The following is a 57,186-nucleotide window of genomic DNA, read 5'->3' as shown; positions in this document are numbered from 1 at the left end:
ATCAGTACCCCCATGCGCGAGGCCAGAAAACAACGGGAATCTGCCGCCAAACCGGGCAGCGGTGCCCACGAACGCGACTGGAAAGTGGGGGATGTCGTGGTTCACAAAGCCTATGGGGCAGGGCAAGTGACCCACATTTTTGGGGCGGGCAATAAAATTTGCCTTGCAATTCAGTTTCAAGGGCAAGGACGCAAGATTATCGATCCTAAACTCTCCCCCCTGCAACGGGCGGAGTAAAACCCATTGACTGTAGCAAGCGTTCGGAAGGGGCCGATTTCGTGATACAACGATGGGGCGGATCGGTTGGTACAGGGGCGTTGCATTCCCTAGCACTAAAGATCCCACGTTGACGCAGGAGAGGGTTGGCCATGACGACGGCAGCGAAACAGCTTGAGGGACAGGTCGCGTTGGTAACAGGGGCTTCACGGGGGATTGGCCGCGCCGTTGCCCTAGCTCTAGCTACGGAGGGCGCAAAGGTAGTGGTGAACTACGCTCGTTCCTCCACGGCGGCTGAGGAGATCGTGGCCCACATTACCGCTGAGGGGGGCCAAGCCCTCGCCCTGCAAGCGGATGTTGCCCAGGCAGAGCAGGTGGATGCCCTGATTAGCCGCACCCTAGAGACCTTTGGGCGGATTGATATTTTGGTCAACAATGCGGGCATTACCCGCGATACCCTGCTGCTGCGGATGAAATTGGAGGACTGGCAGGCGGTGATTGACCTGAACCTCACTGGTGTGTTCCTCTGCACCAAGGCCGTGGCTAAGGGGATGCTGAAGCAACGCTCCGGGCGAATTATCAACATTGCCTCGGTGGCGGGGCAAATGGGCAACCCAGGGCAGGCTAACTACAGCGCCGCCAAGGCCGGGGTGATCGGCTTCACCAAAACCGTGGCTAAGGAGATGGCGAGTCGAGGTGTCACCGTGAATGCCGTGGCTCCGGGCTTCATTGAAACCGACATGACGGGTGATTTGCCCAATACCGAGGAAATTCTCAAGTTCATTCCCCTGGGGCGATTTGGCAAACCCGACGATATTGCGGGGATGGTGCGTTTCCTCGCGGCTGATCCCGCTGCCGCTTACATCACGGGGCAGGTCTTCAATGTGGATGGCGGTATGGTGATGGCCTAGGCCGGAGATCAGCAGAGGCTAGGACGATAGATGCTAGGACGATAAATATCATGGTTGACGCCGCATCTTCGGATCCCAAGCCCGGTCATCTCTATGTGGTGGGCACCCCCCTAGGCAACCTGGAGGACATGACCTTTCGGGCTGTGCGCATTCTCCAATCGGTCGATTTGATTGCGGCGGAGGACACCCGCCACACGGGCAAGCTGCTGCATCATTTTCAGATCACCACGCCCCAGATTAGCTACCACGAGCATAACCGCCAAAGTCGCATCGGGGAGGTGTTGCACCACCTAAAAGAACGGCAGCACTCTGTGGCGCTAGTCTCGGATGCTGGGATGCCGGGAATTTCCGATCCGGGCTATGAGTTAGTGGTCGCCTGTGTCGCCGCCCATCTTCCCGTCGTACCCATCCCTGGCCCCACCGCCGCCATGACGGCCCTTTGTGTTTCTGGGCAACCCACGGATCGGTTTGTGTTTGAAGGCTTTTTGCCCCTCAAAGGCCCAGGCCGCACCGCCCGCCTAGAGGCCATCCAACGGGAAGAACGCACCATCATCCTCTACGAAGCGCCCCATAAGTTGGTCAAAACCTTGACGGATTTACGGGAACGCCTAGGGGAAGATCGCCCCCTGACCCTAGGCCGAGAACTGACTAAACGCTTTGAGGAATTTTGGCACGGCACTCTAGACGAGGCCCTGACCTATTACCACACTCAGGAGCCCAAGGGCGAATTTACCGTGATTCTTCAAGGGGCACCCCAGGACGAGATTGCCTTCTCCGATGACGCCCTGCGCACCGAACTAGAACGCCTAATTCACCAAGGGCTCTCCCGTGCTGATGCCAGTCGCCAACTGGCCCAGGCCACCGGACAGCCCAAAAAGCGCATCTACAGGATTTCTTTGGACATTGATCCGCTTATTCCCTAAAAACCGCTGAACCTCCTCTAGCCGGACTTGGCCTTCCTTCTCCCACAACGTCTAAACTTTGAAAAACAAACCTGGTCTAGGAGATCTTAAAATTCGATGCTGTCGGGGGTGCGGGGGAAGGGAATCACATCGCGGATGTTGCCCATTCCGGTCATGAACTGCACCAAACGCTCGAATCCAAGGCCAAATCCGGCGTGGGGAACGGTGCCAAAGCGACGCAGATCCAGGTACCACCAGTAATCTTCGATGGGCAAACCCGCTTCCTGAAGGCGGCGTTCGAGGATGTCGAGCCGTTCTTCGCGCTGGGAACCGCCGATGATTTCCCCCACCTTGGGAGCCAGTACGTCCATGGCGGCGACAGTCTCACCACCATCATTGAGGCGCATATAGAAGGCTTTGATGCCCGTGGGGTAGTCGGTGACGATGACGGGCTTTTTGAACAGGTCTTCGGCCAGGTAGCGTTCGTGTTCGGATTGCAGGTCAATGCCCCACTCCACGGGGAATTCAAAGGACTTGTCCGCCTTTTCCAACAGCTTGACCGCTTCGGTGTAGGTGATGCGCTCGAAGGTGTTGTTAATAATATTGTCGGCGGTGGCCAGGACGGAATTGTCGATGCGCTGGTTGAAGAATTCCATGTCCTCCGGGCAGGCATTTAGTACCGAGCTAAAGATGTACTTGAGGAAGTCCTCCGCCAAATCCATGTTGCCCACTAGGTCGCAGAAGGCCATTTCTGGCTCCACCATCCAAAATTCGGCCAGGTGGCGGGAGGTGTTGGAGTTCTCGGCCCGGAAGGTGGGGCCAAAGGTGTAGACATCCTTAAAGGCCATGGCCATAATTTCCGCCTCTAGCTGACCGCTCACCGTGAGATAGGCGGGTTTGCCGAAGAAATCCTGGCCGTAGTCCACCTTGCCCTCGGCGGTTTTGGGCACCTGGTTTAAATCCAGACCCGTAACCGCAAACATTTCCCCCGCCCCCTCGCAATCGCTGGCGGTGATGATGGGGGTGTGCATCCACAGAAAGCCCTGCTCTTGGAAAAACTGGTGGATGGCCTGGGCGCAGGCATTCCGCACCCGAAACACGGCCCCCAGGGTGTTGGTGCGGGCGCGCAGATGGCCGAGGCCGCGCAGAAACTCAAAGGAGTGGCGCTTTTTCTGGAGGGGATAGGTCTCGCCATCCGCCGTACCGAAGACGGTGATGGTTTGGCCCTGAAGTTCCACCCGCTGGCCCTTGCCGGGAGATTCCACTAAATCGCCGCCAATTTCCACCGAGGATCCCGTGGTCAGCGCCTTCACCACCGTGTCGTAGTCGGCCAGGTCGGCATTCAGCACCACCTGCAACCCCGCCATAGAGGATCCATCGTTTACCTCCAAAAAGGTGAGGCCCTTGCCCTCCCGCTTGGTGCGAACCCAGCCCTGCAGGGTGATGGCTTGGCCTGGGGTGCCGTTGTGCAAAATGTCTCGAATACGTGGCATGGTTCAGCGCAAATAGTTGATGGGCAGGGCAACGGACGGAAACACGGACGGAAACTCTACCCCCTATTCTCACCTATGTTGGCCAGAACGAAGTCAACGATCAAAACGCCAGCGACAGGTCTTTTCCACTCCAACTGCCCATGAACATTGGTCTTCAGCCTAGCTTGGCTTGATGGGTGTTTCTTTTTGGCAAGTAGTCTCATGAATAGACCAATTTATCTCTTAATCAGACTTATTTTGAGTTTATTGAGTCTACTAAAGAGACAAACCGAATTCTCTATCGTAGTTTGCGATGTTTGCGATCTGGGGCCAAATCCGCCTGTTTGCCCTCGGCATCAGCGGTCGGGGAGACCTCGCTCCTGCGATTTATCGATCTGGGAATCGGGTTTGCTTGATTCAGATTGGCGAAGTAGTTGAGGCGGTGATCCTCAATTTGCCGACGAAGTCAATGTTGCTCACCAAGATAGACCCTGTGATCTAGTCAGCCTTAAGACTGGACTCACAAATCCCTTTATTGGACTTGCTTTGAGACGATTGAGTCTTTGCTTGAGATGGCTAAATGTATTAACCGTACCCCAGGAATCGGCCTCTGGATCTGCGTCTGTGGTGGGGTTAAGCCGCCCAATCCTTGCACAGGGTTTCCGCCTGCTGCAACACGGTCTGAGTTGCCTTTTCCTGCTTATCGGGCGGATAGCCATACTTCTTCAGCAGCCGCTTCACCATCACCCGCAGCTTCGCTCGCACGGCTTCCCGCTCCGTCCAGTCAATCGTCACATGGCCGCGAATCGCCTTGACTAGCTCCTGGGCAATGGCCTTCAACGTCTCATCCCCTAGCACCTGCACGGCACTGTCGTTGACCTCTAGGGCGTCGTAGAAGGCTAGCTCAGCCTCGCTCAGGCCCAGGTCAATGCCCCGACGGCTGGCCTCGCGCATATCTGCCGCCAGGTTGATCAGCTCCTGGATCACCTCCGCTGAGGTGATCGCCCGGTTCTGGTAGCGGCGGATCGAGGCTTCCAGCATCTCCGAGAAGTTGCGGGATTGCACCACGTTCTTGCGGGAGCGGGCTTTGATCTCGTCGTTGAGCAGCTTGCGTAGCACCTCCAGAGCCAGGTTTTTCTGGGGCAGGTTGCGCACCTCGGCCAGGAACTGGTCGGAAAGAATGGAGAGTTCGGGCCTATCCAACCCAGCGGTCTCGAAGATGTCGATCACCTGCTCAGAGGCGACGGAACGGGAGACGATCTGGCGCACGGCGGCATCCAGCTCGGCTCGGCTCTTGCCTCCTTCCACCGTGTGTTTGCTCAGCCCCGCCTTCACCGCCTGGAAAAAGCCCACGTCTTCGCGGATGGCTAGGGCCGCATCCTCGGCGGCGCAGAGGGCAAAGGCTTGGGAGAGTTCGGTCACCGCTTGAATGTAGCGCTGGGGGCCTTTCACCTCTACTGCTTCAGGGCGCAGCAGCCAATCCATGGCGTTGCGGAGGATGGTCAGGCGCTGGGGCGGTGGAGCGCTGTGGAAGGCGCGGTAGTCGAACCCGTGGAACTGACCCGCGACGATTTCGTACTTCTCCTGCATCAGCGCCAGGGCTTGATCCATCGGGATGCCCGCCTGACCTCGGTCGCGTTCGGTGTAGGCTTGCAGGGCTTCTTTCAGGTCTTGGGCAATGCCGATGTAGTCCACCACCAGGCCCCCGGCTTTGCTGCCAAACACCCGGTTGACGCGGGCGATGGCCTGCATCAGGTTGTGGCCGCGCATGGGCTTGTCCACATACATGATGTGCAGGCAGGGGGCATCGAAGCCAGTGAGCCACATATCGCGGACGATTACCAGCTTAAGCGGGTCTTCGAGGTCGCGCAGGCGCTTGGCCAGGGCATCGCGGCCTTTTTTGCTGCGAATGTGGGGGCGATAGCTTTCCGGGTCGGAGGCGCTGCCGGTCATCACCACTTTGATCGCTCCGGTGGTGTCGTCGTCGCTGTGCCAGTCGGGGCGCAGCGCGATGAGCTGATCGTAGAGTTCGACGCAGATGCGGCGGCTCATCGCCACAACCAGCCCTTTGCCCTCCATGGCGGCGAGGCGGTTCTCGAAGTGCTGCACGAGGTCGGCGGCGACCAGGGAGAGACGCTTGGGGCTGCCCACCATGGCTTCGAGCTGTGCCCACTTGCTCTTCAGCCTTTCGCGGGTGGTCAGTTCTTCCCCTTCGGTGACGTCTTCAAAGTTGGGGTCGATGTGGGGCCGCTCGTTGGCGTCGAGGTCGATTTTGGCTAGGCGGGCTTCGTAGTAGATCTTGACGGTGGCCCCGTCTTCCACGGCCCGCTGGATGTCGTAGATGTCGATGTAGTCGCCGAAGATTTGCTGGGTGTTTTTGTCGGTGGCCTCGATGGGGGTGCCGGTAAAGCCGATGAAGGAGGCGTTGGGCAGGGCATCGCGCAGGTATTTGGCGAAGCCGTAGGCGGTGTAGGCTCCCTCAAGGCCAGTGCCTTTGTCTGTGGTGGTCACCACGCGGGCTTTGAGGCCGTACTGGGAACGGTGGGCCTCGTCGGCGATGAAGACGATGTTGCGGCGGTGGGAGAGGGCGTCGTAGTCGCCACCCCGCTCTTCGGGGGAAAATTTTTGAATGGTAGTGAAGACGATGCCCCCGGAGGCCACCTGGAGTTTGGCCTTGAGGTCGGCCCGATCTTCCGCCTGCTGGGGTGTTTGCCGCAGCAGGTCTTGGCATTTGGAGAAGGTGGTGTAGAGTTGCTCATCGAGGTCGTTGCGGTCGGTGAGCACCACCAGAGTGGGGTTGGCCATGGCCGGATGCTGGATGATCTTGCCCGCGTAGAAGGTCATGGAGAGGCTTTTGCCGGAACCCTGGGTATGCCAGATTACCCCGGCCCGCTGGTCGCCCTGGCTGGAGGTGGCGCGGAGGGTGGCTGCGACGGCTTTGTTGACGGCGTAGTACTGGTGGTAGCCCGCCATCTTTTTGACTAGGGTTTCGCCGTCGCTCTCGAAGACGGTGAAGTAGCGAATCAGATCGAGGTAGCGTTCGGGGTGGAAGATGCCTTTGAGCAGCACTTCCATGGGGTTGGTGGCGTCGGTGGGGTAGGTGCCCCCGGAATCGGCGGCGATGGGTGGGCGGCGTTTAGGGAAGGGGATGAGGTTGTTGGCCCCTGTGTTGGCCCCTGTGTTGGCCCCTGTGTTGGCCCCTGTGTTGGCCCCTGTGTTGGCCCCTGTGTTGGCTTCTGGGGGGGGATTGCGCCAGGGCATGAAGCGGCTGCGGTCGGCGGTGAGGGTGCCCACCTGGGCGTTGAGGCCGTCGGAGATGACCAGCCCCTGGTTGTAGGTGAAGAGGCTGGGGATGTCTTTTTTGTAGGTCTGGAGCTGGTTGTAGGCGTGGTCGATGTCGGCGTTTTCGGCGGCGGCGTTTTTGAGTTCGAGGACGGCGATGGGGAGGCCGTTGAGGAAGAGGACGATGTCGGGGCGGCGGTTAGCGTTTTCGTGGATGGTGAACTGGTTGACGGCGAGCCAGTCGTTGTTGTCGGGCTGCTGGAAGTCGATCAGCCAGACTTGGTCGTGGATGGTGCGGTCTCCGTCTTGGTAGGCGACGGGGACGCCATCGGTGAGGAATTTGTGGAAGCGGCGGTTGTTTTCGACCAGGTTTTGGCTTTCGCTGCGGATGATCTGGCGCAGGGCTTCGTTGATGGCATCGGGGGGGATGTGGGGGTTGATGCGGGTGAGGGCGCTGCGGAGGCGTTGGGTGAGGACGACTTCGCTGTAGCTGTCGCGCTCTGCAATGGGTTCGCCGGGGGCGATGGTGGAGCCGTTGAGGGTGGTGTAGCCGAGTTGGTTGAGGTAGTAGAGGGCGGCTGCTTCAACCTCAGATTCGGTCATGCCGTAGTGACTCATGGGGGGTAGTCCTTGAGTTTGGTGGAGCGGGTGGCAGATGGTTCTGGGTTAGTATGCCCACTACGCTAGCGAAAGGTAGCTTCAGTAAATCGCAAACATGCTTTTTTGCCATGATCCAGCCCTCACCCCCAGCCCCTCTCCCAGGAGGGAGAGGGGCGCAGGAAACCCTTTCAAAGTCCCTCTCCCTCCTGGGAGAGGGATTTAGGGTGAGGGCTACGGGGACTTTGTGATCGACTGAGTCTGAGTAGCCCATCGATAGAGAGATCTTCGTCTAGGGTGGGCCAGTGGATGCCGTAGCCAGAGGGCGAGACCTGATAAATTTTGCGCTCAGTTTCTGAGGCATTCGCTAACCGTTGGGAGGTTTCAGGGATGGGCAACCGAACTGTTTGGCCATCGACCGTTAAAATCATCCACTGTTTATCAAAATCAAGGCTTTGAATGTTGTGGCGCTTATTCATTTTGTGCGGCCTCAAATACCTGGATTTGCGCGTAGAGACTATCGACGGTTTCGTTGGCAAAGAGATTATCTTTTGTTTTTAGATAGTCACCTTCGCCAAGTTTGCAGGCAGCGACGAAACGAGCGACTTTCAAGGGTTCCATATGCTCTATCAGAACTTGTAAGGCTGCTTGAATGATGGCTTTCATCGGCGGTGAGAGAGGATGGTGTAACTCGGTAGGGGTTGATCGGTTACTACGGAGTAGAGGACATCGGGATCAAGATCGGCCCCGTTGGGCCAGCTAATTGTGCCTAGGTCAGGATTGACGGCGACTTGGGCAAAATAAGTCGGGTTGACAAGAGGTTCAAATATTCCCGTAAACTCAATTATATTTGCGATATCAACTATGCCTTCTACGTTATCTTCAAAGGTGAGATGGAGCTTGTGGCCATCCAGTGGGTAAACCGCAATGATGTCGAGCAGCATAAGACTTGTTAGTAAGATTTGCTCTCGGTAGCTTGTGTTTGCGCTAGTCTGACCAGCCCATCAATAGAGAGATCTTCGTCTAGGGTGGGCCAGTGGATGCCGTAGCCAGAGGGGGAGACCTGATAAATTTTACGCTCAGTTTCTGAGGCATTAGCTAACCGTTGGGAGGTTTCAGTAATGGGCAACCGGACTGTTTGACCATCGACGGTTAAAATTATCCGCTGAGCATCAAAATCAAGGCTTTGAATGTTGTGGGGCTTATTCATTTTGTGCGACCTCAAAATCGGGGTAGAGGTAGGGGGTACGAATACGAACGAATCCGTTTACATCGGCGCAGTCAAATAGCTGCCCGACGGTGTCTGCGATTTGTTGGCAGAGGGCAGTACTCATAGGAACAGGTCTAATTGCCGATCGGGCGGTGCTTGCATGGTGCCAGTATGAATGATTCCAGCTTCTTGGCAAAACTAAGGAAAACTCTTAAACGCTCCATCTGATACAAGACAATAGAGAATTACTTCTAACTTAATTTCATATTTAACTAATTAGTCCTTGTGATCGAGCCATAGCATCATTCAGAACTACGACAGAGGTTGGTGATAAATTCCAGGTTTTTACTGTGCAATGGAGTTCTTTCTTGAGTGCATCTTGTAGCGGTGGAAGCCATTCTTCTTGATGACCATTGATAACCAATATCAATCTAAAATTTGTTGTTTCTAGATCAACCGTTTGAAATAGTTCAGGCAATTCTCCATAGGTGGAATGCCGTTTTAAGCAAGTTGCTACAGTCAAAGTGAGCGAATTCGTAAATTTGTCTCGAATCTCTTCAATGAATTCATCAAAGTTTGGTTGGGTTTCAGGATGAGGTGTACTCGATTTTGCTTCAATAACCCAGAGCGAAGGATCTTTCTGGGGACGTAGCAGTAAAAACTCTGCAATTTTTACACCATTCTCAATCTTTTTGTAGGTTTCACACTTTTCAATGTAAAAGCAATGCCCTTCTGGGTAGGGGCCAAATATCATTCCAGATTCTTCAATTGGTTCAGTTGTCATTGCAATGCTAGGTCCACTTCTTCTTTGTAAAGCTGAATTGACTCGTCAATGATTGGATTATCCGGTAATCCTTCCTTTAGATTTGCAATACTCCAATGATCATCTACAGAAGAAATTACTGGAATTGAGAGACTATCTTGCTTTTGAGAAATAAGAAACAGCTTTTTGATAACAAAATACGAATGGCTTGCCATAAAAAACTGAATTCCAGACTCAGCTAAAATGGCGATGATATCAAGAAATTTAGAAATAGCTGCTGGATGTAGTGCTGATTCTGGTTCATCAATAAAAATCACTGACTTTGGATCAAGATAACGATTTCCTAATAAAGTATCAAGAATCGAAATTTTTTTAATGCCTTCCGCTGTCACACCGATCGGAAACTTTTGATTTCCTTTCTTGAACTGCCAACGCCCAGTTCTTTCATCATACTCAATCTTGCCATCCAGAATTTCATTTAGATGCTTGCGGGATAAGGCAAAGTTTTGATAGTTTTTGCCTCCTCTGGGAGGCTGACGCAATGCTCGTGCTAAATCAAGATAAGTGTCATCAAAACCAAAAGTTTTACCCACTTCGCGAGATTCTAAAATAATTTTGTACAAAGATAGAACTTCCTTTGTGGGTAGAAAAACTGAATTGCTGTCTCGAGGAGAAACATGATTTTCTAGAGTCTGAATAATTTTAGTCGTATCTTTTCCGAATCCGTAGCAAAACTCTTTATCGTCCAATATAAACTTAAAAAATAATGGTTCGTCTGCTCCTTTGCTAACAAGATCGCCGATTTTCTCTGCTTCAAAAGTCCAATATAGTTTCTCCGCAAGAATTTCAGAGGCATTGCGCGGTTCGTTGCCTCGCTTATAATCTTCCAAAGTTCGTATGGCACTGTAGAGAGCTTTCAAAATAATGGTTTTACCTGTCCCATTGCCACCAATAATTAAATTTATGTGACCTAAATTATCACACTTAAGTTGATGGACTGGCCCAAAGTTTTTGAATTCAAAGCTATTTATCATTAGTTATCTCCAAGCTAATTTTATTGGAAATGAGTTTGTCAAGAGTGATGGTTATTATGCCACCTCTGCCACAGTTTCTTCAGCATCTTTAACACAAATTTCACCAGAGAGTAGTTTTGGCAGTAGGAAATCTCGAATTGAGGATAAAGTCCGATTTTCAAGCTTATTTGCTATTAACCTATCTAACAGTGGAGACATTTCTTTATCAGCTACTTCTAGAATTTGCTGAGGAGCCACTACAGTTAATGCTTCTGTTAAATGTCTTCGCTGAATGTGGCCCATTGTAGTTGCTTTGCTAGCCGCGATAGCCTGAAAATTTGCTAAGTGAGATTTCACCCAATGATAGAAAAACCACTTAGGATATTTGTTAGAAGTAACCTTAAATAGATGCTGGTTTAGGGCACCTATCCCATCACACCAAATTACTACTTCAAGGCTTCCAGACCAAGAAAATAGAATTTCTCCATCAGCAATGATATATTGACCGTCTATATTTGGGCTAGCTTTACCACTATTTTCAGTAATTCCTTTTCTCATCTCAGCAATTTTGATAACGGGAATGAAGTTCTCGTCTTCTGGAGGGTATTTCTGTAAAGCAAGTCCATTTAGGAAATTAGCTATTTTGTCAAGGGGCTGTATCTCCCATCCCTTTGGAATTTTCCCCAGTGGCGAGTCCTCGAAGGAGTTGGGGAAGAGGGCGGCGGTTTCGGCGTCCATGCCGTAGGGTTGGCGACCGTCGAGCTTGGCGCGGACAGGGTCGAAGTCGATAAACCAGGACTTGAAGAGGGCGCGGGCAATGCCTTCTAACGTCTGGTTCATCTGCTGGTTGAGTTCGATCTTGTCGTCGAGGCTGCCGAGGATATGGGCGATTACTTCAATTTCTTCTTTGGGTGGCATGGGGATAGGCAGCTTTGCTGCATCCCTGAGATTAAAAGTCGCTTGAACTGTAGTTGTTGCCCAAGTACGAATATAGTGCTGTACCTGGGGTGATCTTAAACACAGATGAATCCAACGGCTGTTTACGCTGGGAAGGCCTGGGATAACTGCTACAGCACGTGCTACGTTCCATCCTGCTAGCTCATTAGGAACAATAGCTGTTTCGCCGAGTGTACCTACCAAGCTAAGGAGAACTTCACCACCTCGCAAACGAGTTCTTTCGTATTTCTGCTCTATTTCCGGATCGACAAGCTTGAGATCTTCAGTGATGATCTTTCCTTGCCTCAAATTATTGACCCGAATGATTGGAATGCCTTGGGGATTTTGGGTGCCAGGTTGAACAACGCCATATGAAATGCGTCTGGATTGATCAACCAAGTCACCTAGAACTTTATATGTCCAATTCTTGGGTAAGGGTGCAACATCAGGGGGTAGTTCTAGTTGGTTTACGTTGTCATTGTTAGAATCCATACCCCAACCCCTGCAAATTCTCCCGAATCGCCTTCTCCAGCCGTGCCGACTCATCAAACTGTACTTCCATGGGCTTCGTCAGTCGGGCCATCTTCTCAGTTTCAAACATCATTGGTTCCAAAACTCCTCTGCAATGGCTTCAATGGCGAGGCTTAGATTTGGTAGATAATTTTGAACAACGTCCCAAATAGAATCTAATTCAAGTCCTAGATACTGATGAGCCAGCATGTTGCGAAAACCAACAATTCCAGACCAGTCCATTTCCAGATGACAATTCTTCCACTCTTCAGGAAGTAGTGAGATAGACTCACACATGACTTCCAAATTCCTAATGACTGCATCCTGCGTCTTTAGATCTTCAAAAAATGCTGATTCACCTTCTACGGTATATTGCTCAATCCTGGAAATACAATCTCGGATGTGAATGATATAAACCCTCGGATCTTTCATAAAGAGATCGCCTCCTGAAGTATCCGATCTCGCAAAAAGTAGTGCAGTGAGTTTTCAGAAACCACATCCACCTTCCGGTTCAGCAATTTTTCCAAATCTAGCATGAGCCCTGCTGGAAACCAGGGAGTAATTTTTTTAAGGTCATAGTCAATCAAAAAATCCACATCACTTTCGGCGGTAGCTTCACCCCTGGCCACTGAGCCAAACACGCGCACATTGTAAGCCCCATGCTTTGCGGCCAAGGCTAAGATTTCATCGCGCTTATCTGCCAAAAGCTCTTTAATTCCTAGTCCGGTTTGAGTAGTCATAGCTTCAAAGTTATAGTTCCAAGTCAGCTCTCAACTCTTCTGGTGAATAAGCAAATATAGAAATACCATTTTTGCCCAACATTTCCATGAAATCTCGTTTAGGATAGCCTGATATGACGGCGGCTTTACCGATAGATATTTCTCCGGCTTGGGTGGAGTATAACAATACGGCTAAAAAGTCTTCCGCCTCCAGGTCATCATAATCTTCCAAGATTGCAGCATGGGTCATCTCTGAACTCAACAGCTCTAGCAGAAACCCCACCGGATAGCGCAAACCCCGAATGCAGGGTTTGCCATGGCAAATTTCCGGGTCAATGGTGATGCGTTCTAAAAGAGATGTTGTCATGTTTGCCCTCCCGATCACAGAAACTTCCGAATTGCCATCTCACAGCTTGAGCAGGCTACCATCGCGATGGTGCCTTCCTCCGACAACGTTTGCGGCACCCCATAGTTCTAAACCCCTAAAAATCCCACTCTTCAAACAAATCTGCAATCCGCACAGAGAACCCCGGCACAATCTCTTCACCCTCTAGGGCATCGGTAGACCGCAAAAAGCGATCAGGCTCTGGCGAGTGGTACACCAGCGCATACTTCTCATCCGGGTGGATCACCCACACCAATTGAGTTTCATTCTCAAAATATTCCACAATCTTTGTATGAATTTCCTCCACCGTGTTGCTCGGAGACAAGATTTCCACCGCCAGATCTGGTGAACCTTGAAAGAAGCCCCTTGGTGGGCGGCTCAACCCCTGTAACCGTACCTTGGCCACAAAAGACACATCGGGAGATCGCTTATTGCCCGATTTCAGCGTAAACGCCGTACTCGAATCACAGACCGTCCCTAGTTTGTGTTGGCGCACATAGATCGCCAGCAACCCCGCCAGATAGGCCCCGATCTCGCCGTGCTCCATCCCAGAATTGCCCATATCCACCAGTTCCCCATCCACTAACTCATAGCGGTGTCCATCCTTAGGCAACGCCATAAACGCCTCATCAGTCCAAACCTTGGCCTTGGTAGATATGGTCATAGCCGTAATCCCCTCAGGTTCTCGCGAATGGCTGCTTCTAGTTTGGCACTTTCGGCAAACTGCGCTTCCAGCGTTTTGGTCAGTCGGGCCATTTTCTCCTCAAAGGGCTCATCGTCCTCCTCCAGTTCTTCTGCTCCCACATAGCGTCCCGGCGTCAGCACATAACTATGGGAGGCAATCTCCTCCAGCTTGGCGCTTTTACAGAACCCCGGCACATCTGCGTAGACCCCTGCCCCCGGTTCTCCCCGCCAAGCCTGGTACGTCCCGGCAATGCGGGCAATCTCCTCCTCCGTCAGTTCCCGGTGGGTGCGGTCGATCAACACCCCCAGCTTGCGGGCATCGATAAACAGCGTTTCCCCTTGGCGGTTGCGGCAGGGCTGGTGCCCCGCCGTTGGCTTGCCCGACTTATCCCGCGCCAAAAACCACAGACAGGCCGGAATTTGCGTGGTGTAAAACAACTGCCCCGGCAGGGCGATCATGCAGTCCACCAGGTCGGCGGCAATCAGCGCCTTGCGAATCTCCCCCTCCCCCGACTGGTTAGAACTCATCGACCCATTGGCCAACACAAACCCCGCCATGCCATTAGGGGCCAGGTGGTGCACCATGTGCTGCACCCAGCCATAGTTGGCGTTGCCCTTCGGTGGGGTGCTATACTGCCAGCGCACATCCTCCGCCAGCCGCTCGTTCCACCAGTTACTCATGTTGAATGGAGGCCCCGCAACGATGTAGTCAACTTTCAGACTTTGGTGTAAATCCTCGTGAAAACTATCGGCTGCGTATACTCCTAAATTCGCATCTATGCCTCGGATCATCATCTGCATTTTGCCAAGTCGCCATGTAGTAGCGTTCGATTCTTGGCCATAGATTGATAGGGATGACCTAGGGCTGCCATGATGAAAAGCATATTTGCCACATAAAGCTAAGGTGCTACCAGATCCAAAGCAAGGATCGTAGACTCTTCCCTTTAGAGGAGCGAGTACGCAAACTATTAGCCAGTCAACACTTCGGGGGGTATAAAACTCGCCGCCGCCCTTGCCTTCCTTCTCGGCAAACTGGCCCAAAAAGTACTCATACACCCGGCCCAGAATGTCCTGAGAGCGGCTGGCCTCATCCCCCAGGCCAATGGTGCTGATTAGGTCGATCAGTTCTCCCAGGCGGGTTTTATCTAAGTCCGGGCGGGCATAGCCCGTGGGCAGCACCCCCTTCAGCCGTTTGGGGTTCTCCTTCTCGATGGCCAGCATCGCCTCGTCAATACTCTTGCCGATAGCGGGCTGCCTAGCGCTGGCCTGAATGTGGCTCCAGCGCGCCTCCTTGGGCACCCAGAAGACATTTTCCGCCATGTACTCGTCCCGGTCTTCTGGGTCGGTGTAGTCGGTGTTGGCCCTTGCGGCCAGGTCGTCGTAGAGTTCCTGAGGGGTATAAAACTCGCCGCCGCCCTTGCCCTCCTTCTCGGCAAACTGGCCCAAAAAGTACTCATACACCCGGCCCAGAATGTCCTGAGAGCAGCTGGCCTCATCCCCCAGGCCAATGGTGCTGATTAGGTCGATCAGTTCTCCCAGGCGGGTTTTATCTAAGTCCGGGCGGGCATAGCCCGTGGGCAGCACCCCCTTCAGCCGTTTGGGGTTCTCCTTCTCGATGGCCAGCATCGCCTCGTCAATACTCTTGCCGATAGCGGGCTGCCTAGCGCTGGCCTGAATGTGGCTCCAGCGGGCCTCCTTGGGCACCCAGAAGACGTTCTCCGCCATGTACTCGTCTCGGTCTTCCGGGTCGGTGTAGTCGGTGTTGGCCCTTGCGGCCAGGTCGTCGTAGAGTTCCTGAAACGCATCGGAAATGTACTTGAGGAAGATCAACCCCAGGGTGACGTGCTTGTACTCAGCCGCATCCATGTGGCCGCGCATCTTGTCAGCGGCGGCCCAGAGGGTTTGCTCAAAACCCAGGTTGGCTCCGTTACTGGGTTGGCCAGTGACTCCGTTCTTTTTCCCACGTGGCATTCACTCGATCCTTATCGCTGGTCGATCTAACCCACCATACTCCGTTCGCGAGGCGGGTATTGCCAATCGTTACCGTTCTAGGCCCAAGTACAGTCCAAACTAACGATTTTTTTATTTTCCAGATTAAAGGACGAGAATAGCAAGTCTCACATTAAGACTCTTTCTGCGGCATATGAGTCTCAGTGCGAGATTAACGTTTGAGTGAAGACCGTTTCCGGCTCCCCTCTCCTTGTGGGCTACTGTGTACACATAAGTCTTGAAACCCTTGCTGGCATGGCTTTGCCCTCATCCCCCAACCCCTTCTCCCAGGGAGGGAGAAGGGGAGCCGGAAAGCACGGTGACTTAGCGGCCCCTGGGAGATCGTGGATGGACTCTGGGTAGGATTTCACAAGGTTGGAGAGGATTTTTGAATAGTTGCCCATAATGCAAACAATCAAAGTGCTAAAACTTTTTCTAAACAAGGGTTTCAGGGTCTCTATTTTTCTTTAGGACTAGATTTGGACTATTTTTTATCCTCTGATGGGTCTCTCTGGGGCCTAGCGGCAGGGGTGGATTTGGCCGTTGGGCATAATGGCCTCGCAGAGGTTGGTGCCGCTGAGAGATATCCCTTCGATGGCGCTGTTGTAGAGGTTGACGCGGGAGAGGTTGGCTTGGTCAAGGTGGGCAAAGCGGAGGCTGGTTTCCATCAGGTTAGCCTCCCGTAGGTCGGCTCCTTGGAGGTTAGTCCATTGTAGGTTAGCCCCTTGCAGGTTGGCTTCGGACAAGTTGGCTCCGGCTAGGTTGGCGTTGCTGAGGTTGGCTCCTTGCAGGTTGGCTCCTTGCAGGTTGGTGCGGGAGAGATCGGCGTAGCTGAGGTTAGTGCGGCTGAAGTCGGCCCCACGCAGGTTGCGGCGACTGAGGTTGATGCCAATGAGGTCAGCCTCTTGCAATCGAATCCCTATTAGGCTGCTGCGCTGAAGGTCGGCAAGGCTGAGGTCGGATCCGGTCAGTTCGGTGCCCTCAAGGTTAGTGCCCGTGAGGTTGGCTCCGGCCAGGGTGGTTTGGCGCAGGTTGGCGAGGGAGAGGTTAGCCCCAGCTAGATCACTGTGGCTCAGGTCAGCCCCGACCATCTCAGTCCGGGAGAGGTTGGCATTGGTGAGTAGGCTATTCGACAGGTTGACATGGGTGAGGTAGGCCAGTCCTAGATTCGCATTGGCCAGGTTGCTGTTCTGCACATTGCTCTGGCGCACATCAGTGGCCCGCAGGTTGGCATCGGTTAGGTTGGCCTGATCGATCTGGGTGCGGCGCAGATCCGCCAAAAAGAAATTGCCGTCGGCCAAGTTGGCCTGGGTGAGGCGACTGCCAGACAAGAACGCTCCCTCCAGGGTCGCTCCCTGCAAATTGGCCCCGGTCAAATCTAGGCCGCGTAAGTCAACCCCATCTAAATTGGCCCCCCGCAGATCGGCCTCGCGCAGATCTCGGTCGCCCACGCCATCGGTGACCAAATCTCGCACCAGTCGCCAACGGGGTTCCATCAGCGTGCGATCGCTCACCCTGGCCTCGTGTAGTCTGGCTCCCTCCAGTTGGGCACCCATCAGGTTAGCCCCCTCCAGGTTGGTATTGCGCAGGTCAGCCCCCCGGAGGTCGGCCCCCAGCAGAAAGGCCTCTCGCAGGTCGGCTCCGTTGAGGTTGGCCCGCTGCAAATTGGCTCCATTCAGGTTGGCCTGTCGCAAAAAGGCATTCGTTAATTCCGCGTCATTCAGGCGGCATCGTTCGCAGCGGCGAGTCGCCAAGAGTCGCGTTAGGTGGGTAGGGTTCACGGCCTGGGCCGCCGGAACCACACTCAGAGACAACAGCCCCAGAGCCGCCATCCAGGCTGTCCAAACTCGCGATGCCATGGTGTTTTTGGAAAATCGTTGGAAAACCTCAGACTCCCACTATAGCGGCTGGCTGAGGTCTAGCCGCCAACCCCTCAAAAAACGTAAACACCCGATTGGAACCGCACGTCAAGGCACCTAAGATTCGTGGATCCCAAACACGCTCTTTTGCTTTAATCACGCCGACGGGTTTTCTAGCCTATCCCCCGCTGGCGTTCCCGATGGGGCCGTACCGGAGCCGCCCGCATGGCGATCCACCACCCGCTTGAGGACACCGTTGATAAACCGGAAGCCTTCCTCGCCGCTGTAGCGCTTGGCCAGTTCCACCGCTTCGTTGATGGCCACCCGGTCGGGGGTGCCGAGGTAGTCCATTTCCACTACGGCAATGCGCAAAATATCGCGATCAATGCGGGCCAGTCGCTTCAGTTGCCAAGCCACCATGGCCGTTTCCAAAATGTCATCCACCTCGGCCCGATGTTTGGCGGTATTGGTCAGCAGTTCCATCGCAAAGGCCCGCACCTCTTTCTGGTTGGTCATTTGGATGAACTCGGGCATCTCTAGGGCATGGGCTAAGCGGTTGATGGCGGCCTGAGTTAGGTCTATGGCGTCGTCTACCATGGCGCGGCTGCTCTCTAGATCCGTGGCAACCAAGTCCGTATCCACCAAGCGCTGACTGCCCCGCTTCAGTTCGTCGGAGGCCGTTTCCAGGGCATCCTTAGCTTCGGCGGCAAGGGTTTTGACTGCCGCCTGCAAGAGGGCATCGAGGTCAAGCTCCTGGAGCTTTTTCGGTTTCTCAGACAACTGACTTAGGCCCAACAATGCCAGTTCGCGAGCCATACGACGAGCCTGCATAGCAGGTACCTCCCAGGTAAAGATGATGCCCTCGGTTTGGGTAGAACCATGGCCAAGACTAGGCCACCGGATGCCCTAGAACTGAGGACTGCTTTGCTATCTTATCAAGCTTCGTCTAGGGGCAGTACGGAGAGTTGTTCTACCCCCGATTCCGCCTCAGTCAACGTTGGGGTTCCCTCAGCCAAGGAGATTGGGGTAATTATGGCATCGTCGGGTTCGAGGGCGTCGAGGGTTTGTCCCGCCAGGGAGGGAATGCGATCTGGGGGCACTGCCGACGCCAGGTTGGGGCCAACAATGCCACCGGAAAGCAGCACCTTAAAGGCCTCCTCAATGGAAATGGCCAGGTTGATCACATCGGTTTCGGGCACCACGGCATACCAGCCGCTGGTGGGGTTGGGAGTGGTGGGCACAAACACGCTCAGCATCTTAGGCGTGGTGGCCGTGGCAGCACTCATCGCCCCAGTCACAAAGGCAATCGCCCAGATACCCTTGCGAGGATATTCCACCAGCACCACCCGCCGAAACCGAGTTTTTGAGTCTTGAAACACCGTCTGCAAGAGCTGTTGCAGGGTTTTATACACCGACCCCGCCAAGGGAATGGACTGCACAATGCGCTCGCCCAAATCTAGCAGCCAGCGCCCCGCAATATTTCGCGCCATCAAGCCAATCAACAGAATCGCCGCCAGGGGCACCGCCAGCCCAACACTGAGGTTAATCAGGTCAACCAGCAGGGGATTCAGCCCATCGAAGGGGGCCAACTGCTTCGGAAAGCGCGTCAGCAGCCGGATCACCCAGTTGGCAATGGTGATCGTCAGCCAGATGGTGGTGGCCAGGGGAATCACCACCAGCAACCCGGCAATCAGGTCGTTTTTCAGATCTTGCTTGAGTTTTTGCAGCACAGGCAACTCGTGGCGGTCGGAACCGGAAGGGGAGGCGGCACTGAAGGTGGGGGAACCGTCGAGATCCATGGTCTCACAGGAAACGGGCTAAGGTCATCTGCCGTCTATATAACCCGATGGCAGGCGGAAAGGGCTGTTTGTATTGTAATCAGTAGTGTCGATGACAGGCAAAGTTTACACTGCGACCCAGCAATTCTCAGTATGACTAGGCTGGCGAATAAAATACCGCTCAGGCGGAGTTGTGATCCTGTCAAACAGTCGAAGCCTTTTCACCCTTCCACAGGCTCAGGGCGAACGGCCAATTTGCCAAAATGAGAATTGCTGGCTACGACCCTAGACGGTTCTGTCGCTGGCTATGGCCCTGCTGTTGGCTGCTGTCACTGGGAATTCACTGGGAGTTAATTCGACGACAGCTTCGCGAGGGTGCCCTGGGCCAAAATAATCAGGGGCAGAATCACAATTACCAGCAAGACCCAAGAGACAATGCTGCCCGCCAGCCCCATCTTCAGCAGCCCCAGAGCCAACCCACCAAACACCACCCAGCCCGAAACCAGCACCCACCAAGGCGCAAGCCCACGGGCCAGACGGCTGTAGGCTATGCCCCGCTGCTCAATGCGGCCCATGATATCTTGGCCGGAGGGCACTCGATCCAAATTGAGCGGAGCCTGATCCGCTGGAACTTCGATGGAATACTCCTCTGGCTTTTGTTCGGGCAGGTAATCGTTAAAGTCGTTTTGTTCGGCCATGGGTCGCACGTCACACGATGGGCATAGCCAGTAGGGTATCAGGTTGCTGGCCGAGTTGTTCGATTGGATGGGCGAGTTGCTCTGTTGAAGGGATGTTGAAGGGATGAGGAGACCTCGTTGGGTGGGCGAGAAGACTTCGCCCCTAGGGTTAATCGTGGTGATAGAGGATCTGCATAACCCGCGATCCGGGCTCGCAGAGGGCATCCCTCGCTACGATGGCCACTACCCCCGCCACGGGGCTGTGGTAGGTTGCCACCACATCCCCAAAGGCGTTGCGCTGAAGGGCCACCCGCTGCCCTGCTTCTACCCTGGCCTTCAAATCCACCAATAATTCTAGAAATCCGCCCTGGGTAGACCGAATCGAGGCCATGCCATTGCCAAACACGGTGCCCACATCGGCGGCGGTACGCCCTAGGGCACCCGTTACGACCCCATAGTGCTTGAGGACGTTCAAACTGCCCTCCACGGCGAGGGCGATTTTGTCAGCGTCAAAGCAGCGGGGGGAGCCAATTTCCACCGTCATGGCTGGAATCCCGGCGGCCACAAAGGCGGTTTCTAGGGTGCCCTCCAGGCCTGGATCATCCATCACCTGATCCACCGGAAACAGTTCAGCCATGTGCCGCACCGCTGGCTGGCGTAGATCGGCGTAGAGAAACAGGGTAAAATCGCTGCCCGTGGTGACGGTGTGGTAGTCCATCGCCACCGTGAGATTGGGCCGAAACAACCGATTCCACAGCAGCCCCGCATGGCGACTGGGGGCCGTATCGCCCTGTTCATCCCCCGGCCAAAGGCGATTAGGATCGTAGGCGGTGCCGCCCCCCTGGGCCGTGGGCCACCAGGATTGGGTATATTCCACCGCCGGACGAGACACCCCAATCGCCGCCAGCACCGTTCCCGCCATGTCCGCCGGGTTCAACTGGGCCATCACCCGCTGCACCGCCCGAATCGAGCTCACCTCATCCCCATGCACCCCCGCCACCAAGCCCACACAGGGGCCAGGACGGGCACCCTTGGCCACCATCACGGGCACATACCAATGCTGCCCCGTCCCCATTTGCACCCCCTGGAAATACACACGGTAGCTTTGACCAGGGGACAAATCCGCCACCGCCAGTTGGCTCACCACGGGAATGCCCTGGATATGGTCACCCGTGTACTCCGTAATGATGGGGTTTGGCGAAAGGGGTAATAGGGTCGTCATGGCTATTCCAAAGAAACGGTAGATGCGAGATGGAGGTCAGGGGATGGGCGGCTAAAATCGCGATCCGGGCTGCTTGAGAAACTCAATTTCCTCCTCGGTGGAGGGACGGCCCAAACTGTGATTGCGGTGGGGATAGCGCCCAAAGCGGTCAATAATCGCCCGATGTCGTTGCTCAAAGTCTAGGTTGTCGGCGGGGGTGTGGGCCTCAAACAGCGGCTCGGCCTGGGCGTGGATCAGCTTGGATTCACTGTGCATATAGGGCATCAGTAAAAAAGTTCGCTCCATGGGATCGGCCAGTGCCGCCAGCGCTCCGGCGGCAACGGCCTCTTGGGATAGCACGAGGGCCATGGCGTCCTGGGCAAAGGCTTGGGGCGTGTGGCGGTAGATATGGCGGGAAAACTGGTCTAGCACAATGATTTCCGCCAACTGTCCAGCGGCGGTGCGACGCCAAGAAAACAATTCCCCCGCCGAGGCCCGTTGCAGCAAATCCAGAAACCGCCCCCGCAACAGAGCATCAAATTCGGGTTTCACCGTCCACCACTGTTGGGGTTGAATCTCTTTAAACCAAAAATTCAGTACGTCATCCATGATCTGATTCACCGCTTAACTCACAACAACTATCCATAAAAATAGCCCCTTGGCTGACGGACCAGGGGGCTAGGAAAGGTAAGAGTAAGTTCGTTATGGGCGGTAAGTGATAGGGTTTATCGAATCTATCAGCCAGCAGCCAAAACGGTCTCGAAAGCCAGCAGCCATTAGGCTTTGCGAGAGTAGTATTCCACCACCAGCAGTTCGTTGATGTTGAGGGCAACCCACTCGCGCTCGATCACCCCATTCACCTTAGCGGTTAGTTTTGCCTTGTCGAGTTCTAGGTGGTTAGGAACGTTGGCCAAACCAGGGAACTCTAGGTTCGCTTCCACCAGTTTCTTAGACGCATCGCGATCCCGCACGGTAATCACATCGCCGGAGCGACACTGGTAGCTGGGAATGCTAACCACACGACCATTGACGCAGATGTGGCCATGGTTGACGATTTGCCGTGCCGAAGGTATGGTGGGGCCAAAACCCAGACGGAAAATGGTATTGTCCAACCGCATTTCCAGCAGTTGTAGGATCACCAGCCCGGTGGAACCCCCGGCCCGACGAGCCTTTTTCACGTAGCGGAGCAGTTGCTTTTCGGTTAACCCGTAGTTAAACCGTAGCTTTTGCTTTTCTTCAAGACGAATGCCGTATTCAGACTTTTTCTTGCGGTCTTGGCCATGTTGCCCAGGGGGGTTAGCCTTACGGGGCGTTTTGCGGGACAGTCCCGGCAACTCACCCAACCGCCGAACGACCCGTAGACGGGCACCGCGATATCGCGCCATAAACGTTTACTCTCCGAAAAAATCAGGCTTGGAAGAATTCCAAAGCTATCATTTTAACCTGCTATCTGACTCAAAGCAATAGCCCAGCCCCTGAATTCCCTGAAGCCAAAATCTCTTGGGTGTACAGCGGTGCACCCACCCAAGAGATTTTGGCTTCCCGATGAGCCTGCCACCCTATGCCTCTAGCCCGGTCTCCACGGCGACGGATCGCCTGGATAGCTAGATTAACGGGGTGCGGGGGTGGGGCAGAGGGCGGTAGGACAAGCTATGGTAAAAGAACAACGCCCGATGGCCCAGGGTGGCATGGCCCAGGGTAGCTTTTCCCATGAGAACAGTGCTATGGCCATTAAATCCATTCAGTACGAAAGCCTGCTCAGCACCTGCACCGACCATACGGGAGCCTTGGAACTGCTGAAGCGTCACCGTCCTTATATGGAGGTGGTGCCGAGTCTGCGCCGCCCCCAGGACAGCATTGTCACTCTGCCCCTGCCCAATGTGCGGGTGCGGGAGTCGGTGCATCTCAACCTCCACGGGGAGGCGATGGAAGCCGGATCGGTGGTGACCTTGCCCTGCGATGTGGGGCTGCTGATGTGTGACCCAGAATGGAGGATTAAAACCGGAGTAGAAATTTTTGTCTTCATCCATCGCCCCCAGGAGGACTTTTCTGACCTGCTGCTGCGCTGGCGACACACCCAAATCCTGACCGACCGGGGCTATGAGTGGCTACTGCCCCAGCGCTACCATTACTTGCTCAACGACGGCAGCGAAACCAGCTACCCGCTGTTTGTGCTGTTCCCAGAGACCCCAGAACGGATTCTCAAGGGGCTAAACGGAGCCGGATTGCCCGCCATTGTCTTCCCCTTCGATGCCGATGATGGCCAACGTCTAGCCGTTGAGGACGACATGGGCTTAGCCGATTTTCCCGACCTAGAGGATATCGACAGCCGATTGCTGGAGGATGGCTAAGTTCTCTACCCGGTATTCTTGGCGTTGATGGGGCTACCGCTGGGGGCGCTTAGGGGCCAGTTTGGGCGGGCGAGGTGAGGGCACATTAGCCGGAGCGGAAACATTAGGGGGTTCTGAGACCACCTCTTCGGAGGGCGTGGTCAGTCAGTAGTCTTTTTCGATATATTTTCGGACATCGTTCAGATCGATGTAGCGGTCGGTGGCATTACGCAGTTCGCGGGCAATCATGCCCTCCGTAGACACCACGGTGATGTGGGTACTTTTGGATCGCAGCAGTTCTATGGCCCGTTCAAAATCACCATCGCCACTGAACAGCACCACTTCATCGTACTGATCGACGGTATTGAACATATCAATGGCAATTTCAATATCGAGGTTGGCCTTTTGGGAATAGCGACCAGAGGTGTCGTCGTAGTATTCCTTGAGGATTTTAGTGCGCACCGTATAGCCCAGACTAATCAAGGCATCGCGGAAACCACGCTGATCCTGGGGATCCTTCAACCCTGTATACCAAAAGGCATTGACTAGGGTCGCCCCTCCCTCCAAGCCCAGGAAATATTCTAGAACGCGCTTAGGGTCAAAAAACCAGCCATTTTTTTGCTGGGCATAGAACATATTGTTGCCATCCACAAAGATGGAAAGACGCTTGCGACCATGGTTATGAGACATAACAAATTCAGAATAATCTAACGTTTTAAGAAGTTTGATGGATAGCGAACCCAGAAATGCACCGGAGGAAGGCAGATGCTACCAGCTTGGCATCCTTGAGGTGTGCCAAGTAAATCACTAGGATTTATCACCGGAGATAGAGACCCCAAAGTGGTCTGGAGTCGGCTGCAAAGCTAGGCTTAGCAGTGTAGCGATTCTTAGCCAGAAAAGCTATCCACCAATACGGTGACCGCTCGTCCTGGTATAAACAGTACCGTAAAGGACAAAGTCAAGATATAGAGATGATAGGCAAACTATAGGCCGTTTGATTGAGTGAACCATTCTTACAATTATAAGGGTTTTCTCAGGAATTGACGCCCATCCCGGCTGGCGTGGTTGGGGCTACTTGGCGATCCTAGTCCATCTGTGCCCCCGATGGGATCCCCTGGAGGTTACGGAGTCTGCTTTAGATGGGCTTGCAGGTCGGCGGGGAGATGGTCGAGGAATCGGTAGCCCGTGGCCAATTCGATGCGGTGGATGGTCGTGCGGTAGCGTTGCCAATCGGCGTCGAGGTCGTTGCGATTTGGCATATCCACGGCGATCACGGGGCTGTCGGGGCTAAGGCCCAGGCCACCCTCCGGCAGGCGGTCGTAAACCAGGATGATTTTCCAAAGCCGCGAGGGCACCACGATAGTCCGACTGCCCACGGTGCCCCGCTGGCCATAGGCTCCGGCGAAAATATGGATCTGGTCGTCGTACTGATACACTCGGTCGCGACCATAGTCCTCCAGTTCGCGCCAGGGGCCACGGTTATTTTCTGGGGTTTGGGGAATGATGTTGGTCATCAAAAAGGTGGCGCTATTATCCCGCACGGTGTTGGTGCGATCCCCCGATGGCACGATGTGGCCTCGGTCGTAGCCACTGCCGCGATAGTCGGTGGGGGTAACCTGGTAAAACCCTTGGGGCAGCGAACCATCGGGGCGGAAGTCATCCTGGCGGCTGACCTGCCCCAGCCAGTCGGCGCTGACCTGCCAACTCGCCCAGTTGAGAATCTTGCGATCTCGACTGTAGGACAGGGCGTATTGGGGCCGTTCTAGGAGGTAGTTGTTGGGGTTGGTGGTGCCCGCATGGCTGGGGTTGCCCAAGACTAGGTGCGGGTTGCTCGATAGCGGCACCGGGGGATCCATGGGGGGCGGGGCCGCAGGTAACGCCTCACAGGCGCGGCCATTGCCATCGCCATCCAGGCCATGGGGATCCCTCGGCAGAGCATCGAGCACCCTCTGGGCCTGGGCCTGGGAAAGAAAATCGCCACAATGGCAGCGGTCATCTACGCAGGGCGGCAAGTCGGCCACCTCCCGTACCTCCAGGGTCGGTAGCAGCCCGCAACTGGCCAAACTCAACCCCATCACCGCCAGAACGAGTCCCCGCATCCAAGGGGGTGCCATTGATTTTTCCAGTTTGCTCATATTGATATACCCAGGGATAGTGGTCTGACGGTGGATCTAGCGATAGCCTTGGGCCATGGCCAAGTCTGTGGGTTGGCCACAGACTTGGCCACAAACCTAGGGATTCGCCAATCTGGGGGCAATGCACCATTCTAGAGACGAATGATGGGGGACTCAATCCGGGAATGGCCCCAGGAAACGATGGGTTAGTTGCACAAGACACCCAATAGCTATAAGAATGGAGTGGTTAATCCCCCTCCCCCCCATTGGGATATTGACCCAGCCAGGGTTAAACCTAGGATGATACCGATGGGTCATTCTGGCTGAGGTCTAGGGTTAGGGTTCCCAAGGGTTAACCCTCAATAACTGCAAAGACGCAATCACAATCGGACGTCATCATGCTGAAACAAGTCATTTCCCAGTTCCAAGCCCGCTTCCCCGCTGCCGAAGTTCATGCCCACTGCGACGGCCCCTGCGGCGTTTACGACCCCTCCTCGGCGCGAGTGGCTGCCGAGGCTGTGGTGTCGATGACCAAAAAGCTGCTGGATCTCGAACTACCCGCCCCCGGCGACAAGGCCGCTGCCGTGGCCTACCACAACACCTTTGCTCGCTACAGCGCCATCAAAGAAGAGCAGGCCCACCTGGCGAAGGAAGAACTGCTGATCCTCTGGACGGACTACTTCAAGCCCGTACACCTAGAGCAGTTCCCCGACCTCCACGATACCTTCTGGAAGGCTGCTAAACTCTGCTCGGCCTGCAAGGTCGAAGTGAGCGCCCAACACGCCGCTGAACTGATGGAAGCCATCCAAAAAATCCACGGCATGTTCTGGGCCACCAAGAACCGCGATGTGGCCTGGTTCACCGCCAGCTAACTCCCACCCATCGTCAGGCGGCGATGGCCTCCTGGGGCATTCCCATCATCCATGCCCCAAACGTCACCCAGGGATGCCGCTGTTGCACCCTGGGTATTTTTATCGGCCATTCAAGGTTGGACGTTGCCCAACACCTTGGCCCCAATAGCGTTGACGTTAGATGGTTCGTGAGTGGTTGCACCGCCATGGTTAACCCTGACCTGTCCCCCCTGCCCCACACCCTACGATCCAGTCACCTGATGGACGTGGGGCTCTGGATGTTGCGGCGACGGCAACGGTTTCGCGTCACCGGAGACTCCATGCGTCCCCTACTCATCCCTGGGGAGGAGGTGCTGATCGACCCCACCGCCTACCGCCACACACCTCCCCAACCAGGGGATTTGGTGGTGGCCCATCACCCCCAACAGCCCGAATTGCGCCTCATCAAGGAGGTCGTGTCGGTGGATGTCCAGGGCTGCTTCCTCCAAGGCGTAAATCGAGCCGCCAGCACCGACAGCCGCACCTTTGGGCAGGTGCCCCTCGCCTGCCTCCTAGGTCGAGTTGTCTGCCGTTTTCCCTAGGGGGTTGCTTCGGCGGCTGGGATCTGGCTGACTGAATCCGAAATCCCGGCCAGCGACTCGGCGGAACTGGCCACTACCGTTGGTGATGAACTTTCTGGGATTGCAGCCACTGGGGAGTTAGTGACTGGGGCATTGGTCGCAGAGACTTCGGCCAATGAGGGAGGTTGGCTGACAACGTCACTGCCTAAAGCCACTGGATCTTCGATTGCATCGTCATCGGCAAAGTCGTCATCAGCAAAGTCGTCATCAGCAAAACTAAGCGGCCCCACCAAGGGCTCAGCCTGGGGCGGAATCACCTTGGTATCGGGCATGGCCTTCTCCATCTCCACCGAAAGGGACTCCTCCTCAGCGGAGTCCTCCCCAGGAAGTTCCGCTTCGGGAACCGTCTCCACCGCTTCCTCTACCGTGGGGGCGGCGGTAACAACGGGAGTCGGGGATTCGGTCGGCACCGCTGGGGTTGGTTTCGAGGGTAGCGTGGGGGTCGCAGCGGTGGGCCTGGGATCGATTTCAGAACCCATCTTTTCCGCCTCCGGTTGTAAACCCAGGGGGGTAGGATCCACCTGCATCGGGGCGGCTGGGGTGGGTACCACTGGCACCGTGTCACTCCAGGGATCCGCCATGGCCGATGAATCAGGGTGAGTGGGCCGAATGGAATCCAGCAGTCGTTGTAACAGATCCGGCTGGGCCTGGGCCTCTAGATCCGGATCCTCAGCCCCGGAACGGTTTTGAGGAACGGGCCGAAACTCCTGTTCCTTAGGTGCGGCCTTAGGCCCCCATTCCTGCAATTCCTGGTCAATTTGTTGAAGATCAAAGCCCGATTCGCCAGCGGGAATGGGTAAATCCAGGGTATCACTCGGCTGGTTGTCGAGATCCGTCGGCGTTTCCTCTGCCCCAGGGTCGCCGGGAGACCCCTGCTTAAGATCCCCATCCTCCTTGATAGCCTCTTCCACAGGCACGTCCACCGCAGGATCGGCCTCAAGAATCAGGGAGTCCTCAGCATCGGGGTTCACAAAGGGACTATTGGGATCCAGGGATTCCGGGGGCGGCACAGCCGGAGCCTTCAGATCCAGCACCACCGAGGACTTGAGGGGGGTTTCAAACTGGGCAGAGGCATTTTGGATACGCTGGAGTACCGCCTGTCCGTCATCCCCCGTGAGGGTTTGGGGAAGAGAAGCGCGGATGCGCACGGGCACAAACTCCACCTGCATCTGATCCTCCTTCAGAGCCACTTTCAGCACCGCCGAGTCCTGATCCTGCAAGGGCTGGTCGGGGCTAAAAACAAAGTCTCCCAGGGAATAGGCAATGGGGCGACCCTTGTAGATTTCCCCACCCTGGACGACGGTGGGATGGTAGCCCACCACTACATCGGCCCCCTGGTCAATGGCGAGGCGGGCCAGGTTGGTTTGCACGAAGTTTGGGGTTTCCTCCAGGTGATCCACCCAGCGGAAATTCACCACAATCCAGTCTACCTGGTCGCGAATGGCCTGGAGATCCTGAACAATTTCCGGCATATTCTGGGCATTAAAGCCCGCCCGTTCCTCAAAAGCCGTAGACCGCTTAAAGTTTTCGAGCTCTCGGGCCACGGTTTCATTGTCGCTGCCCGCCCGTTCCTTCAGGGCACTGGTATCGATGGCCGCGTTATTCCCCCCCATGGCATAGCTGAGGTAGGCAATGCGTTTGCCCTTCACCTCTAAAATCTCTGGGCGGCGGGCTTCGGTGGCATTGCGACCTGCCCCCACCCGATAAAGGCCGTTGCTATCCAGGGCCGTGAGGGTTTCCGTCAGCCCCTCAGCCCCATACTGCATTAGGTTGCTGTGGGTGAGGTTAACCATGTCAATGCCGCTGTTGGCCAACAGGCGGGCCGCTTCGGGGCGAGTGCGCTGCTGGAATTCTTCATTGAGGCTGGTGGCGGCGGTGGCCATGGGGGTCGCCAAGTTCACCAAAGACACATCGGCATTAAAGTACTCCTCTACGTCGGCAAAAAAGCCCCCCTCCGCCTCAAGCTGATCAAAATTCAGATCGTCCAGGGAAATATCGCCGCCAAAGATCAGCGTGACCTGATCCGAGGGCACTGGACTGGGCTTGTTATGGGGAATCACGGCCACGGGTTCTAGGGCCGTATCCACCACCGAGGGCCGTGGGGCCGAACCGGGGGGGCGGGGGGATCTGGGAGAATCCGCTGGGGCGGCGGCATCCGTACTTGACCGACTGACCGGAATCCCCACCTCGGCGCTCGATCCTGTACTGCCAAAGGAGGGCAAGCTAGGGGATCTCAACGGGGTATCCGTTGCCGTGCCCCTCCCCTCCCCAGCACCTCCCTCTAGGGCAGCACTATCCTCCGAGATCAACCGCGACTCTGGAGCCTGAGCCGAGAAGGACGGCAGGCTGGGCGATGGCCCCGATACCATCACCTCTAACAAACAGCCAAAGACAAAGGCCGCCACCGCCGACCCCGACAACATCACCGTTCGCAGGGTTTTGAACCGCTGGCTGAGCAGCTGATGGGATTGATTCCGTCGCCGACGGGCTCGTAGGGGCTGATGCAGGGGCGATCCAGCCTTAGCCGCCGATTGGGTGAGTTGTTCGTTGGCCTGTCGGCGGCGCAGGGCAGGGGTAGAAATTTTAATCCGCTGTTTCCAGAGCACCCGCTGCCACCCCACCGGACGAGCCAGGATATAGATGCCCTCAATGAGTTCTGAGTTGAGCTGCCAAATGCGATGGCACAGGAACCGAGTCAGCCGATCCTGAATGGGGGATCGCTCAAATTCCACAGTTAACTTGAGGCATCCCGGTCGATCATCCGCCTGCACCTGCACAAAAATGCCCTGGTTCACTAAGGGTTCATTCAGCCAGAGGGCCAAATCGCGGAAATAGCCTGCCGCCGCCCGATCTCGCACCGAAGTTGGAGCAGCGGGAACCGCCGGGGGGAGTTGAGGCTGAGCGATGGGCCGAGGGGGAACAACCGCACTAATCATGGGAAAACCTGAACGACACAGAGAGGCATGACAGAAAGGCTTTACCCAAAGGCATTCATCGTATCAACGCCGAGGGCACAGCCAGAGGTTAGGCCGTAGGGCCATATCTTAATGGGCCATGATAGCCACTTTTTTCAGAAACGATGAACCTTTTTCCGCCCTCATCCGCAGCTTGCCAAGGGGGCAAAACGGCGGGCCGGAACCCACTGGAGCCCAGATTCAGACCCAATAGGGGCCAAGACTAAGCACCAAGAAAGGAGATACACATGGGTGATTTTACGGAATCCCCTGAAACCCGTTAGGACGAGCCCCCAAGGGATTCGGTATTTATCTCGAAGTCGTGGACTGGAATTCCCTAGAGAATAGAACTAATTCTGAAGAGCGCAGGTATGCGATAGCTAGGGTTCACTTGGGGGCATTTGGGCCATAGCGCACTCCTGCCTAGTCAGCGTTCTTCACGATAAATGTGCCTGATCCCAGGGGGCTTTTAGGGGTCAGGCACTTTTATTTTAAAGGGTTTGATTAAAGGATATTCCCAGAAGGCCAGCATGGCAGACTAGGGGATGGGATGGATCCAGGTCCACTCCATTCAAAATCACCGTGGAATCCCTATGATCTACAGCTTTGGCAGCCTCAATATGGATTTGGTATGTCAGACCCCTCGACTGCCACGACCGGGGGAAACCCTGCTGGGCCAGCAATTTACCACGGTGCCAGGGGGAAAGGGGGCCAACCAGGCGGTGGCGGTGGCACGGCTGGGGGTACCTACAACGATGATTGGCCGAGTGGGTAACGACGGCTTTGGCCATAGCCTCATCAACAGCCTGAATGCAGCCGGGGTGGCGGCTGAAGCCGTTGTACTGGACACCCAAGCCCCCACGGGGGTTGCCCTCATTGTGGTAGACAACGGGGGGCAAAACCAGATTGTGGTGGTGCCCGGTGCCAATGGGCTGGTGGGAGACCGTGAGGTGCAGAGCCTCAGGGATCGGCTACGGACAGGGGATGGGCTGTTGCTGCAATTGGAGGTACCCCTAGTGGCGGTGCAGCAAGCAACCCAGGTTGCCCAAGACAAAGGAGCCACCGTTATCCTCGACCCCGCCCCCGCCCCCGCTGCCCTGCCGGATGACCTGATGGTACAGGTGGATTGGCTCACCCCGAACCAAACCGAAGCCAGTCAATTGGTGGGGTTTGCGGTCACCGATGTGGCCTCGGCCTGGGCAGCGGCCCAAATCCTACGCCAACGCGGCCCCCGCTGTGTGATCATCAAATTGGGAGAGCAGGGTGCAGTCGTGGCAACCCCAACCCATGGATTCCACCAGCCTGCCCTAGCTGTCCATGCCGTAGATACTGTGGCCGCTGGGGATGCCTTTAACGGGGGGCTAGCCGCTGGCCTGATCGATGGCCTGTCCCCCGAGCCAGCGGTGCAATGGGCCACCACCGTCGCCGCCTATGCGGTCACCCAACGGGGTGCCCAGCGATCAATGCCCACCCGTTCCCAGGTCGATGCCCTCCTAGCCCAAGTGCCCGTTGCTCGACCACTCTAAGTCCGGCTATCAGGGTGATGATGAATCCCTTAATCTTGGAGCCGATTCCCAGGTATGGCACCTTAACCTTCCAAGTCGGGTACTACACCCAACTTACACCCAAAATTCTTCTGCTAGCTTCTTTAGTCGGCCCAAAAGCCGATCTGGCGTTGCCGACTCAAAGACTCAAAGACTCAAAAGATGAATCAGAGCTTGGACACCTTGTGGCTCCGTTTAGCCTTCCGCAAAATCATCAGGTTATTCAGCAATACCAACGGGTTATAGCCCATTACCTATCAAAATAAAGGGTGCCCAGTAGTGGGGGTGGGCCAGGTCGTTGGGGTCGAGGCCAAGGTCTTCGGCTAGTTCAAAGCCGCGAGTCTCTCTGCGTCCCAGGTGAATTAGGGAGAGTTGGGCTTGGCGTAGGGCTTCGGCCTTGCCCAGGCCACCCCGCAGCAGGGCATTGTAGAATTCCCCCATCAAGATTTGGGTGCCGCCATCATCCACGGCCCAGAGGGAGGCCATGGCGGCCCTTGCCCCCGCCGCCTGCATCAGGTAGCCAAAGCCGAGGATTTCTTCGCCGTTGCCAAAGGTGTTGTCTACCCCGGTTTCGCAGGCGGAAAGGACTACGAGGTCTACCCGCGTCAGGTTCAGCAGGCCCGCGTTAAAGTCGGCCAACGTCCAACGGTCGCGGTTGCTGAACAGGATGAAGGAATCTTCCGGCTGGCCCACCAAAAATTTGGCGTGGGTAGCGAGGTGAACAATGGTGTGGCGGTTGGCTTCGCGTTCCACCTGGTCGGGGTTGAAGTTGGCCCCCAGCAGCGGGTTTACCCTGGGGTCTAGGGCGGCGATGCCGTTCACCTCCGCTTCGGCGTGGCGCAGAAATTGGAAGGTGTAGTCTCGCCCTCCAGCTTCTATGGTGACTGGCCCTTCGGTGAGGGCTCCGGCGAGGATACGGGGTTGGGTGATGGGTGGGGTGTTGAGGTCGGTGAGGCTGGCGGCGGTGATGTGGTTGATCCGGTAGCGCTCGGCCAGCCATTGGTCGCCATCGTGGAGGGCGGCGAGGGGGATGTAGCGCAGGACGCGATCCGGCGCATAGATCAGGGTATTCACCCCCGCCGCTTGCAGATCGGCTTCGATGGGGGCAATTAGCCAGTCGTAGAGTTGTTGGGCCGGGGTGAGGGCATCGCGGGTGGGTTCTTCCAGGGCATAGCGAAAGGCTTGCACCGCCGCCGCCAGTTGGGCCGGGGTGACGTTGACGGTGCGGTGAATCGGAGGCGCATAGGGCGACGTGACCACCAATTCCAGCCGATCCTCCAGGATGAAGGGATAGAGCAACACGGCCCCCTGGGGAATTTGGCTGAGGTTGTCTTGCAGGGCGGCAAGCTGGCCAAGCTGAAGGTTGCGATCTCGCTCGGCGGGGCTGAGCTGGGCCAAGGCTCCCTGCACCAGATCGCTGGTGCGGAACTGGTTAAAGGCTTGCAGCAGTTCCCGCCGCTCCCCTTGTAGGGTCACCATTTCTGTTTCTTCGGCGGCGGTGAGGCTAGTTTTGGCTTCCAGTTCGCTGAGGCGTTTGCCGTTGGCAATGGCTCGGTCTACTAAGGCATTATAGGCTCTGACAATTTGGGCCTCCGGCGGCACCAGTTCTACCCCGGCTTGGGTGTTGCTGTTGCTACGCACCCCCCGCAAAAAGGTGTCTAGCTCCTGCACCTTCAGCAAATCCAGCACCCGCTGCGCCTCTAAAATGCGCTCTTGCTGAATCAGCAAATCCGCCAAAAAGCGATAGGTGTCTTCGATAGTGGTGAGGTAAGAATCCTTCAGGCTTTGCTCTAGGGCTTGGTTGCTCTGGCGAATGTCTTCATACACATTTACCGATGCCTTGAGAAACACTATTGCCAGTTCTGCTTCCCCTTGGTCATGCCACAGATATCCCAGATTTTCTAGCGTTGCAGCTTCGGCGTCCCGGTCGCCCAGTTCCCGGCTGGTGGTTAGGCTTTGCTGATAAAGGCTCAGCGCCTCTTCATAGTTCTCCAGGAATCGATAGATAATGCCGACGTTCATGAGGATAGTAGCCTCAGTGTCCCGGTCGCCTAGTTCCTGGCTGATGGTTAGGCTTTGCTGGAAGATGGTCAACGCTGCTTCGTAGTTCCCCAGCAATCGATAGATAATGCCGATGTTCATGAGGGTAGTAGCCTCGCCTGCCCGGTCGCCCAGATCCTGACGCATGATCAAGCTTTGCTGGAAAGTGGTTAACGCCGCCCCATAGTTCCCCAGCAACTGATAGATGACACCAATGTTGTTGAGTGTAATGGCCTCGCCCGCTCGGTCGCCCAATCCCTGACGCAGGATCAGGCTTTGCTGGTAGGTAGTCAGCGCCGCCCCATAGTTTCCCTGCAACTGATAGATAAGGCCAATGTTGTTGAGGGTTTGGGCTTCGCCTGCCCGGTCGCCCAGTTCACGACGCATAGCCAAGCTTTGCTGGTAGGTAGTCAGCGCCGCCCCATAGTTTCCCTGATTCTCATGGATGACGCCGATATTGTTGAGTGTAGTAGCCTCACCCTCCCAGTCAGCTATCTCCCGAAACACAACCAGGATTTGCTGATAGGTGGTCAGCGCCGCCCCATAGCTCCCCTGCGACTGATAGACATTGGCAATGTTGCCGAGGGATTGGGCCTCGCCCGTTCGGTCGCCCAATCCCTGATGCATGATCAGGCTTTGCTGGAAGGTAGCCAATGCATCCCCATAGTTGCCCTGCCGTGCATAGATAATGCCAATATTGTTGAGTGTTTTAGTCTCGCCCGCTCGGTTGCCCATGGCTTGGTAAATCTCTAGGGCTGCCTGCCAAGATTGCAGGGCTTCACGAAACTGGCTGACGCGGTATTGTTGTCGCCCCAGTTCGAGCAGGCGGTCGGCTTCTGCGGATTGGGCTTCATTGGGTACCGTTTGGGCCAGTGCGGGCAGGGGCATGGTTAGCCCCCCCGGAAGCGGCAGGCCCAGGGCAACCAGTAAGCACAGCCATGGCAAAGAAACGCGCATCGGGGTAACCGCGACAGAAAAGACAACAGCCTACCCCAGGTTTAGCCGATAGCTGGGGTTTAGGGCGAGTTGTCGTTAGATTCCTTTAGCTTTGGGGGCGCTTTGGGCACCTAGACCTCCCACTAGGGTTCCCCCAACGCCAGCACCGTCGCTAGGGGCAACTCCAAAATCTCGGCTACCTCCTCTGGCGTCAGCCCCCGCTGCAACAGGCGGGCCGCTGCATTGATCTGAGCCTGTTCCATTTCACTCAATGCCTGCTCTGCCTGCTGACGCGCCTGCTCTGCCTGCTGACGCGCCTGTTCCGCTTCGGCGTAATTCAGCAATTTTTCCCCCGTTTGGGGATCAAAAAACCGCAATGCCTTCGCCACCGACATCAGCCCAGGGGCCGCCGCTGCCACCGGAAAACTAGGGTCAACCAGGCGCAGGTCTAGCCCCAGCACCTCGCTTCTGATGGCCCCGCCCTGCTCTGCTGGTGTGGCAGGGGCGATGGCTTCATAGACCCCCTGCCGCAAGCGATAGCCCTTGAGTTGGGGGTTGAGATAATCCTCCGTGGGATCGTACTGAAAATATTCCTGCACCCCCAGTTGGGCGTAGAGGGCCGGTTTTTCGGTCTCGTCTTGTTTGCGGGTGGTGCGGGAGGTAATTTCGAGGATGAAGGAGGGCAGTTTTCTGCCTTCCTGCCAGGTTTTGTAGCTACGCCGTTGGCGCTTGCTGACCCCAAAGATGACAAACACATCGGGCGAAACCACGGCCTTGGGGTCGCCTTCGCGGTAGTAGATAAACAAATTGCCAGACACATAGACCTGCTGACGGCTCTGGAAAAACTGCCGCAGCACCTCAACGGCGTAGATTAAATAGTCGCGGGTGGGGTCACTCTCGGTCATCGGTTGGCCGTCTGATTCTGGGTAAAGAATGACAGGCTGGGGGTGAGTCTCTATCGTCATGGAAGGATTCTCCGCTGACCCAGGGTATTGATCCTGACACAGGACTTTGATCTTCAGTATGGCAAACCCAGTCAGCCTAGCGGTAGTGGGGTTAAGGTTCTCAATACTGAGGGTTTGGGTCATGCGGTAGCCTTCTAGTTGCGGGTTCCGATTACGGGTTCCGAAACTGACGAACGTAGCGAATTCCCTATTCCCCCAGGCCCATGAAGGTAAACGCCGCCCAGTTCACGGGGTCGGGGTGGGTTTGCAGGGTCTTTAGCATAGACGGTCAGGGGTATCTAGACTGGGTCATTGAAACCATGGCCTCTGATTCATCAAAATAGCTTAGCGGTGTGATGGTCAGGGTCAAACTCGTAGCGTTGTTGGAAATTGGTGACGCCATAAAGATTGAAGGAGATGGTGGGAGTATCCCCCAGGGGTTCGACGCTGTGAATGGCATCGGCGGTGAGGGCCACGATGTCGCCCGGATTGAGGAGGAGGTCTTGGGTGGGGGCAATGCGGTCGGGGTGGTCGGCATCGGGTTGGCGTTGCCATAGGCGGTTGCGCTCTTGGCCATCCAGCAGGGCCACAATACCCCAGGTGCCGTGGTTGTGGATGGGCGACCGCTGCCTCGGTGCCCAGGCCACCATTTGAATGGTGATAGGAAACTCGTGTTCCTGGTAGAGAAAGCGCACGCTCCAGCCCGTTTTGGGGTCGGGGTTGTTGTATTCCATCTGGAGCCAGAAGGAACTAATTAGCAGCGTGCGTACCAGCGGAGTAATCGCCTCTAGGCGGGCCACATCGTCGTGGGTGACTTTCAAAATGTCTTCCAGGTCAGTGAGGAAGCGGTAGAGGCGATAGTACTCGGCGGGCGCGGCCATCTTAGCATTCCCGAAGTTGCGGCATTGTCCGTCGTCGGTGACAAGCCAGTTGTGGTTCGTCATGGAATGGGCCTTTAACCTACTGGAAGCTGCGTTCGGCGGGGGATGGGCTGGCGAGGGCTGGGGCTTGGGAGTCGATGGCAATGGCACCGGGGCCAAAGGCCATCAGCACCAAGACAGCGGCCACCAGTAGAACATCGCGCTCTAGGCCGGGGGTGGGCGACCCCGCCGCCACAGACAGGGGCACATGAACGCCCGTAATCGCCGCCGCCATGATGGTTAAAAAGGCCAGACTGGCCCACTTATTCAAGAAACCGACCAACAGCAACACACTGGCGATCACTTCCACAATGCCCGTAATGGGGCCGAGCCAGCCCGGAAAGCCCATGCCAGCAAACATAGCACTCGCCATCGGCCAGTTGAAGGCTTTGCTGAGGCCGTGGGGGAGAAACACAAAAATGGTGGCCAATCGCAACATCAGCAGGGCGTAATCGGTGGAACGGGGCGCAGCACGGAACATGGGTGTACCTCAAAAAGGAATGGCAAGAATCGGTTTAGCGATAGGTGGAGACAGGGCTGGAGCAGGCGCTTAGCTTCCGGCGCAAGGGTTCGCCCCGGCACAGGGGTCGGCTTTACTCGCGCAAGGATTCGCTTTGCCCGCACAGGGATTCGCCGATGCGCAGGGGTTCGCTCCAGCACAGGGGTCAGCTTTACTCGCGCAAGGATTCGCTTTGCCCGCACAGGGATTCGCCGATGCACAGGGGTCTGCCGATGCACAAGGATTCGCTTTGCTGCCCGCACAGGGATTTCCGGCGCAAGGATTGGCTCCGGCGCAGGGGTTAACCACGCCCGAAGTGTTGCCCGCACAGGGGTTGGCTCCAGAGGGGGCATTGCCAGCGGCGACTGCGCCCATGCCGATGGCTCCGATGGTGGCCAGAATCGCAAGGTACTTGAATTGAAAATTCATGGTTGGGGTGCCTGTCGATGGGGTAAAAACGGCGTAAGCCTCGCTGACTATCAGCTAACAGAACCCCTCTGAAGTGCGCCTGAACCTAAGCTGAGAACTTGATGAGAGAGCAAGCCCCTCATGCACCGTTGAGCCGTGACTCAGGACGCTCTCATATCGCCCTGTCATCATCAACCTGTGCGTTCAAGGAAACCTCGATGTCAGCCGGGTCAACACGTCCAACCATCATTGTGGGCGGCGGGTTTACGGGCCTGTTCACCGCCATGCACCTCTGCCGCCAGCACCATCCTCGGCCCATAGTGCTGATCGATAAAGGTGATCGCTTTGTCTTCAAACCGCTGCTCTACGAACTCCTCAGCGGCGAACTCACCGAGGCGCAGGTGTGGCCCCGTTACGATACCCTGCTCAACGGCGATGAGATTACCTTTATCCACGGCGCGGTACATCGCATCGACCTAGCCAGCCAAGCTGTGATTCTGGCCTCAGGTCATCGCTATTCCTACGGGCACCTGATCTTGGGACTGGGCAGCACCGTCCACGATCTCGGCATTCCGGGGGTGAACGACCACGTCTTCGCCTTTCGCACCGAAGAAGATGTGACCAAGCTGCGCCGCCACCTGCGCCAATGCCTTCAGCGGGCCAGCCAAACCCAGGATCTAGACCAGCGGCGAGCCTTGCTGACGGTGGCGATCATCGGGGCAGGGCCAGCGGGGGTAGAAATGGCGGCGACCCTGGGCGATCTCTTGCCCCAGTGGGCCAGTCAATTTACAGGTCTGGTCAACGAACTGAAGATTGTGATCGTCAACCGTAGCCCCAACATCCTCAAGGGTGACATCAACAGCGGCCTACGCAATACGGTGCAGCGGGCCTTGCAAAACCGATGGGTGCCGATTCAGTTCCTCACCGGAGCAGCTGTTCAGGTCGCCGCCGATCATCTGGTTTACCGAGATCCGGGCCAAGACCAAGGCCATACCCACACCCTACCCACCTACACGATTCTCTGGATGACAGGCAATCGGGTCAATCCCGTCATCGCCGACTTGCCGAATGTCCAAAAAGACCAGGCCGGACGGCTGCGAGTCTTACCCACCCTCCAACTTCCGGGCTATCCTAACGTGTTTGCTGGGGGCGACTGCACCGTGCTCGATGCGCCCCAGCCCGCCACGGCTCAGGTGGCCTACCAACAGGGAACCGCCATCGCCAGCAATCTCAAAGCCTTGGTTCACCACCAGTCGCCCCAGCCTGTCCAGGTTTCCCTGCGTGGCACCCTGATCAAGCTCGGCCAAGCCGAGGGAGCCGCCAACCTGTTTGATCGCATCGCCATCACCGGACGCAGCGGCCACCTGATTCGCCAGGGCACCTACCTCAGCCTACTGCCCAACCCCGTCCACAACCTGAGCGGTATCGTCAGTTGGCTCTCCGATGAACTATTTCAGCGCCACACCTTGCCCAGTAAGCCCCAACCGAGTCTGCGATCCCAGCTACCGGGTTGGGTCCTCGGCGGTGCCCTAGGACTCACCATTGCGGTGGGTGGTGTGCTGGTGTGGCGGGCCTTAGCTCCAGATCGGTTCAAGCACCTTTGGCCACCGACCAGTGTGCCCACGCAGATTGATCCAGAAGATCAACCACAGGGCACCTCGATGAGTCGAAAATTCAGGACATCGTAGCCCCCGAAAACAACACAGTGAGACAGAAATAGATCGGGGGCATCTCACATTAGCAAGTAACTCATATGTACTCATATGTATTAGAGTAATCCAATGAATAAAGCGTCCAGTCTTGGCCCTCATCCCCCAACCCCTTCTCCCTGAGGGAGAAGGGGAGCCAGATTCAGAACCCCTCTCCCTGAGGGAGAGGGGCAGGGGTGAGGGCCAAGAGCAATGGCAAAGGGATAGTTATTTTCATCAACCCGCTGGAACGGTTGCCCCAGCCCATCGAAATCTATCTCCCCGATCCCGTTCTCGTTCCCGCAGAATTGCCCACCTACGCCGCCCCCCCCGTTGTCCCTATCCACCGCCTATCGGCCTAGACCCGCTACTCTGGATCATTGCCTGGGGGGCGATAGCTAGAACTGCGGGGATCGCGCCATGCATTGCCCACTCCCCGCAAAACCCCTTTGCCAATGAGTCCAATGCCGCGCCCAATCACGTCGGTCAACACATAGACCACGCCGCTGCCCACAAAGGAAATGGCAGAGCGGAAGCGGGGGGCCACGGCATCGCGGGCTTCGATGGTGAGGGTGACGAGGCGTTGCAGCCCCGACAGGCTATCGAGTTCATCCCGGCGGGGGGCGTAGATCATCTGAGTTTGAATGCCTCGCTCTGTGAAGTGCCACAGGCGATACTGGCTTTCAAAAATCGCCTTGGGGTCGTTAATCAGGCCATCCCAACGGTAGCGCCAGGACAGATCGTTGCGGAAGCGCTCGATGTCGCGGCTGGACATGAGGCGGCGCTGGTAGAGGGTTTTCTTCAGCAGTTCCACATCGGCGAAACAATTCAGCAGGGGTTGAATGACGCCGTTGGCGACTTGAAGCAGCAGGTTTTCTAGCAAGCGCTGGCTATGGCCGAGGGCTTGGGGCGTGGTGGCCAGGTAGGGGATGCCGTCGATCATCAGGGCATCTTGAAACACCAGATGACCCAACAGATCCGGCACTAGGGGAATGTGGCTGAGGATCGACCGCTGCACCACCTCGGCCTCGGCCATCAGGGTCGGCACCACGGGCTGCTCCAGGTTGATGACTTGGAGCGTGTAGTAGCGGCCAAAGAAATCGGTGAGGGTAGCCGCCCACACATCCCGCAACAGGAGAGAGCTTTGCTCCGCCAGTTGTCCGGGGGGTAGGTTAGCTTGGCCCATGGCTTCCACGGCATCCTCAAACTTGCGCAGGGTGAGGTAAAGCAGTTCCCGCTTTTTGTCTTCTCGCAAAATATCCGTTTCTTGAGGAATTTTGCTGGTATTGTCCAAGCAGCCTTGAAAGGTGCGAAAAACCTGCTCAAAGACCAGGGTCGGCAGATCACCCCGCACCAGGTCGCTAGGGTTGGCAGGTTCGGATACGAGGGCACCGGAACGGCGGGGCGGGGGAGGGTCACCCGTGGCCTGGGAGGGACGGGAACGACCAGCGCCAGGTTGAGCGATCTCCCACCGTTCTCCGTTCCAGGTATCCCAGCGGTCGGCATTGGGGGTTCTGGCCTGGGGTGATGGATCCAAACGGGGGGTAGCCAGAAGTTGGGTCATCAGCCAGCGAGCGGCCCTCAGTTCTCGGTAGCGTCCGGCCATCACCGCCTCTGTCCATAGGTCAGGCCGCCCCCGCCGTTGATCGGCTTCGATAGCGGCCATCATGGCCTCAATTTGTTGAAGGGCCGAAATCCGCATCCCTCGCCGCAGAGCCGCCCATGGACGAGGTGATCCCGCATCCATGGGAGACCCCGTAGGGCTGGGATCCCGTTCAGCCCCGACGCATTCCACCATCCGAGGGGGCTGGCCGAAATCAGGCACAGTGGGGCTGGGTTTGATGGGGGAAAGGGAACCGGGCGATTGGGGAGAACGGCGTCTGGTGAGATGGGCAATCCAGTCGCTCAACTCCTGGACGGGCATACTGCGAAGGCCAAAGCCATCGGCCCCCAATTGCTGAGCGGCGGCGGCAAGCACAGGTTCGCCCTGGGCGCTGAGCACCAGCACCGGCAGGCTAGGGTAGCGGGTTTTGATGTCGCCACAGAGTTGTAGGCCGGGAATTTGTCCCGGAGATCCCATTCCTAGGCCCAGGTCGAGGATGACCAAATCGATGGCGAGATCGGGGTTGGGGTTGAGATCGGGGGCTAGGTTGGGGGGCTGATTGTCGTCGGTTTCTGACCAGGTCTGGCCCAAACGGCGGGCTAAAATGGCCAGGGCATCCCCCGGCTGGCTGGCCTCCGCCACCACCCGATATCCGGCGGTTTGCTCTAGCCAAATCCGCAGCCCCATCCGAAAGACGGGATCCTCGTCAACGAGCATGAGGCGCAGGGGGGAATCGATCATTCTGATTCGGAACTATCGGGGTTGGCTTCGGCAGGGGTGCGGCGGCCTTCAGCTTCCCAAATTGACCAAATGTAGGCTCGTTCGGATTGCCATCGGGCAATGGCGCTGCGGGCTTCGGGGTGAAGGGCACGGCCTGGGGCAATTTGGGAGGCCAGGTTGATGGCTGCTGTTAGGCTTCCGGCATAGGCCAAATTCTTGGCCCGATCTAGAATGGGCCGATCTTCAGCGACCTGAATCTCGGTGGTCCAGTCTTGGATGAGGGTTTGGGCACGATCATGGAGGGCGCGGTTAGTCTGGATTTTCCGGGCCTCTTGGATAGCCTCCTTCAGCTTACCCTGATTCGCCAGGGCCACCGCCGCATCTAGCATAGGCCGATCCTCAATCACCTGAATTTCGTCCTGCCAAGCGGCGATTAGGGTTTGGGCTTCGCCCCGCAGCGCTCGACCAAGTTCCACCTGACTAGCCTTATCCATCGCCAATCGCAGGGCCGGAATCGTTCCCGGCTGGGCCAGGGTACGGGCTTGGATGAGGGTGGGCCGATCCTCAATGCGTTGAATATTCGCTCGCCAGTTGGCAATGAGGGTTTGGCCTTGAATGCGACGGGGCCGATCCACCTCCACCTGAAGGGCTTGGGCCTCCGCCCATTGGTAGGTGACCTTGCGTCCCAGTTTGGCCACCATGGCGCTAAATTTGAGCCGCTGCAAGTCCTCAAGTTGGGCCTGCCAGGTGTCGAGGTTGGGCTGGCTGGTGGCGGCAAAGGCGCTATCAGCGGGAATTTGCTGCACGGCAGCGATGGCTTCCATGAGGTTGAGCACATGGCCGTAGTGGGGTTCAGCGCCGGGGGTATTGGCTCCGCTGTGGGCCACGAGGCGCTGGGCCTGGGCCAACCGCAGCAGATCCGCCGCCGCTGGGTCGAGATCGGGGCTGGGGGGCACCTGGCTAGCGAGGGCGAGGGCGGCGTCCTGGTTGCCGTTGTTCCATTCCGTTAGCCCTGCCGCGAGTAACTGCTGACCCCACTGGTCTACCTCCGTTTCGGCCTTGATCCACACCTGACTGCTGAGGTTAATCTCACGGGCCAGCGCAATGGCCGCTTGGAGATCCACCGGAGTGCTGGAGGCCGCCTTGGCCCGTGCCTGCAATAGTTGATCCCAGGCTTGCTGTTCGAGCTGGGTTTGGTGGTGCCAATGGTTATGTCTCGTGGTGTTCCAATAGCTGCCCTGAAGATCCTTAAAGGCATTGAGGTGCCCCTTAGCCTGTTCCCAGTCCTGGGCCGCGAGGGCCGCTTCGATCTGGGCTTCTAGGGCTTGGCCTTGTTCCCACGCCTGCCGCCATTCAAAAATCACCGCCTGGGCCGAAGACCGCAGGGGCGTATTCAGGGGAATGGTGCCCGCCAATTTAACGGCATCCTCTAGCCGCCCTGCCTGGGCCCAGCGGTTAGACAGCACCAGAATTTGCTCCGAGGCGTCCTTCAGGATCGCCTGGGCGTCCTCATAATTGGCGTCGGTGGCGGGCCAGTTGACGGTCAACAACACCGCCTGGGTGAGGTTGTTGGGTTCCCCCGTGCGAGCCTGAGCCTTGGCGCAGTACAGCATATCGCTGGAGGAATGGAAGGGGGTAATGTTGTCGCAGTCGGGCAGGGGGGGAATGCGGGTTAGCCACAGCAAGGCCCAGCCACAAAACAGCCCAGACCCCGCCAGCAACACCATCCATAGCGTGGGCCACAGCCAACCCAACGGACGCAACTGCACACCAGAGTCATTGTCCTGCTTGGGCCGTACCCGAACCGCTGATCGTACCCGCGTTGATGTAGACGCCATGGATTCAACCCACCCAAACCAAGAGAACACAGTGAGACGCCATTGCCGACGACCATCAGGGGCCACCCAGCAATGCCACATTTTAGAAGCAATCGCCAGAAGTGAACCGGATTTTTCGTCGCCTGATCCTCGGAGTTTTCGGGCCATCCTTCCGGGCCACCCACCGCCCCAGAACCATCGATCCGCCAGAACGACCGATCAATCTGACCCATCCTCCTCTAGAATTCTCCTAATATGGTCAACTCCTACGGTTCCTTCACCCTTATCTGCACGCAGCTCCATGTCTGATTCGGAACAACTGCCAGAAATCCTCAAGGTGATCGATATCCTCGACGGGCTGGAAGCGCTCATTGAAAGTGCGCCCAACGAAGATGTGGAAGACATCCTGGAAGAAGCCTGGCTCCACATCAGCGACACCTTCCCAGAGGATTTCAAAGCGGCCACCCAACACGATGCTGGGGCCGAAGGTCTGCGCCGCTACCTCAAGGTCAAAGCCTTCTTCGAGAACCCCTCCGAACGCTCCATCAGCGCCGCCGAGCTAGAAGAGTACTACCGCAGCTACACCGCTGCCGAAGAGGACGAAGAATCCACCGATTTCTTCTTCCCCGAAGAACCCTCCTAGCTGCCTGTTGCCCGTAGGGGTGAGGAATCCTCACCCGCTGATACCGGGGGCACACCAGCCGAATGTGGGATCAACCGTAGGAACACCGCGTACAGCCATCCTCCCATCCAGCCCCCTTTAGCCCTACACCAAGGCCAAGGCTTCCTTCAGCCGAGCCACGTCAAACCCACGCTGGCGCAAAATCGCCCAGGATTCCATCAAATCCGGGCCTTGCAGTGCCCCCATCAACGCCGCCCGCAGGGACTTCATCACCAAGCCTTTTTTGACGCCCTGGGCCTTGGTCACATCGTTAACCAGGGTCTTCAGGTCATCCAGGCTGGCGGGGTTTTGGCTCGTCAACCCGTCCAAAATACCCTGAATTACCGCTGCTACGCCCTCTAGTTGCAATTGGGTCTTAGCGTCATCGGCAAAGGGCAGAGTTTCGGTAAAGAAGAAGCGGCTTTGATCCACGGCATCGGTCAACCGCGTCAGACTGGGGCCAATCAGCGCCATCAGCAACAGCAGCCAGTCCCGATCCGTCGAACCATCCACCGTATATCCGGCTTCCTGGAAATAGGGCAACACCAACTCCAGCAGGGCGGCAGGCTGCATATCGTGCAGGTATTGGCTGTTCAGCCAGTCCAGTTTGTCCCAGTCGAACTTAGCCCCGGCTTTGTTGACCCGATCAAAGCTGAATAACTTGGCCGCATCTGCCAGGGTAAAGCGCTCGTTGGCATCGGGGGCCGACCAGCCCAGCAGAGTCATATAGTTGGCCAAAGCGGGGGCCACAAAGCCCATTTTTTGGAAGTCGGAAATGGACGTTACGCCATCCCGTTTGGAGAGCTTTTGCCCGGTTTGGTTCAAAATCAACGGCGTGTGGGCAAAGGCAGGCACCGCAGCGCCCAGGGCTTCGTAGAGCAGAATTTGCTTCGCCGTATTGGCAATGTGGTCTTCCCCTCGGATGACGTGGGTGATGGCCATGTCGATGTCATCCACCACCACCGCCAGGTTATACAAGGGCTGGCCGATGGTCGCTGCCGAAGCGGCCCGCGCCACTACCATATCGCCACCCAGGTCGCTGGCTTGCCAGGTGACGGGGCCACGCACTAGGTCGTTCCAGGTTATCGTGCGGCTGTCGTCAATTTTGAAGCGAATCACCGCCGGACGCCCTTCCGCCTCAAAGGCCGCCTGTTGTTCTGGGGTCAAATCCCGGTGGCGGTTGTCGTAGCGGGGGGCTTGTCCCTTGGCCTTTTGGGCCTCCCGCATGGCATCTAGTTCTTCGGGGGTGTCGTAGGCACGATAGGCTAAGCCCTTGTCGAGCAGGGTTTGAATCGTCTGTCCATAGAGATCCAACCGCTGAGACTGGAAAAATGGCCCCTCATCCCATTCCATGCCCAGCCAGCGCAGCCCCGCCAGAATATTTTCGGTAAATTCGGGCTTCGAGCGCTCCTCGTCGGTGTCTTCCACCCGCAGGATGAACTGCCCCCCCTCGTGGCGGGCAAACAGCCAGTTAAACACAGCGGTGCGGGCGGTACCAATGTGCAGATTCCCGGTGGGGCTGGGGGCAATGCGAACACGGACAGTCATGGGAATACCTGCACTCTCAACAAGGGACAAACCCTTATTTTAAGGGGCAACGCGGCGGTACATCCAAAGAGATTCCAGGGTTTACCGAGATTCCAGGACTCCGCAACACCTCGACAATCGCCCCGCCTTCCCACGATCCGCCTTCCCACGATAGAGCCCTGGAATTTACCCCGTGATTTTCCGTAATAAAGGGTGGACAGCCGATCCACTCGCCCTAGACATCCGTACCTTTGCCCATAGCTGATGACGGCTGCTTATCATTACAATAAGTGAAGATTATTTACAGGGCTCTTAATCATTGCCCCAGCGCAATCGTCATCCGGCAAAACGGATACGGCATTCCCAATCCGCCCGCCCCCGCCTTAGCCCAGATGGATTTGGAGGATGTCATGCAAACCCTACTCAACCGTAGCCTGATGTGGCTCTTTGCCGAAGTCATCCTCACCCTACTGAATTTGGACGACCTAGCCGACTACGGCGAATTTATTTTCCGCATCCAAGACAGCCTCACCCTGCAACGGGAACGCATCGAGTTTATCCTGCTCACCGAAAAAACAGGTCACTGCCAACCCTGCAAAGCATCCTATCCATTGCCCAAATCTAACCCAATTGCCTGACCTCACTCAAAAATGATCTGGCCCAGGGGCAACTGGATAAGGCGGCGGTGGTGCCAACGGAAGACTAAACACAAACGAAGGTCAAGATATTCGCAATCGGGGATGAATTGCCCCTAAAATAGCGCCATTCTGAACTCTGAGTCGTCGATGGCTAACCGTAGTGTTTCGTTTCCTGGGTCTTCTGCTGGGGCTTGGCGGCGGTCGATAGGGTCAATAGGGCCACGGCTGAGGGGTTGGCGGCGGTGGTTGGCCTTGGCGCTGAGTGTGGCCTGTTTGGTGCTGCTGGGGTCGGTGGCCTGGGGGCAGGAGAATTCCGCCTCTGGGGGCCTCAATCCAAGACCGATGCCCCTGTCGAACTACGAGCTGGCCCAGGCCCAGGCGTTTAACCGGGTGGAGAGTTACCCGATTACGCCCCTGCCCACATCGCCCCTGCTGCGGCCTAATGGAGATTGGCTGGGGCGGCTGATCCTGCCCAGCGAAGACGAGTATGCCGCCGATCCGGGGGATTGGGCCTGGTTTGAGGTGTGGCATGGGGCGGATCCGGCTTTGGTGGGGCAGGTGGTGAAGCTGACCTGGCGACCGGGGGAGGACAACAGCCGCTACATCCAAGCGGTGACGACGGATATCACCTTTACGGCCCAGGCCAATCAGTTTTGGGAAAACGGCAACATCGTCCCGATTCGGCTGAACGGGCGGCGGCAGGTGGGGCCGATGCAGTCCCTCGCCGGAGCACGGCCCAAGGATGATGTCACCGTGCGGCTGGTGGAGCCAGAACTGGGAATCGAAAATGATCAGGTGGTTTTGCGGACGACCCTAGAGCCTGTGCAGATCACCGGGCGCGAGTATGGCCTGGTGAAATTGCTGGAGCCGGATGTGTCGGTGAATGCGCCGCTGCCGACGGAATGCCCTGGCTCTGCCCCTTGCCCGACGGAATTTTTCCGGGTGCAGTTCTATGATGCCGCGACCCAGGATTTTACTGGCCCCATCGGCACGGTGCGGATTCCCCAGCAGCCCATGGCCCGGAGTGAGCGGTTTTTCTCCAATCTTCGTGACCTGGTGGACTCCCCTGCTGGGCGGGAGGGCTGGTATATCTACGGTTCCCGCGATGAGACCGGGATGTTTACGGTGCAGTCCCTCAAACCCAGGGCGCTGTTTCAACTTCAGCCCGATCAGGTGGTGATTGGGCGCGATCCGGGGCTGAAGTATATCAATCGGGGTAACTGGCGGGATACCCCTCAACGCAAGGGTACCCTTCAGCGGGTGTTGGTAAGCCCCAATGGTGGCAGTTCCGATGCGGCCCGTGCCCAGTGGCAGGAGGGGGACTATGCCCTGCTCGTTCATCTGTTTGGCGGTATTGGCGGCGAAAATAGCGAATTTGCTCCCCTGGGCACGGTCACAGGTCACTTTTCCTACGGCTTAACCCGTGTGACGCGAGAGCCGATCACCAACGAGCTTCAGTTTGCGGTGCAGTATCAGCAGGTCTATGCCCACAACGGCGGCGGCATTGTCTCCGGCACCCACGACTGGGCCGATTACACGGGCGATATGCAGCGGGGCTGGCTGGGGCTGCGTCCCCTGTCCGACATTGTGGTGAAGCTGGATTCCTTCATCACGCCCTTTCAGTTTGGCGATGTGACGGTGTCGCTGTTTCGGGAATTGCTGATTCAAACCCAGGTGATGATGGCCCGCTACCGCACCGGGGACGGCACCGGATTTTCCGGGGTGACGCCTGCCACCTCCTGCGTTCAGGATTCTAACCAGGCGTTGTTTATCGCCATGCAGGAGATTCGGCGACAGATTGAGCAAAACCCGCAGATTGTGGAGTGGGTGCGACAAAATCCCGACAGCCCCGAAGCCCGCCGTGCCCTAGAATTCGTGGCCTTGGGGGAAGACCTGGAAGCCCTGCTCACCCCCTACGGTGTGATTCGGCCCGACTGGCAAAGCAACGCCGACACCCTGGCCGGGATTGATGCGACAGGGGCGTTCTCCAACAATCGCGGCCTATTCAGCGGTGCCCTGAGTTGGCAGTCGATGATGCCGCGCTGGGGGCACGATGCGGTGGCTCGGGTTTTCCTGCGCCACGGGGGCCAGCTTTGGTTTTTGCGAACCAACATGGCGGGCGGCGATGATCCCCGCATTGAACCGATTCCCCCCACAGGGCTGATGGGCGGCATTCCCGTCGTGGGTACGGTAGCCCAGCGGTTGGCCGATGCCTTTGTCACCTGGCCCCAGCCTGCGACGATTTTGCTCAGTCTATTAGGACTTGGACTATACGGAGCGGTGGCCCTGCCCTTTGGCCTTCGCACGGGGTTCCTGGTGGGCAAAAACGCCATGCAGTCGCCCATCGATACCCTCTTATCCGGGGTAAAGCTCTGGTTTGTGCCCTGCCTGGTGGAGGAACTGATCTTCCGGGTGGCGCTGCTGCCCCATCCCATGGAGGGGGTGCCGGGGTGGCGCTGGCTGCTGTGGACGGTGCTGAGCGTGATCCTGTTTGTGCTGTATCACTACGGGCTAAGCAAAACCCTCTACCGAGGAGCCAAGGAAACCCTACAAGACCGTCGTTTCCTCACCCTGGTGGGCTGGCTGGGGTTGCTGCTGGCGGCACTGTATTGGATCACAGGCTCCCTGTGGCTGGTGGTGTGGGTGCATTGGGCCGTGGTGGTGGTGTGGATCTTCAGCCTCGGCGGCTATGACCGAATGCCCAGACTGAACCACCGTGCCCCCAAGTCTGACCCTGCCTTACCCTCTGCCGAGGTGTTGCCATGATGCCCAACCCCCCTGAGAACGACGACCTGGATCACAATCTGGAACAGGACAATGTGGGACTGGATAAGCTCGAACCGGACAATCTGGAAGAAGATGGTCTAGACGAGAGCGCTCTGGACGAGGATGTCCTGGACGGGATCCCCCTGGGCGAAGACGATCTGAAGGATGATCTCGAAAAGGACGATCTCGAAAAACGGGCCTGCCTCTATGCCCTTGCCGCCGTGGCGAATCTGGACGGCACCCCGACCCCGCTGGAGTTGGACGCGTTCCTCAAGGCGCTGACCACCTTCCAACCCTGGCCCCCAGACCTCACCCCAGAAGGGTTACTAAACCAGCGGCCAAACTTGGCGGAGCATCTACCCCACGTCACCACGCCAGGGCGACAGCAGCAACTCTACCAAGCCGCCTTTGGCATTCTGCGCTCCAAGGGCATCACCCGCCAGGAATCCGCCGCCTTGGCCCAACTTCGATCCACCTTTGGGATCGAGCCCGCCCTCGCCAGACGATTGGAACGTCGGCCCCTGCAAGCCCTCCCCCCCGACACCGTCAACTCCACCCTGACAGGCATGGTGGCGATGATCTACCGCGAAGGCCAAGTCCGTCGCATGATTATTGACTACTGCATGGCCACTGCCATTGTGGGGCTGGTTCCCATCCGAGGCGGGGGCAGTTTGGAAATCAAATTCCTCGTCGTGCTAGGGCTGATTTTGAAAATGATTTGGGACATCCGCAGCCTGTGGGGCAAACCCCAAGGCCAGGATGCCCTTGCGGTGCTGGGCAACTTCTTCGGCTTTGTGTGGGCGGTGATGGCCGGATTTTTGGCCTGGGGCACGGTGATTGCCCTGGGAGTGATCCTGCCCTACGCCGGAGCCTTTGCCGTTGCTGCCGGGTTTACCACCGCCACCTGGATCGCCGGACAATCCACCAACCAGTTCTATACCAGCCCCCAACGGCCCGACCTAGTGGCCCTGCGCCGCGCCTTTCCCACCCTGCTTCCCCCCGCCGACTCTTCCCCCTCCCCCTAGCCCATGGCTGACGGCATTGGTTGGTGGCCCATTGGTTGCCGCTGATTTGGGTCGGTGAGGAGATCCTGCCCCTATGGCTTATCGGCCTGGGAGTCGGAGGCTTCAAAACGGATATGGTAGGCGTTATTGAGGATCCTCTGGATCAACCTGTCCCATGAAAACACGGCCTAGCGCTGACACGTCAGGGCGCGGCACTCTGGGTTTCTAGGTCGATACCCAGCACTTGGGTATAGGCTCCCCTCGCCTGGGTGACGCCGATGGTGCGCTGGGAGGCTTCAATCATGGGGCGACGCAGACTGACGACGATGAATTGGGCCTGCTCTGCCTGGTGCTTAATCATGCGGGATAGCCGTTCCACGTTGGCCCCATCCAGGAACATATCCACCTCGTCGAAGGCGTAGAAGGGCGAGGGACGGTAGCGCTGGAGGGCAAAGATGAAGCTCAAGGCCGTCAGGGATTTTTCGCCCCCAGACATGGAGGCCAGCCGTCGTACGGGTTTGCCCTTGGGGTGAGCGACCAGGTTCAGGCCGCCGTTGAAGGGATCTTCGGGATCCTCCAGTTGCAGGTGGCCGTCACCGTCGGAGAGTTCGGCAAAGATGGTCTGGAAGTTTTTGTCCACGGCATCGTAGGCCTCCTGGAAGGCTTTGCGTCGTAGGGTGGTGAAAGTCTCGACCCGCAGCAGCAGTTCCGTGCGTTCCTCTTCCAGGGTAGAGAGTTTTTCGCTCAGGTCGTTGAGGCGTTCTTCGGTGCGGTTGTATTCCTCCAGGGCCAGCATGTTAACGGGCTCCAGGGCTTCCATGCGCCGTTGCAGGGATCGCAGTTCCTTGTGCAGTTCCTCCAGGTCGGTGTCGGGGGGAATTTCCGGCAGCGGATCGGGCAACTCCTGGGCCTGTTGTTTGCACAGGAGTTGGGCCTCGGTGAGTTGTTGCCGCCGCTCCTGCTGGGTTTCGAGCAGCTTTTGCCGCTGCCATTCCTGCTGCTGCTTCTGAGTGCGTTGTTCCCGCAGACGGGTTTCGAGGTGATCCCGATTGGCCTTTTCGGCAGCGAGGGTTTGATCCAGCACCGCCATGGCCTGCCGCAGTTGGGTAATTTCCTGGTTTAGCCCACCCTGCTGCTGTTTGATTTGGGCCAGCGCTTGCTCCCGTTCCCCCTGCTGTTGGCGGATAGTAACAACGGTCTGCTGGGCCTGTTGGATGATGGCCTCTAGCTGTTGGCGCTGGTTTTGGCGGGTTTGCACCTGCCGTTCCGCCTGTTGCAGGGCGGCTTGGCGTTCCGCCAGTTGTTGCTCTAGCTGGCGCACGGCGGCCTGGGCAGTTTGCCATTCACTGTGGGTTTGGGATTGCTCCAGTTCCGCCAGTTCCGCCCGTTTTTGGGCAATTTCGCCTTCCTGTGTCGGCAATACCCTAGCGATTTCCTGAAGACGGGTTTCGGCGGCGGCAAACTCCTGCTGGGCTTGCTGAAGCTGGGTTTGAATTTGGCTGCGACGTTGGGCAAGCTGCTGTTGCTGGGTCTGCTGCTGTTCCCCCTGAAGCTGCATTTCTCGGTACTGCTGCCGCTGAGCAATCAGGCTTTGGGTCAGGCTTTGCAGGGTGGTGGAGGCGGTTTGCAGGTTGCGTTCGCACCGTTCTAGCAACACGTCAATGTCGCTAAGCCGCTGCCGGAGGGCCTGGGCTTCCTCAGATTCGGCGGGTTCCACGGTGCCAAAGTGCAAACTACCGGAGCGCTGGTTGAGACTACCCCCGGTCATCGCGCCGCTGGTTTCCAGCACTTCGCCGTCCAGGGTAACGATGCGGAAATCGCCCAAATGCTGCCGCGCCATCTCCAGCTTGTCAAACACCACGGTGCTGCCGAAGGTGTAGGCAAAAATGTCGCGGTAGCGGGGTTCGCAGTCGATTAGGTTAACGGCATAGTTCAAGAAGCCATCGGGGCGCTTCCAGTCAGGCACTTGGGAGAACTGGGGCGCACGAATTTTATTCAGCGGCAAGAACGTCACCCGTCCGGCCCGCCGCTGCTTCAGGAATTCAATCCCTTGAGCCGCGACCTTGTCGTTGGCGACGACTAAGTAACCCAGCCGCGCCCCCGCCGCCACCTCTAGGGCGACCTGGTAGCGGGGCTCCACCTTACCCAGTTGGGCGACTAAGCCCTCGATGCCCTTGATGCCGCTGTCCAGCAGTAGCTTGGTGGCCTGGGTGCCCTGGCTTTCTTGCATGGCCTGGGTTTGGGCTTCTAGCTTGTCGAGCTGGCGCTGTTTGTCCCGCTGCTCTTTAAGCAGGCGGGTTTGGGTTTCCCGCTGCACGGCGAGTTCCGCTTCGGCGGCGGAAATTTTCTCGGCGGTGGCCTGAATTTCGGCCTTGGCCCGCTCTAGCTGCTGGCTGAGGTCGGGGGCACTTCCACCACCAAGGACATCCTCCGCCTGGAGGGCGGTCAGTTGCCCCTGCTGCACCTGAATTTGTTGCTCTAGCTGGTGCCGCCGTTCTTGCAGTCGAATTTGTTCCGCCCGCTGGGGTTCCATCGCCCCTTGCAGGGTTTCGATGGCATGGCGCAGTTCCGTTTGCTGCTGCACCCAGGCTTGGGAGGCGGACGCAATATCATTCGTTGCCTGTCGCCGTTCTTCTAGGGTTTGCTGCACCTGATCCCGCGATTGGGTCAGGGCGATAATTTCCCGCGTAGACTGCTCCTCAATCTCCCGCTGAAGCTGGGCCAGGGTGCGCTGGTGCTGTTGCAGGGCAATTTCGGTGTCCCGGAGCTGCGCCGCCGCCTGGTTCGCCGCCTGACGAGTCTCCTGTTCCTGGCGCTGGAGTTGCCGCAGTTCCGCCTCGTGCGTGGCCACCTTGGCTTGCAGGGCCAGGTGTTCGTCTTCCCCCATGGCGCGAATGCGGGCGTTGAGGGTCGCCAATTCCGCCTCTAGGGCCACCACGGCCTGATTCGCCTGGGTGATGGCCTGGGCCAATTGCGTGGCCTCGGTTTCTCCCTTGGCGATGGCCTGTTGCAATTGATCGATCTGCCTCTGCTGTTGCCGCCACACCAGCACCGCTTCCCACTGGCTCTTGTCCTGGAAGGTGGCCTTTAATTTTTGGTATTTCTCGGCTTTCTGGCGATCCTGGGCTAGGCGCTCTAGCTGGGCTTGCAGTTCCCGCTCCACAATGCGAAAGCGGTCTTCGTGTTCGCGCACCGCATCCAGCTTGCCCCTGGCCTGGTCAATTTTGCGGTCAAAGGAAGCCACCCCGGCCAGTTCGTCAATAATTTGCCGCCGCTCCCGCGAGTTCATGGAAATAATGCCCGTTACGTCCCCCTGGAGCACCACGTTGTAGCCTTCGGGGTAGATGTGGAAGCGCTGCAACTGCTCGTGGAGGTCGTTGAGGGTGCAGGGTTCGCCGTTGATGTAGTAATTAGACGTGTAGGTGCCCTGGCTGGTGACGCGCAGCCGTCGGGTCACGCTCCACTCGTGATTGATGGCCAGGGGCACCAGCCTTGAATCTGCCTTGGCTCCGTTGCCGTTCTGACCGTTGCCATTCTGACCGTTGCCGTTGGTTCCGTTGGCCTCTGGATTGCCCCCATTACCATTTTCCCCAGCCTCGCTGGCGGCGCGGTGGGCTTCCTCCATTAAATCTGCCGCGTCTTTTAAAAAGAATTCTGGCGGCACATCGCTTAGATCAAAGGTAACGGTAACGCTGGCTTCCGAGGTGGTGCGACGACTCATCTGGCTTTGGTTCACCAGATCCGGCAGACGATCCGCCCGCATTCCCTTAGAACTGGCCAGCCCCAGGCCAAACAGCAGCGCATCCAAAATATTCGATTTGCCAGACCCATTTGGCCCAGAGATGACCGTAAACCCAGGCAATAGGGGAACCTGGGTTGTGCCACCAAAGGACTTGAAGTGGGACAACTCGACGCGCTTAATGTGCATTCGCTAGGGGTGCCTCGGACATAAGACACGTGTACTAAAAGTTAGCACGCTTTTGGCTAAAACGGGGACAGTGGCCCATAACATACCCTGTCCTGGCCTATTGCCGCCTAAGTTTAGTGTAAATATTGTCATTTGTGATGGATTGCGACGGATTTTAACCCTTGATTTGCCCATCCATGGTGGCCATTTGCTTTCATCCCATGAACACCAGTATCGTGACTCCAGGGACGTGCTGAGTCCGCTGCTATTGTGGGGGTTATCGTGTCAGAATCTAGGTCGCCATCCCTCTCTCAGCCCGTAATTTTAGGGCTTGATCCAGGGCGGCAAAAGTGTGGCTTGGCCATTGTGGGGGTGGATCGCATCCTGCGCTATCAGGAGGTGGTTACGGTGGACGCGGTGCTGTCTACGGTGGAACGGTTGCGGCTACGGTTTCCAATTTCTACCATTGTGCTGGGCGATCAAACCGGGTCTAAGCAATGGAAAGAAACTCTGGCCCAGATGGCGGATCCGCCGCGAATTATGCTTGTAGATGAGCGCTATACCTCGTTAGAAGCACGGGATCGATACTGGCAAATGTATCCCCCCGCTGGCTTAGCCAAACTGCTGCCCCAGTCCTTCCGCACCATTCCCCGCCCCATTGATGACATCGTGGCGATTCTCTTGATTGAACGCTACCTCAATCGGTTGACGGAGAACCTGGCCTAGTGCAGTGTCAAGACTAAGAATTAGGGCTTCGACAGGCTCAGCCCGAACGTGCCGTTTACGGTCGTCCTGAGCCTGTCGAAGGGTTTGATCTGATGAACGTGGGTATGGCGTACTAGCTGACGAGGCCCGACCGCAGGGCACGAACGGCGGCTTTAGTGCGGTCGTCCACGCCCAATTTATTGAGAATGCTGCGGACGTGGGTTTTGACGGTGCCTACGGTGATGTAGGATCGCTCAGCAATTTCGGCATTGCTGCATCCGGCTACGATGAGTTCCAAAATTTCTAGCTCTCGCTCGGTGAGGGGGTAAGTTTCGAGGATTTGCTCAAATTCTGGGGCCACGGCATCAATGCTGACTGTCCGGCTACTCGCCGCAACTGGGCTAGCGGTTTCGCGCACCTGTCGCAGCACCACATGGGCTATTGCTGGGTCAATCCAGGCGTTGCCGTCGCAGGTTTCGCGCACCGCCACAATTAGGTCATCCAGTTCCGTTTGCTTCATGCAGTAGGAGTCGGCCCCGGCGGCAAAGGCGGCCATCACAGCGCACTCACTGTCATGCATAGTCAGCATCAACACCTTAGGCTGATCTAACCCCTGGCTAGCCTGGAATTGCCGCAGGGTTTCCACCACCTCAATGCCGTCCATGTCGGGCAGGCCAATATCCACAATGGCAATGTCGGCGGGCTGGGTTTTCAGCAGGTCTAGCCCCTCTTTTCCCGTAGCGGCTTCACCCACTATTTCTATATCCTCCTCCTGGCCTAGGCCCGTCTTCAGACCCATGCGGGTAAGGTTATGGTCTTCAACCAAAATAATCCGAATCATAGCGCTGGGTTGAATCGTAGGTCGTGGGCGATGGGTAATCAATGGTCGATTGCTGATAGGTTGTTGATAGGTTGCTGATCGTTTCATGGGGCAAGGTAGGATGGCCACGACCTGCTATTCAGCCCCCAGAAAACCTAGTTTTCTAGGAATGACCCTAATTATCAATAGGCTGAAACGAAACCACTGTCTTGTACCTTCAGACAGAGATTTGACGCTAGGGATCGTTGGGTACCATGGTTGATGATACGCCTTGGTTGGCCCTAGTGGTGGGCAACAGTCGCCTCCATTGGGGATCCTTTGCCGGAGCGCAATGGCTGGGGGGATGGCATACGCCCCATCTCACCTCGGCCCAAGGCCACGCCCTCATGACCCAAGGCTTTACCCCGCAGACCTGGACCTCCCTAGCCGCTGCAAGGCCTGAGTTGGATGAGCCGGAATTGCCACCAATGATGGCCGATTTCCCAGAACTATGGCTGGCCTCGGTGGTGCAGGCCCAGGGCGATGTTTGGCGCACCTATGCCCAAAGTCGCGTAGTGAGAGCGGATCAGGTGCCCTTGGGCCATGGCTATCCAACCCTGGGGGTAGACCGGGCCTTGGCACTCGTTGGGGCGGGGGAAACCTACGGCTGGCCTGTGCTGGTGGTGGATGGCGGTACCGCGCTTACCCTAACAGCGGGGGCCGAGCAGCGGCTGGTGGGTGGGGCCATTCTGCCGGGGGTGCGTTCCCAGTTTCGCGCCCTCCACGACTACACCGATGGCTTGCCCCTATTGTCCTACGACCTGGCCCATCTGCCACCCCGCTGGGCCACCAGCACCGCCGAGGCCATGACTAGCGGCATTTTATATAGTCAACTCGCTGGATTACGCGACTTTATTACTGATTGGTGGCAGGGCTATGGCCAGGGCCAGCGGGCAGGGCGGGTGGTGTTTACGGGGGGCGATGGGCCTGCCTTGGCATCGGCACTCACGCGACAAAATCCGGCCTGGGCAACATCGATCCGGGTAGACCCAGACCTCATGTTTTGGGGACTGCGGGTTTGTCGCCAAAGGCAGACTCAGCAATAAGCCTGTGCATAGAGTAATGGACGCCTTCATGTAGCCCACCACTTTGGCGAACGATAGAGGCTTACGTTGACGCTAGCCGACATTCCGCAGGTTGACAAATAATTTTGGATGTGCATGATTTTCACGCTGCCCGAAAGCATTGGGAAATGGCGATCACAGTTTTCGGAACCTGTTGCCTGAATGATTGCGAATTGTTAAGTCGCTGCTTTGGATCGATAATTACTCCATTTCTGAAACCCTTTGACAGCAAGGTTTTCAGCTCTTAGCTCAGGCAATGCACAAGAAAAAATAAACATCAACCTGCGGAATGTCGGTTGAACTCTCACCGATAACTCCTGTACCGTCCGCACCAACGCAGTGTTAGTCTAAGCGAATCTGCAAGAGAAGGAGTTGAATTATTGGCCTGATTTAATTCATTGAAGTCTACTTATTAAATCACCACGTCTAAATGTCGCAGATAATTGCTGTAAGGAAATCTCTTGCTCTCCATAAAGATCCTGAAGTGCCTGTTGAATATCTTGTACTGAGGCATTGAAATAAGCTTCACCGTTTTGGTCAATAAGCTGTTAGTCATCTAGACTGCGTATAATACATTAAAATTATGGAATAAGTCATGGGAGTCATGAACTATCTAACGTCAGAGGAAAAGCAAGAGCTTCAGAAGCAGTTGAAGTTCCATGAACACCCTGACATTCGAGAGCGCATTCTAATACGGCTACTGCGCAATGACGGCAGGACTCAGCAAGAGATCGCAGACTTAATCGGATGCTCCTTGCGGAAGGTGGCCTACTGGAGCACCCATGGAGATCCGAGCAAGTTAGATAGTTTGATCGATGACCGAATGAAAGGCAACTATCATAAGGCAACGGATGAGTATATTGACTTACTGATAGAAGTCATTGATAAAGAGCCTCAAGATTACGGTTATGCGTTTGGGACATGGACCGCCGAGAGATTGGCATCTCATCTTGAGAAAGAGAC

Annotated in this window: 51 protein-coding genes and 1 pseudogene (1 of these 52 only partly in view); 17 read left to right on the top strand and 35 right to left on the bottom strand. The window is 56.9% G+C overall.

What is annotated here, in order from left to right:
- The 3 genes from pcrA to rsmI form a co-directional block, all read left to right on the top strand.
- A protein-coding gene (gene pcrA / locus H6G62_RS07510) for a DNA helicase PcrA (RefSeq protein ID WP_190493617.1) crosses the window boundary here: on the top strand, window positions 1-237 show its final stretch. 2,142 nt of this gene lie to the left of the window's left edge; the window shows 237 of its 2,379 coding nt (coding positions 2,143-2,379); the start codon falls outside the window, past its left edge; it ends in the stop codon at window positions 235-237.
- A gap of 131 nt (window positions 238-368) precedes the next feature.
- A complete protein-coding gene (gene fabG, locus H6G62_RS07505) occupies window positions 369-1,127 on the top strand; it encodes a 3-oxoacyl-[acyl-carrier-protein] reductase (protein ID WP_190493616.1) in 759 nt (252 codons plus the stop codon).
- Window positions 1,128-1,177: 50 nt separating this feature from the next.
- Window positions 1,178-2,050, top strand: a complete 873-nt coding sequence (gene rsmI, locus H6G62_RS07500; protein WP_190493615.1) for a 16S rRNA (cytidine(1402)-2'-O)-methyltransferase — start codon at window positions 1,178-1,180, stop codon at window positions 2,048-2,050.
- A gap of 86 nt (window positions 2,051-2,136) precedes the next feature.
- On the opposite strand, the gene asnS is transcribed toward rsmI, so the two are convergent.
- Entirely contained in the window at window positions 2,137-3,522 is a 1,386-nt protein-coding gene (gene asnS, locus H6G62_RS07495) for an asparagine--tRNA ligase (RefSeq protein WP_190493614.1), read from the bottom strand.
- Window positions 3,523-3,814: 292 nt separating this feature from the next.
- On the opposite strand from asnS, the gene H6G62_RS07490 reads away from it, so the two are divergent.
- Entirely contained in the window at window positions 3,815-4,003 is a 189-nt protein-coding gene (locus H6G62_RS07490) for a hypothetical protein (RefSeq protein WP_190493613.1), read from the top strand.
- Window positions 4,004-4,134: 131 nt separating this feature from the next.
- Here H6G62_RS07490 and H6G62_RS07485 read toward each other — a convergent pair whose 3' ends face one another.
- From H6G62_RS07485 to rpsD, 21 genes are all read right to left on the bottom strand, one after another.
- On the bottom strand, window positions 4,135-7,401 hold the full coding sequence (locus H6G62_RS07485) for a type I restriction endonuclease subunit R (protein WP_190493612.1): 3,267 nt from the start codon (window positions 7,399-7,401) through the stop codon (window positions 4,135-4,137).
- A 170-nt stretch (window positions 7,402-7,571) separates the two neighbouring features.
- Window positions 7,572-7,859: a DUF2442 domain-containing protein gene (locus H6G62_RS07480; protein ID WP_190493611.1), complete on the bottom strand. Its 288-nt coding sequence runs from the start codon at window positions 7,857-7,859 to the stop codon at window positions 7,572-7,574.
- Window positions 7,852-8,046: a hypothetical protein gene (locus H6G62_RS07475; RefSeq protein WP_190493610.1), complete on the bottom strand. Its 195-nt coding sequence runs from the start codon at window positions 8,044-8,046 to the stop codon at window positions 7,852-7,854. Before H6G62_RS07475 ends, H6G62_RS07480 begins: the two co-directional genes overlap by 8 nt.
- Entirely contained in the window at window positions 8,043-8,324 is a 282-nt protein-coding gene (locus H6G62_RS07470; RefSeq protein ID WP_190493608.1) for a DUF2442 domain-containing protein, read from the bottom strand. The genes H6G62_RS07475 and H6G62_RS07470 overlap by 4 nt, the downstream gene beginning before the upstream one ends.
- 8 nt (window positions 8,325-8,332) lie before the next feature.
- A complete protein-coding gene (locus H6G62_RS07465; RefSeq protein ID WP_190493606.1) occupies window positions 8,333-8,590 on the bottom strand; it encodes a DUF2442 domain-containing protein in 258 nt (85 codons plus the stop codon).
- Between the two features lie 268 nt (window positions 8,591-8,858).
- Window positions 8,859-9,374, bottom strand: coding sequence for a hypothetical protein (locus H6G62_RS07460; protein ID WP_190493604.1), 516 nt, complete (start codon window positions 9,372-9,374; stop codon window positions 8,859-8,861).
- Window positions 9,371-10,387, bottom strand: a complete 1,017-nt coding sequence (locus H6G62_RS07455; RefSeq protein WP_190493602.1) for an ATP-binding protein — start codon at window positions 10,385-10,387, stop codon at window positions 9,371-9,373. Before H6G62_RS07455 ends, H6G62_RS07460 begins: the two co-directional genes overlap by 4 nt.
- 54 nt (window positions 10,388-10,441) lie before the next feature.
- Window positions 10,442-11,794 (bottom strand): restriction endonuclease subunit S, encoded by a 1,353-nt coding sequence (locus tag H6G62_RS27310; protein WP_199324815.1) that lies wholly within the window; start codon window positions 11,792-11,794, stop codon window positions 10,442-10,444.
- Window positions 11,784-11,906, bottom strand: a complete 123-nt coding sequence (locus H6G62_RS28280) for a hypothetical protein (RefSeq protein WP_277883007.1) — start codon at window positions 11,904-11,906, stop codon at window positions 11,784-11,786. The genes H6G62_RS27310 and H6G62_RS28280 overlap by 11 nt, the downstream gene beginning before the upstream one ends.
- Window positions 11,903-12,244 carry a HepT-like ribonuclease domain-containing protein gene (locus H6G62_RS07445; RefSeq protein WP_190493600.1) on the bottom strand — a complete coding sequence of 114 codons (342 nt, stop codon included), beginning with the start codon at window positions 12,242-12,244 and terminating at the stop codon, window positions 11,903-11,905. Before H6G62_RS07445 ends, H6G62_RS28280 begins: the two co-directional genes overlap by 4 nt.
- Entirely contained in the window at window positions 12,241-12,552 is a 312-nt protein-coding gene (locus H6G62_RS07440; protein ID WP_190493598.1) for a nucleotidyltransferase family protein, read from the bottom strand. The genes H6G62_RS07445 and H6G62_RS07440 overlap by 4 nt, the downstream gene beginning before the upstream one ends.
- A gap of 10 nt (window positions 12,553-12,562) precedes the next feature.
- Window positions 12,563-12,898: a DUF433 domain-containing protein gene (locus H6G62_RS07435; protein ID WP_190493596.1), complete on the bottom strand. Its 336-nt coding sequence runs from the start codon at window positions 12,896-12,898 to the stop codon at window positions 12,563-12,565.
- Window positions 12,899-13,013: 115 nt separating this feature from the next.
- A complete protein-coding gene (locus tag H6G62_RS07430; RefSeq protein ID WP_190493594.1) occupies window positions 13,014-13,580 on the bottom strand; it encodes a Uma2 family endonuclease in 567 nt (188 codons plus the stop codon).
- Entirely contained in the window at window positions 13,577-15,571 is a 1,995-nt protein-coding gene (locus H6G62_RS07425; protein ID WP_242051875.1) for a type I restriction-modification system subunit M, read from the bottom strand. Before H6G62_RS07425 ends, H6G62_RS07430 begins: the two co-directional genes overlap by 4 nt.
- Before the next feature lie 536 nt (window positions 15,572-16,107).
- A complete protein-coding gene (locus tag H6G62_RS07420) occupies window positions 16,108-17,448 on the bottom strand; it encodes a pentapeptide repeat-containing protein (protein WP_199324814.1) in 1,341 nt (446 codons plus the stop codon).
- Window positions 17,449-17,604: 156 nt separating this feature from the next.
- Window positions 17,605-18,279 (bottom strand): transcription antitermination factor NusB, encoded by a 675-nt coding sequence (gene nusB / locus H6G62_RS07415; protein ID WP_190493592.1) that lies wholly within the window; start codon window positions 18,277-18,279, stop codon window positions 17,605-17,607.
- 104 nt (window positions 18,280-18,383) lie between these two features.
- Window positions 18,384-19,178 (bottom strand): DUF502 domain-containing protein, encoded by a 795-nt coding sequence (locus tag H6G62_RS07410; protein ID WP_190493649.1) that lies wholly within the window; start codon window positions 19,176-19,178, stop codon window positions 18,384-18,386.
- 398 nt (window positions 19,179-19,576) lie between these two features.
- Window positions 19,577-19,924, bottom strand: coding sequence for a hypothetical protein (locus H6G62_RS07405; protein WP_190493590.1), 348 nt, complete (start codon window positions 19,922-19,924; stop codon window positions 19,577-19,579).
- Between the two features lie 148 nt (window positions 19,925-20,072).
- On the bottom strand, window positions 20,073-21,125 hold the full coding sequence (locus H6G62_RS07400; protein WP_190493588.1) for a succinylglutamate desuccinylase/aspartoacylase family protein: 1,053 nt from the start codon (window positions 21,123-21,125) through the stop codon (window positions 20,073-20,075).
- A 51-nt stretch (window positions 21,126-21,176) separates the two neighbouring features.
- Complete coding sequence (locus H6G62_RS07395) at window positions 21,177-21,713, bottom strand: DUF924 family protein (protein ID WP_190493586.1); 537 nt, start codon at window positions 21,711-21,713, stop codon at window positions 21,177-21,179.
- Window positions 21,714-21,880: 167 nt separating this feature from the next.
- Window positions 21,881-22,489, bottom strand: a complete 609-nt coding sequence (gene rpsD / locus H6G62_RS07390) for a 30S ribosomal protein S4 (protein ID WP_190493585.1) — start codon at window positions 22,487-22,489, stop codon at window positions 21,881-21,883.
- Window positions 22,490-22,756: 267 nt separating this feature from the next.
- Here rpsD and H6G62_RS07385 point away from each other — a divergent pair, with 267 nt between their 5' ends.
- A complete protein-coding gene (locus H6G62_RS07385; RefSeq protein WP_199324812.1) occupies window positions 22,757-23,455 on the top strand; it encodes a hypothetical protein in 699 nt (232 codons plus the stop codon).
- A gap of 144 nt (window positions 23,456-23,599) precedes the next feature.
- On the opposite strand, the gene H6G62_RS07380 is transcribed toward H6G62_RS07385, so the two are convergent.
- On the bottom strand, window positions 23,600-24,124 hold the full coding sequence (locus H6G62_RS07380) for an NYN domain-containing protein (protein ID WP_190493583.1): 525 nt from the start codon (window positions 24,122-24,124) through the stop codon (window positions 23,600-23,602).
- Window positions 24,125-24,555: 431 nt separating this feature from the next.
- Window positions 24,556-25,548 carry a DNA/RNA non-specific endonuclease gene (locus H6G62_RS07375; RefSeq protein ID WP_242051874.1) on the bottom strand — a complete coding sequence of 331 codons (993 nt, stop codon included), beginning with the start codon at window positions 25,546-25,548 and terminating at the stop codon, window positions 24,556-24,558.
- A 398-nt stretch (window positions 25,549-25,946) separates the two neighbouring features.
- Between H6G62_RS07375 and sodN the strand changes: the two genes are divergently transcribed.
- Window positions 25,947-26,420: a superoxide dismutase, Ni gene (gene sodN, locus H6G62_RS07370; protein ID WP_190493579.1), complete on the top strand. Its 474-nt coding sequence runs from the start codon at window positions 25,947-25,949 to the stop codon at window positions 26,418-26,420.
- 23 nt (window positions 26,421-26,443) lie between these two features.
- On the top strand, window positions 26,444-26,980 hold the full coding sequence (gene sodX, locus H6G62_RS27725) for a nickel-type superoxide dismutase maturation protease (RefSeq protein ID WP_242051873.1): 537 nt from the start codon (window positions 26,444-26,446) through the stop codon (window positions 26,978-26,980).
- On the opposite strand, the gene H6G62_RS07360 is transcribed toward sodX, so the two are convergent.
- The gene (locus tag H6G62_RS07360) at window positions 26,977-29,955 is read right to left on the bottom strand and encodes a CapA family protein (RefSeq protein WP_190493577.1); all 2,979 of its coding nucleotides are present in this window, start codon (window positions 29,953-29,955) and stop codon (window positions 26,977-26,979) included. The genes sodX and H6G62_RS07360 overlap by 4 nt on opposite strands.
- A 611-nt stretch (window positions 29,956-30,566) precedes the next feature.
- On the opposite strand from H6G62_RS07360, the gene rbsK reads away from it, so the two are divergent.
- Window positions 30,567-31,499 carry a ribokinase gene (gene rbsK, locus H6G62_RS07355; protein ID WP_190493575.1) on the top strand — a complete coding sequence of 311 codons (933 nt, stop codon included), beginning with the start codon at window positions 30,567-30,569 and terminating at the stop codon, window positions 31,497-31,499.
- Between the two features lie 258 nt (window positions 31,500-31,757).
- On the opposite strand, the gene H6G62_RS07350 is transcribed toward rbsK, so the two are convergent.
- The 5 genes from H6G62_RS07350 to H6G62_RS27720 form a co-directional block, all read right to left on the bottom strand.
- On the bottom strand, window positions 31,758-34,514 hold the full coding sequence (locus tag H6G62_RS07350) for a tetratricopeptide repeat protein (protein WP_190493573.1): 2,757 nt from the start codon (window positions 34,512-34,514) through the stop codon (window positions 31,758-31,760).
- Between the two features lie 122 nt (window positions 34,515-34,636).
- A complete protein-coding gene (locus H6G62_RS07345) occupies window positions 34,637-35,581 on the bottom strand; it encodes a Uma2 family endonuclease (RefSeq protein WP_242051872.1) in 945 nt (314 codons plus the stop codon).
- A gap of 191 nt (window positions 35,582-35,772) precedes the next feature.
- Window positions 35,773-36,381 (bottom strand): cupin, encoded by a 609-nt coding sequence (locus H6G62_RS07340; protein WP_190493571.1) that lies wholly within the window; start codon window positions 36,379-36,381, stop codon window positions 35,773-35,775.
- A gap of 16 nt (window positions 36,382-36,397) precedes the next feature.
- On the bottom strand, window positions 36,398-36,838 hold the full coding sequence (locus H6G62_RS07335; RefSeq protein ID WP_190493569.1) for a DoxX family protein: 441 nt from the start codon (window positions 36,836-36,838) through the stop codon (window positions 36,398-36,400).
- 69 nt (window positions 36,839-36,907) lie between these two features.
- Window positions 36,908-37,285, bottom strand: coding sequence for a hypothetical protein (locus H6G62_RS27720; protein WP_190493567.1), 378 nt, complete (start codon window positions 37,283-37,285; stop codon window positions 36,908-36,910).
- Window positions 37,286-37,482: 197 nt separating this feature from the next.
- Between H6G62_RS27720 and H6G62_RS07325 the strand changes: the two genes are divergently transcribed.
- Window positions 37,483-38,952 carry an NAD(P)/FAD-dependent oxidoreductase gene (locus H6G62_RS07325; RefSeq protein WP_190493565.1) on the top strand — a complete coding sequence of 490 codons (1,470 nt, stop codon included), beginning with the start codon at window positions 37,483-37,485 and terminating at the stop codon, window positions 38,950-38,952.
- 197 nt (window positions 38,953-39,149) lie between these two features.
- Window positions 39,150-39,314, top strand: a complete 165-nt coding sequence (locus tag H6G62_RS07320; RefSeq protein ID WP_190493563.1) for a hypothetical protein — start codon at window positions 39,150-39,152, stop codon at window positions 39,312-39,314.
- A 5-nt stretch (window positions 39,315-39,319) separates the two neighbouring features.
- Here H6G62_RS07320 and H6G62_RS07315 read toward each other — a convergent pair whose 3' ends face one another.
- Complete coding sequence (locus H6G62_RS07315) at window positions 39,320-41,296, bottom strand: DUF3685 domain-containing protein (protein ID WP_190493561.1); 1,977 nt, start codon at window positions 41,294-41,296, stop codon at window positions 39,320-39,322.
- On the bottom strand, window positions 41,293-43,113 hold the full coding sequence (locus H6G62_RS07310; RefSeq protein ID WP_190493559.1) for a hypothetical protein: 1,821 nt from the start codon (window positions 43,111-43,113) through the stop codon (window positions 41,293-41,295). The genes H6G62_RS07315 and H6G62_RS07310 overlap by 4 nt, the downstream gene beginning before the upstream one ends.
- Before the next feature lie 280 nt (window positions 43,114-43,393).
- Here H6G62_RS07310 and H6G62_RS07305 point away from each other — a divergent pair, with 280 nt between their 5' ends.
- Window positions 43,394-43,735: a hypothetical protein gene (locus H6G62_RS07305; protein WP_190493558.1), complete on the top strand. Its 342-nt coding sequence runs from the start codon at window positions 43,394-43,396 to the stop codon at window positions 43,733-43,735.
- Between the two features lie 123 nt (window positions 43,736-43,858).
- Here H6G62_RS07305 and gltX read toward each other — a convergent pair whose 3' ends face one another.
- Entirely contained in the window at window positions 43,859-45,301 is a 1,443-nt protein-coding gene (gene gltX / locus H6G62_RS07300) for a glutamate--tRNA ligase (RefSeq protein WP_190493556.1), read from the bottom strand.
- A 389-nt stretch (window positions 45,302-45,690) separates the two neighbouring features.
- On the opposite strand from gltX, the gene H6G62_RS07295 reads away from it, so the two are divergent.
- The 3 genes from H6G62_RS07295 (at window position 45,691) to H6G62_RS07285 (ending at window position 49,709) form a co-directional block, all read left to right on the top strand.
- Window positions 45,691-45,918, top strand: a complete 228-nt coding sequence (locus H6G62_RS07295) for a hypothetical protein (protein ID WP_190493554.1) — start codon at window positions 45,691-45,693, stop codon at window positions 45,916-45,918.
- 147 nt (window positions 45,919-46,065) lie between these two features.
- On the top strand, window positions 46,066-48,684 hold the full coding sequence (locus H6G62_RS07290; protein WP_190493552.1) for a CPBP family glutamic-type intramembrane protease: 2,619 nt from the start codon (window positions 46,066-46,068) through the stop codon (window positions 48,682-48,684).
- The gene (locus H6G62_RS07285; RefSeq protein WP_190493550.1) at window positions 48,681-49,709 is read left to right on the top strand and encodes a hypothetical protein; all 1,029 of its coding nucleotides are present in this window, start codon (window positions 48,681-48,683) and stop codon (window positions 49,707-49,709) included. Before H6G62_RS07290 ends, H6G62_RS07285 begins: the two co-directional genes overlap by 4 nt.
- A 181-nt stretch (window positions 49,710-49,890) precedes the next feature.
- Here H6G62_RS07285 and smc read toward each other — a convergent pair whose 3' ends face one another.
- Window positions 49,891-53,616 (bottom strand): chromosome segregation protein SMC, encoded by a 3,726-nt coding sequence (gene smc, locus H6G62_RS07280; RefSeq protein ID WP_190493548.1) that lies wholly within the window; start codon window positions 53,614-53,616, stop codon window positions 49,891-49,893.
- Between the two features lie 261 nt (window positions 53,617-53,877).
- Here smc and H6G62_RS07275 point away from each other — a divergent pair, with 261 nt between their 5' ends.
- On the top strand, window positions 53,878-54,321 hold the full coding sequence (locus H6G62_RS07275) for a resolvase (RefSeq protein WP_347239305.1): 444 nt from the start codon (window positions 53,878-53,880) through the stop codon (window positions 54,319-54,321).
- Window positions 54,322-54,433: 112 nt separating this feature from the next.
- Here the strand turns inward: H6G62_RS07275 and H6G62_RS07270 are convergent, their stop codons facing one another.
- Window positions 54,434-55,141, bottom strand: coding sequence for a response regulator transcription factor (locus H6G62_RS07270; protein ID WP_199324811.1), 708 nt, complete (start codon window positions 55,139-55,141; stop codon window positions 54,434-54,436).
- A gap of 233 nt (window positions 55,142-55,374) precedes the next feature.
- On the opposite strand from H6G62_RS07270, the gene H6G62_RS07265 reads away from it, so the two are divergent.
- Entirely contained in the window at window positions 55,375-56,205 is an 831-nt protein-coding gene (locus H6G62_RS07265; protein WP_190493544.1) for a pantothenate kinase, read from the top strand.
- Between the two features lie 622 nt (window positions 56,206-56,827).
- Window positions 56,828-57,186: pseudogene (locus H6G62_RS27495) on the top strand (helix-turn-helix domain-containing protein); the annotation flags it as partial.

It is taken from the genome of Phormidium sp. FACHB-1136, from assembly GCF_014697375.1.
In the GTDB taxonomy this organism is placed as follows: domain Bacteria; phylum Cyanobacteriota; class Cyanobacteriia; order Phormidesmidales; family Phormidesmidaceae; genus Nodosilinea.
The sequence above is the reverse complement of the archived record's forward strand: the minus strand, read 5'-3'. Positions and strand labels throughout refer to the sequence as shown.

What these genes read in the sequence shown, in the direction of transcription:
- H6G62_RS07315 (WP_190493561.1), bottom strand. Translation starts at nt 41,296, where the DNA reads ATGATCGATTCCCCCCTGCGCCTCATGCTCGTTGACGAGGATCCCGTC.
- H6G62_RS07405 (WP_190493590.1), bottom strand. Translation starts at nt 19,924, where the DNA reads ATGGCCGAACAAAACGACTTTAACGATTACCTGCCCGAACAAAAGCCA.
- H6G62_RS07380 (WP_190493583.1), bottom strand. Translation starts at nt 24,124, where the DNA reads ATGTCTCATAACCATGGTCGCAAGCGTCTTTCCATCTTTGTGGATGGC.
- smc (WP_190493548.1), bottom strand. Translation starts at nt 53,616, where the DNA reads ATGCACATTAAGCGCGTCGAGTTGTCCCACTTCAAGTCCTTTGGTGGC.
- H6G62_RS07475 (WP_190493610.1), bottom strand. Translation starts at nt 8,046, where the DNA reads ATGAAAGCCATCATTCAAGCAGCCTTACAAGTTCTGATAGAGCATATG.
- H6G62_RS07440 (WP_190493598.1), bottom strand. Translation starts at nt 12,552, where the DNA reads ATGACTACTCAAACCGGACTAGGAATTAAAGAGCTTTTGGCAGATAAG.
- sodX (WP_242051873.1), top strand. Translation starts at nt 26,444, where the DNA reads ATGGCCTCCTGGGGCATTCCCATCATCCATGCCCCAAACGTCACCCAG.
- H6G62_RS07360 (WP_190493577.1), bottom strand. Translation starts at nt 29,955, where the DNA reads ATGATTAGTGCGGTTGTTCCCCCTCGGCCCATCGCTCAGCCTCAACTC.
- H6G62_RS07310 (WP_190493559.1), bottom strand. Translation starts at nt 43,113, where the DNA reads ATGGCGTCTACATCAACGCGGGTACGATCAGCGGTTCGGGTACGGCCC.
- asnS (WP_190493614.1), bottom strand. Translation starts at nt 3,522, where the DNA reads ATGCCACGTATTCGAGACATTTTGCACAACGGCACCCCAGGCCAAGCC.
- H6G62_RS07490 (WP_190493613.1), top strand. Translation starts at nt 3,815, where the DNA reads ATGTTTGCGATCTGGGGCCAAATCCGCCTGTTTGCCCTCGGCATCAGC.
- H6G62_RS07385 (WP_199324812.1), top strand. Translation starts at nt 22,757, where the DNA reads ATGGTAAAAGAACAACGCCCGATGGCCCAGGGTGGCATGGCCCAGGGT.
- H6G62_RS07265 (WP_190493544.1), top strand. Translation starts at nt 55,375, where the DNA reads ATGGTTGATGATACGCCTTGGTTGGCCCTAGTGGTGGGCAACAGTCGC.
- H6G62_RS07430 (WP_190493594.1), bottom strand. Translation starts at nt 13,580, where the DNA reads ATGACCATATCTACCAAGGCCAAGGTTTGGACTGATGAGGCGTTTATG.
- H6G62_RS07325 (WP_190493565.1), top strand. Translation starts at nt 37,483, where the DNA reads ATGTCAGCCGGGTCAACACGTCCAACCATCATTGTGGGCGGCGGGTTT.
- H6G62_RS07295 (WP_190493554.1), top strand. Translation starts at nt 45,691, where the DNA reads ATGCAAACCCTACTCAACCGTAGCCTGATGTGGCTCTTTGCCGAAGTC.
- nusB (WP_190493592.1), bottom strand. Translation starts at nt 18,279, where the DNA reads ATGCAGGCTCGTCGTATGGCTCGCGAACTGGCATTGTTGGGCCTAAGT.
- H6G62_RS07425 (WP_242051875.1), bottom strand. Translation starts at nt 15,571, where the DNA reads ATGCCACGTGGGAAAAAGAACGGAGTCACTGGCCAACCCAGTAACGGA.
- rbsK (WP_190493575.1), top strand. Translation starts at nt 30,567, where the DNA reads ATGATCTACAGCTTTGGCAGCCTCAATATGGATTTGGTATGTCAGACC.
- rpsD (WP_190493585.1), bottom strand. Translation starts at nt 22,489, where the DNA reads ATGGCGCGATATCGCGGTGCCCGTCTACGGGTCGTTCGGCGGTTGGGT.
- H6G62_RS28280 (WP_277883007.1), bottom strand. Translation starts at nt 11,906, where the DNA reads ATGATGTTTGAAACTGAGAAGATGGCCCGACTGACGAAGCCCATGGAA.
- H6G62_RS07445 (WP_190493600.1), bottom strand. Translation starts at nt 12,244, where the DNA reads ATGAAAGATCCGAGGGTTTATATCATTCACATCCGAGATTGTATTTCC.
- H6G62_RS07340 (WP_190493571.1), bottom strand. Translation starts at nt 36,381, where the DNA reads ATGACGAACCACAACTGGCTTGTCACCGACGACGGACAATGCCGCAAC.
- H6G62_RS07375 (WP_242051874.1), bottom strand. Translation starts at nt 25,548, where the DNA reads ATGGCACCCCCTTGGATGCGGGGACTCGTTCTGGCGGTGATGGGGTTG.
- H6G62_RS07290 (WP_190493552.1), top strand. Translation starts at nt 46,066, where the DNA reads ATGGCTAACCGTAGTGTTTCGTTTCCTGGGTCTTCTGCTGGGGCTTGG.
- H6G62_RS27310 (WP_199324815.1), bottom strand. Translation starts at nt 11,794, where the DNA reads ATGGATTCTAACAATGACAACGTAAACCAACTAGAACTACCCCCTGAT.
- H6G62_RS07350 (WP_190493573.1), bottom strand. Translation starts at nt 34,514, where the DNA reads ATGCGCGTTTCTTTGCCATGGCTGTGCTTACTGGTTGCCCTGGGCCTG.
- sodN (WP_190493579.1), top strand. Translation starts at nt 25,947, where the DNA reads ATGCTGAAACAAGTCATTTCCCAGTTCCAAGCCCGCTTCCCCGCTGCC.
- H6G62_RS07335 (WP_190493569.1), bottom strand. Translation starts at nt 36,838, where the DNA reads ATGTTCCGTGCTGCGCCCCGTTCCACCGATTACGCCCTGCTGATGTTG.
- H6G62_RS07345 (WP_242051872.1), bottom strand. Translation starts at nt 35,581, where the DNA reads ATGACCCAAACCCTCAGTATTGAGAACCTTAACCCCACTACCGCTAGG.
- H6G62_RS07455 (WP_190493602.1), bottom strand. Translation starts at nt 10,387, where the DNA reads ATGATAAATAGCTTTGAATTCAAAAACTTTGGGCCAGTCCATCAACTT.
- H6G62_RS07395 (WP_190493586.1), bottom strand. Translation starts at nt 21,713, where the DNA reads ATGGATGACGTACTGAATTTTTGGTTTAAAGAGATTCAACCCCAACAG.
- H6G62_RS07435 (WP_190493596.1), bottom strand. Translation starts at nt 12,898, where the DNA reads ATGACAACATCTCTTTTAGAACGCATCACCATTGACCCGGAAATTTGC.
- H6G62_RS07470 (WP_190493608.1), bottom strand. Translation starts at nt 8,324, where the DNA reads ATGCTGCTCGACATCATTGCGGTTTACCCACTGGATGGCCACAAGCTC.
- H6G62_RS07305 (WP_190493558.1), top strand. Translation starts at nt 43,394, where the DNA reads ATGTCTGATTCGGAACAACTGCCAGAAATCCTCAAGGTGATCGATATC.
- H6G62_RS07460 (WP_190493604.1), bottom strand. Translation starts at nt 9,374, where the DNA reads ATGACAACTGAACCAATTGAAGAATCTGGAATGATATTTGGCCCCTAC.
- H6G62_RS07270 (WP_199324811.1), bottom strand. Translation starts at nt 55,141, where the DNA reads ATGATTCGGATTATTTTGGTTGAAGACCATAACCTTACCCGCATGGGT.
- gltX (WP_190493556.1), bottom strand. Translation starts at nt 45,301, where the DNA reads ATGACTGTCCGTGTTCGCATTGCCCCCAGCCCCACCGGGAATCTGCAC.
- H6G62_RS27720 (WP_190493567.1), bottom strand. Translation starts at nt 37,285, where the DNA reads ATGAATTTTCAATTCAAGTACCTTGCGATTCTGGCCACCATCGGAGCC.
- H6G62_RS07480 (WP_190493611.1), bottom strand. Translation starts at nt 7,859, where the DNA reads ATGAATAAGCGCCACAACATTCAAAGCCTTGATTTTGATAAACAGTGG.
- H6G62_RS07465 (WP_190493606.1), bottom strand. Translation starts at nt 8,590, where the DNA reads ATGAATAAGCCCCACAACATTCAAAGCCTTGATTTTGATGCTCAGCGG.
- H6G62_RS07485 (WP_190493612.1), bottom strand. Translation starts at nt 7,401, where the DNA reads ATGAGTCACTACGGCATGACCGAATCTGAGGTTGAAGCAGCCGCCCTC.
- fabG (WP_190493616.1), top strand. Translation starts at nt 369, where the DNA reads ATGACGACGGCAGCGAAACAGCTTGAGGGACAGGTCGCGTTGGTAACA.
- H6G62_RS07285 (WP_190493550.1), top strand. Translation starts at nt 48,681, where the DNA reads ATGATGCCCAACCCCCCTGAGAACGACGACCTGGATCACAATCTGGAA.
- H6G62_RS07400 (WP_190493588.1), bottom strand. Translation starts at nt 21,125, where the DNA reads ATGACGACCCTATTACCCCTTTCGCCAAACCCCATCATTACGGAGTAC.
- H6G62_RS07420 (WP_199324814.1), bottom strand. Translation starts at nt 17,448, where the DNA reads ATGGCATCGCGAGTTTGGACAGCCTGGATGGCGGCTCTGGGGCTGTTG.
- rsmI (WP_190493615.1), top strand. Translation starts at nt 1,178, where the DNA reads ATGGTTGACGCCGCATCTTCGGATCCCAAGCCCGGTCATCTCTATGTG.